Source organism: bacterium (assembly GCA_018830565.1).
Taxonomy (GTDB): Bacteria; UBA9089; JAHJRX01; order JAHJRX01; family JAHJRX01; genus JAHJRX01.
In genome coordinates, this window is the sequence record JAHJRX010000049.1 from 1 (window position 1) to 41,031 (window position 41,031).

At 33.9% G+C, this 41,031-nt stretch carries 38 protein-coding genes and 2 tRNA genes; 31 read left to right on the forward strand and 9 right to left on the reverse strand.

What is annotated here, in order from left to right; genetic code table 11:
• Positions 1–243 precede the first annotated feature (243 nt).
• The 12 genes from KJ849_04380 (at position 244) to KJ849_04435 (ending at position 11,720) form a co-directional block, all read left to right on the forward strand.
• The gene (locus tag KJ849_04380; GenBank protein MBU2599795.1) at positions 244–1,311 is read left to right on the forward strand and encodes a hypothetical protein; all 1,068 of its coding nucleotides are present in this window, start codon (positions 244–246) and stop codon (positions 1,309–1,311) included.
• Positions 1,312–1,345: 34 nt separating this feature from the next.
• Positions 1,346–2,074 carry a fibronectin type III domain-containing protein gene (locus tag KJ849_04385; GenBank protein ID MBU2599796.1) on the forward strand — a complete coding sequence of 243 codons (729 nt, stop codon included), beginning with the start codon at positions 1,346–1,348 and terminating at the stop codon, positions 2,072–2,074.
• Between the two features lie 4 nt (positions 2,075–2,078).
• Positions 2,079–3,041: a GDP-mannose 4,6-dehydratase gene (locus tag KJ849_04390; GenBank protein MBU2599797.1), complete on the forward strand. Its 963-nt coding sequence runs from the start codon at positions 2,079–2,081 to the stop codon at positions 3,039–3,041.
• 176 nt (positions 3,042–3,217) lie between these two features.
• Positions 3,218–4,207, forward strand: coding sequence for an SDR family NAD(P)-dependent oxidoreductase (locus tag KJ849_04395; GenBank protein MBU2599798.1), 990 nt, complete (start codon positions 3,218–3,220; stop codon positions 4,205–4,207).
• A 9-nt stretch (positions 4,208–4,216) separates the two neighbouring features.
• Positions 4,217–4,921, forward strand: coding sequence for an NTP transferase domain-containing protein (locus KJ849_04400; GenBank protein MBU2599799.1), 705 nt, complete (start codon positions 4,217–4,219; stop codon positions 4,919–4,921).
• Between the two features lie 31 nt (positions 4,922–4,952).
• Positions 4,953–5,684, forward strand: coding sequence for a sugar transferase (locus KJ849_04405; GenBank protein ID MBU2599800.1), 732 nt, complete (start codon positions 4,953–4,955; stop codon positions 5,682–5,684).
• Between the two features lie 171 nt (positions 5,685–5,855).
• Entirely contained in the window at positions 5,856–7,238 is a 1,383-nt protein-coding gene (locus KJ849_04410) for a diguanylate cyclase (GenBank protein ID MBU2599801.1), read from the forward strand.
• A gap of 182 nt (positions 7,239–7,420) precedes the next feature.
• Positions 7,421–8,449, forward strand: a complete 1,029-nt coding sequence (locus KJ849_04415; protein ID MBU2599802.1) for an HD-GYP domain-containing protein — start codon at positions 7,421–7,423, stop codon at positions 8,447–8,449.
• Positions 8,450–8,620: 171 nt separating this feature from the next.
• Positions 8,621–8,812, forward strand: a complete 192-nt coding sequence (locus KJ849_04420) for a hypothetical protein (GenBank protein MBU2599803.1) — start codon at positions 8,621–8,623, stop codon at positions 8,810–8,812.
• 26 nt (positions 8,813–8,838) lie between these two features.
• The gene (locus KJ849_04425) at positions 8,839–9,321 is read left to right on the forward strand and encodes an Lrp/AsnC family transcriptional regulator (GenBank protein ID MBU2599804.1); all 483 of its coding nucleotides are present in this window, start codon (positions 8,839–8,841) and stop codon (positions 9,319–9,321) included.
• Between the two features lie 3 nt (positions 9,322–9,324).
• Positions 9,325–10,488: an aminotransferase class I/II-fold pyridoxal phosphate-dependent enzyme gene (locus KJ849_04430; protein ID MBU2599805.1), complete on the forward strand. Its 1,164-nt coding sequence runs from the start codon at positions 9,325–9,327 to the stop codon at positions 10,486–10,488.
• Positions 10,485–11,720 (forward strand): serine hydroxymethyltransferase, encoded by a 1,236-nt coding sequence (locus KJ849_04435; GenBank protein MBU2599806.1) that lies wholly within the window; start codon positions 10,485–10,487, stop codon positions 11,718–11,720. Before KJ849_04430 ends, KJ849_04435 begins: the two co-directional genes overlap by 4 nt.
• 8 nt (positions 11,721–11,728) lie before the next feature.
• Here the strand turns inward: KJ849_04435 and rpmB are convergent, their stop codons facing one another.
• A complete protein-coding gene (gene rpmB / locus KJ849_04440; GenBank protein ID MBU2599807.1) occupies positions 11,729–11,920 on the reverse strand; it encodes a 50S ribosomal protein L28 in 192 nt (63 codons plus the stop codon).
• A gap of 285 nt (positions 11,921–12,205) precedes the next feature.
• Here rpmB and serC point away from each other — a divergent pair, with 285 nt between their 5' ends.
• From serC to hisB, 8 genes are all read left to right on the forward strand, one after another.
• On the forward strand, positions 12,206–13,297 hold the full coding sequence (serC, locus tag KJ849_04445; GenBank protein MBU2599808.1) for a phosphoserine transaminase: 1,092 nt from the start codon (positions 12,206–12,208) through the stop codon (positions 13,295–13,297).
• Positions 13,290–14,069: a methyltransferase domain-containing protein gene (locus KJ849_04450; GenBank protein ID MBU2599809.1), complete on the forward strand. Its 780-nt coding sequence runs from the start codon at positions 13,290–13,292 to the stop codon at positions 14,067–14,069. The genes serC and KJ849_04450 overlap by 8 nt, the downstream gene beginning before the upstream one ends.
• Positions 14,066–16,117, forward strand: a complete 2,052-nt coding sequence (gene bioA / locus KJ849_04455; protein MBU2599810.1) for an adenosylmethionine--8-amino-7-oxononanoate transaminase — start codon at positions 14,066–14,068, stop codon at positions 16,115–16,117. The genes KJ849_04450 and bioA overlap by 4 nt, the downstream gene beginning before the upstream one ends.
• 141 nt (positions 16,118–16,258) lie before the next feature.
• Positions 16,259–17,551, forward strand: a complete 1,293-nt coding sequence (hisD, locus tag KJ849_04460; GenBank protein ID MBU2599811.1) for a histidinol dehydrogenase — start codon at positions 16,259–16,261, stop codon at positions 17,549–17,551.
• A 37-nt stretch (positions 17,552–17,588) separates the two neighbouring features.
• The gene (gene hisC, locus KJ849_04465; protein ID MBU2599812.1) at positions 17,589–18,671 is read left to right on the forward strand and encodes a histidinol-phosphate transaminase; all 1,083 of its coding nucleotides are present in this window, start codon (positions 17,589–17,591) and stop codon (positions 18,669–18,671) included.
• Between the two features lie 296 nt (positions 18,672–18,967).
• Positions 18,968–19,594: a PIN domain-containing protein gene (locus KJ849_04470; GenBank protein ID MBU2599813.1), complete on the forward strand. Its 627-nt coding sequence runs from the start codon at positions 18,968–18,970 to the stop codon at positions 19,592–19,594.
• Positions 19,584–19,751 carry a hypothetical protein gene (locus KJ849_04475; GenBank protein MBU2599814.1) on the forward strand — a complete coding sequence of 56 codons (168 nt, stop codon included), beginning with the start codon at positions 19,584–19,586 and terminating at the stop codon, positions 19,749–19,751. Before KJ849_04470 ends, KJ849_04475 begins: the two co-directional genes overlap by 11 nt.
• Before the next feature lie 150 nt (positions 19,752–19,901).
• Positions 19,902–20,489 (forward strand): imidazoleglycerol-phosphate dehydratase HisB, encoded by a 588-nt coding sequence (gene hisB, locus KJ849_04480; GenBank protein MBU2599815.1) that lies wholly within the window; start codon positions 19,902–19,904, stop codon positions 20,487–20,489.
• 510 nt (positions 20,490–20,999) lie between these two features.
• Here hisB and KJ849_04485 read toward each other — a convergent pair.
• Positions 21,000–21,143 (reverse strand): N-6 DNA methylase, encoded by a 144-nt coding sequence (locus KJ849_04485; GenBank protein MBU2599816.1) that lies wholly within the window; start codon positions 21,141–21,143, stop codon positions 21,000–21,002.
• 114 nt (positions 21,144–21,257) lie between these two features.
• On the opposite strand from KJ849_04485, the gene KJ849_04490 reads away from it, so the two are divergent.
• The 6 genes from KJ849_04490 (at position 21,258) to thiL (ending at position 27,801) form a co-directional block, all read left to right on the forward strand.
• Positions 21,258–23,366, forward strand: a complete 2,109-nt coding sequence (locus KJ849_04490; GenBank protein ID MBU2599817.1) for a tetratricopeptide repeat protein — start codon at positions 21,258–21,260, stop codon at positions 23,364–23,366.
• Positions 23,367–23,377: 11 nt separating this feature from the next.
• Positions 23,378–24,499 carry an alanine racemase gene (gene alr / locus KJ849_04495; protein ID MBU2599818.1) on the forward strand — a complete coding sequence of 374 codons (1,122 nt, stop codon included), beginning with the start codon at positions 23,378–23,380 and terminating at the stop codon, positions 24,497–24,499.
• A complete protein-coding gene (locus tag KJ849_04500; GenBank protein MBU2599819.1) occupies positions 24,468–25,004 on the forward strand; it encodes a hypothetical protein in 537 nt (178 codons plus the stop codon). The genes alr and KJ849_04500 overlap by 32 nt, the downstream gene beginning before the upstream one ends.
• A gap of 128 nt (positions 25,005–25,132) precedes the next feature.
• Positions 25,133–25,609 (forward strand): bifunctional nuclease family protein, encoded by a 477-nt coding sequence (locus tag KJ849_04505; protein ID MBU2599820.1) that lies wholly within the window; start codon positions 25,133–25,135, stop codon positions 25,607–25,609.
• Complete coding sequence (locus KJ849_04510) at positions 25,602–26,792, forward strand: DUF362 domain-containing protein (protein ID MBU2599821.1); 1,191 nt, start codon at positions 25,602–25,604, stop codon at positions 26,790–26,792. Before KJ849_04505 ends, KJ849_04510 begins: the two co-directional genes overlap by 8 nt.
• A 10-nt stretch (positions 26,793–26,802) precedes the next feature.
• Positions 26,803–27,801 (forward strand): thiamine-phosphate kinase, encoded by a 999-nt coding sequence (gene thiL, locus KJ849_04515; GenBank protein ID MBU2599822.1) that lies wholly within the window; start codon positions 26,803–26,805, stop codon positions 27,799–27,801.
• Between the two features lie 4 nt (positions 27,802–27,805).
• On the opposite strand, the gene lnt is transcribed toward thiL, so the two are convergent.
• From lnt to KJ849_04550, 7 genes are all read right to left on the reverse strand, one after another.
• Entirely contained in the window at positions 27,806–29,344 is a 1,539-nt protein-coding gene (lnt, locus tag KJ849_04520; protein MBU2599823.1) for an apolipoprotein N-acyltransferase, read from the reverse strand.
• A gap of 227 nt (positions 29,345–29,571) precedes the next feature.
• Positions 29,572–31,026: a glycogen synthase GlgA gene (gene glgA, locus KJ849_04525; protein ID MBU2599824.1), complete on the reverse strand. Its 1,455-nt coding sequence runs from the start codon at positions 31,024–31,026 to the stop codon at positions 29,572–29,574.
• A 27-nt stretch (positions 31,027–31,053) separates the two neighbouring features.
• Positions 31,054–32,094: a deoxyguanosinetriphosphate triphosphohydrolase gene (locus KJ849_04530; GenBank protein MBU2599825.1), complete on the reverse strand. Its 1,041-nt coding sequence runs from the start codon at positions 32,092–32,094 to the stop codon at positions 31,054–31,056.
• Between the two features lie 12 nt (positions 32,095–32,106).
• Positions 32,107–34,257 carry an ATP-dependent DNA helicase RecG gene (recG, locus tag KJ849_04535; GenBank protein MBU2599826.1) on the reverse strand — a complete coding sequence of 717 codons (2,151 nt, stop codon included), beginning with the start codon at positions 34,255–34,257 and terminating at the stop codon, positions 32,107–32,109.
• A gap of 112 nt (positions 34,258–34,369) precedes the next feature.
• A complete protein-coding gene (gene folB, locus KJ849_04540) occupies positions 34,370–34,729 on the reverse strand; it encodes a dihydroneopterin aldolase (protein MBU2599827.1) in 360 nt (119 codons plus the stop codon).
• 87 nt (positions 34,730–34,816) lie between these two features.
• Positions 34,817–35,209, reverse strand: a complete 393-nt coding sequence (locus KJ849_04545) for a response regulator (protein ID MBU2599828.1) — start codon at positions 35,207–35,209, stop codon at positions 34,817–34,819.
• A gap of 5 nt (positions 35,210–35,214) precedes the next feature.
• A complete protein-coding gene (locus KJ849_04550; GenBank protein MBU2599829.1) occupies positions 35,215–37,353 on the reverse strand; it encodes a GAF domain-containing sensor histidine kinase in 2,139 nt (712 codons plus the stop codon).
• A 619-nt stretch (positions 37,354–37,972) separates the two neighbouring features.
• On the opposite strand from KJ849_04550, the gene KJ849_04555 reads away from it, so the two are divergent.
• The 5 genes from KJ849_04555 to KJ849_04575 form a co-directional block, all read left to right on the forward strand.
• Positions 37,973–39,013 carry a 6-phosphofructokinase gene (locus KJ849_04555; GenBank protein ID MBU2599830.1) on the forward strand — a complete coding sequence of 347 codons (1,041 nt, stop codon included), beginning with the start codon at positions 37,973–37,975 and terminating at the stop codon, positions 39,011–39,013.
• 9 nt (positions 39,014–39,022) lie between these two features.
• Complete coding sequence (locus tag KJ849_04560; protein MBU2599831.1) at positions 39,023–40,429, forward strand: class II fructose-bisphosphate aldolase; 1,407 nt, start codon at positions 39,023–39,025, stop codon at positions 40,427–40,429.
• Between the two features lie 14 nt (positions 40,430–40,443).
• Positions 40,444–40,533: transfer RNA gene (locus KJ849_04565), tRNA-Ser, on the forward strand.
• 51 nt (positions 40,534–40,584) lie between these two features.
• Positions 40,585–40,677: transfer RNA gene (locus KJ849_04570), tRNA-Ser, on the forward strand.
• Between the two features lie 69 nt (positions 40,678–40,746).
• On the forward strand, positions 40,747–41,031 hold a 285-nt coding region (locus tag KJ849_04575), incomplete at its 3' end, for an SAM-dependent methyltransferase (protein ID MBU2599832.1).

Here is a 41,031-nt window from a genome sequence, read left to right on the forward strand (position 1 = left end):
AAGAAAGGTGCATATTCTTCCATTGGATCACCCTTGGAGGAAGTTTAAAATAAACCCATATAAAAGATCATTTTTATCTAATACAAAATAGGACATTTCTATTTAACGGAAAACAGGACATTTTCATTTTGCTGTTACAATATTGAAAAAAGTATTACCGAGGTCATTTTTTTAATTTTTCACCTTGTTATTTTTTATAACAATGTGGTATACTAATAGTAGTTTTAAAGATTTGGAGGATTTATGATCAAGAAATTTATAAAGATATTCATCTTGATAGTTATTTTGATAGTTATTTCTTTTCTCTTGACTTCACCTTCTTTTGCTCAAAAGAAACCTATTCGCATGGCCATTATTGACTTAGATGCCCAAGGTGTTCCTCAAGAGATAGCTAACTCTTTAGCGGAAGTTCTTCGCTCTGCTTTTGTTGGTTACCCAGAGTTTGAGATCATTGAATACAGCAAGATGAGAGAGATCTTAAAAACACAGGCTTTTCAACAAACTGGTTCTACTGATACTGCCTCTATGACAGAGCTTGGAAAGATCTTAAATGCCCAGAAAGTAGTTTTGGGGTCCATAAATGCAATTGGTAAAAAGTATCTTATTGTCTTAAGAGTAGTCGATGTAGAATTAGGCAAGATTGAGATGGCTCATACTGAGGAGCTTATTTGTGAACTGGAGGAGCTAACTACCTTAGTTAGGAATACGGGGATAGGTTTAGCCAATAAGATCTTAGGTGTTTTACCGGTAGAAAAACCAGCCGCCAAAGAGATAAAAGAGATAGTTAAAAAAGAAGGGCCGGTTAAAGTGGAAGAAAAAGCTCCTCAGATATTAAAAATGAAGATTCGAGAAGGAGCTAAGACCAAAGGAATTGCTTTTGCTCGTTCCTTTATTCTTCCTGGTTGGGGGCAATTTTATAAAAGGCATTACTTTAAAGGAAGCGCTATCTTAATTATAGACACGATTGCTATCTTGGGAGCTATAGATGCAAAGAAAAAATACACTACAGTAAATAAAGAATATCAAGAGGCTCAAAAAAAGTACGACCAAATGGTGAGAGAAAATTATCCTTTTGACCAATTTTTAAGTGATGATCTTAATATAAAGTATCAGGAAGCCAAAGATGCTTCTAAAAATATTCAAGGGCCTATGACTATAGGGATAATTGTTTATGCTTATAACTTAATTGATTCCTTATTAGGTTTTCCTTTGCCTGAAGATATAATTTACACGACTAAAAACACCAAAGACTGGAACCTTTCTTTAGATTTATTAGTTGAGCCAAAATTAGTGATAACTAAGAAATTTTAACTATTCTTTTTTACTTTAAAGGAGGTTGTTGAAAATGTTTACTCGACAAAGTAAATTAATCTTATTTTTTACTTTAGTTTGCTTATGTTTTTTTCTCTTTAATTGTGCTAAAAATCCAGTAGAGCCAAATTTTAATCATCCTGATGATTCTCGTAATCCATCAAATAATCCATCAAATCCACCTCCACCAAATCAACCCACGATCCAACTATCTCCTCCCGCCCCCATAAATTTTAATTCTGTAGAATTAAAATGGACTTGTTCCAATATGGATCCTAATAAACTTAAACACTTTGAAATCTGGATGGGTACTTCCCCTGGTAATTACCAGCTTAAAGGAAATAGTGGCAAAAATACTTCCTTTCAGGTTAGTAATTTAACTCCTAATACAAATTACTTCTTTGTCATCAAGGCTATAGGATATGATGGTGGTATCTTGGCTATGAGTAACGAGGTTTCGTTTAATCTCCCAAATCCACCCACGATCCAATTACTTCCTCCCACCCCCATGGGTTTTAATTCTGTAAGGTTAGATTGGACTTATTCCAATATAAATCTTAGTGAAATTATGTACTTTGAAATCTGGATGGGTACTTCCCCTGGTAATTACCAGTATAAAGGAAATAGTGGCCAAAATACTTCCTTTCAGGTTGATAATTTAACTCCTAATACAACTTACTACTTTGTCATCAAGGCCATAAAAATTGATAATACTAGTTTTAAAAGTAACGAGGTTTCATATTTTTATGCCATAGGAAATTAAATTAATGAAGGTTTTAATTACCGGGATAAATGGTTTTACAGGTGAACATCTGGTAAGATACCTATATAAAGAAGACCCCGAGGTAGAAATCTATGGTTTTATAGAAAGAGGTGGAGAATTTCTTCATCTTGAAGAAAAGTGGGTAAAAAAGATAAGATTATTTGAAGTAGATATTACTAACTACCGGGAAGTAACTGGACTTATCTCAAGTATCCTTCCAGAAAAGATATTTCATTTAGCCGCGATAACTTTTGGACCTACGGTAAAGAAAAATCCTCGCTTTGCCATGGAGGTTAATTTTTTTGGCACTAAGAATATCTTAGATGCTGCCTTAGAAGCTAAAATAAATCCCTTAATTCACGTGGCTACTTCCAGTGCTGAATATGGCTTAGTCTATGAAGAAGAAAATCCCGTTACCGAAAAAAATGTCCTTCGGCCCATGGATTTTTACGGAGTAACTAAGATTGCTCAAGATATGGTAGCTTATCAATATTTTAAGACTTACCAGTTACAGATTATTAGAACTCGATCCTTTAATCAAACCGGCCCAGGAGAGCGAAAGGATTTTGTTTGTTCTAATTTTGCTTATCAAATTGCTCTTATTGAAAGAGGAAAGCAAGAACCAGTAATTAAAGTAGGAAACTTAGAAGCTAAAAGAGATTTTATCGATGTCAGAGATGTAGTTAAAGCTTATTATTTAATTATGGAAAAAGGAGAAAGAGGAGAGGTTTATAATGTCTGCTCTCATAAAGCTTATGCCATTAAAGAAGTCTTGGATATCCTCTTGAAAATGAGCCGGTGCGAGATAGAAGTTAAGGTAGAAAAAGAACGGTTTCGGCCTTCAGATGTGCCTATTCAAGTAGGGAGCTATGAAAAACTTAAATCCCAAACAGGATGGAAGCCAGCCATTACTTTTGAAAAAACTTTAAGAGATCTCTTGAATTATTGGAGGGATAGGCTAAAATAAAGGTAATTGTTTAGCCGTCAGTAGTCAGCTAAAACTAATAAAATCAGGTAGTAGTGTCTCAAATATATTTCTCTTGCCTTAATGGACTTATTCCTAATAAAACTAAAGGCTGAGAGCTGACACCTGAACGCTGACAAATAACCTATTAAGATTACTGATTTTAGAGGAGGTAAGATTTGGATTGGAAGAATGAAAAGGTATTAATCACAGGAGCAGGAGGGTTTATTGGCAGCCATTTGGCGGAAAGATTAGTGACCTTAGGGGCCAAGGTAAAAGTCTTTATTCGTTATAATTCCCGAAATCATCAAGGATTTATTGAAGGTTTTAAACCTCAAATAAGAGAAAAGATAGAGATTGTGGCTGGTGATTTAAGGGATGCTCAAGCTGTTAAAGAAGCCAGCAAGGAAGTAGATATTATCTTTCACTTGGGTTCATTAATCTCCATTCCTTACTCTTATTTACATCCCAGCGAAGTAGTAGAGGCTAATGTCTTAGGTACTTTAAATGTCTTAAATGCGGCCAGAGAAAATAAATCAAAAAGAGTAGTCCATACTTCGACCAGTGAAGTTTATGGTACGGCTATTTATGTTCCCATAGATGAAAAGCACCCTTTGCAAGGACAATCTCCTTATTCAGCCAGTAAGATTGGAGCAGATATGTTAGCGGAAAGCTTTTATCGGGCTTATGATTTACCAGTAGTAACGGTGAGACCTTTTAATACTTATGGTCCCAGACAGTCAGCCCGAGCCGTTATTCCTACCTTAATTACTCAAATTATTGCTGGAAAAGATGTTTACTTAGGAAGCACTAAACCCATCAGAGATCTTAACTATGTTTCAGATACGGTGGAAGGATTTATTAAGATAGCGCAAGCCCCTAATATAGAAGGAGAAGTAATTAATATTGGCTATGGCAAAGGAATCTCAGTGGGCGAATTAACTGATAAGATTATAAGTTTAATTGGTCGAGAAGTAAAGGTGATCTTTGATGCCTCGAGAATAAGACCCTCCAAGAGTGAAGTAGATAGATTAATTGCCAATAATGAAAAAGCTAAAAAATTGACCGGGTGGGAACCTCAGGTTTCTTTAGATGAAGGGCTGAGGAGAACCGTGGATTGGATTTCAGAAAATATAGCTCTTTATAAACCAAGTGTTTACAATGTTTAGGAGATAAAAATGAAGGCTGTGATTTTAGCAGGAGGATTCGGGAGTAGGCTTCGACCTATTACTTACTCTATCCCCAAGCCCTTACTTCCCGTGGGGAGAAGGCCTATTATGGAGATTCAAATTGATCAATTAAGAAAAGCCGGGTTTAATAAGATCTATGTAGCTACAGGATACCGAAGCGAACTAATCGAAGCTTATTTTAGAGATGGAAGTAGTCTGGGGGTAGAAATTACTTATTCTAAAGAAACCAAGAGATTAGGAACAGCTAGTCCTATTAAGTTATTAGAAGAATTCTTAGATGAACCTTTTTTAGTCTTAAATGGGGATGTGCTTCTGATTAGAGAAAACTTTAAGGATATTTATGACCATCATCTTAACTTAAATTATGAGATGACCATTTGTCTTAAAGATTATGAGGTGGTCGTTCCTTATGGAGTAATAGAGATTAATGAAGGCTATGTTAATGCAGTCAAAGAAAAACCAATCTTAAAATACCACATTGCTGCCGGGGTATATGTCTTAAATCCTTCTCTTTTAGAATACCTCCCTAAAGATACTTTTTATGATATTCCTGATTTAGTAAGGAATCTTTGTAGTCTTAAAAAGAGCGTTGGAAGTTATATCATTAAAGGTGATTGGATAGATATCGGAAGAGAAGAAGATTACGAAAGAGCATCTTTGGAAGTTATGAAGTGGGAAAAGGAAGATCTTTAAGAGGTGATAAGTTTAAGAGGTAATAAGAGAGATGCAAAAGAATGACTATCTCTTAGCTAAAGAGAAATTTACCTTTGGAGAATACGGAGAAGTTACGGAAAGATTCAAGCAGGTCTTGAATGAGTTTAAAGAGAGGGAGAAGTTAGAGCCCATCTTTAATATTTGGGAAGTAGGAATTAAGAGAATAATCGATTTATTTTCTTCCTTATCAGGAATTATTATTCTTTTGCCATTCTTGGTAATTGCAAGCTTAATTATTAAGCTTGATTCTAAGGGACCTATATTTTTTAAACAAAGGAGAGCTGGTTATCGAGGAAAGGTCTTTTATTGTTATAAGTTTCGCTCGATGCGGATAGATGCTGAGGCAAAAAAGGATGGATTGAGAAAAGAAAGCGAAGTAGATGGGCCAGTCTTTAAGATTAAGAAAGATCCTCGGATGACCAAGGTAGGAAGATTTATTCGTAAAGCCAGCATTGATGAGCTTCCTCAACTCTTTAATGTCTTAAAAGGAGAGATGAGTTTAGTAGGGCCACGTCCTTTGCCGATTGAAGAAGTAGCTAAATTTGAAAGATGGCATTTAAAACGTTTAAGGTCTGTCCCTGGACTTACTTGTATTTGGCAAGTAAGTGGCAGGAATACGATTAGCTTTGATGATTGGATGCGGATGGATATTGATTACATAGATAATTGGTCAATCTTTTTAGATTTTAAACTTTTACTCCAAACTATTCCCACGGTAGTCTTTGGCACGGGAGCAAGTTAAATTATAAGATTCTCATTTTAAACAGTTTGGCCAAGTAAATCATTGAGATAATCTAGGATTTCAAGTAATGTTTTTTCGCAAGCTTGTTTTGCTTGGTGTTTGGAATTGGTAATTTGAAATTTTAACATTTTTTTCAATCTTAATTTATTTGAGTATATCAAAGAAAGGTTTATGAAAAAAAATAAGGACATTTCAAAATTGTTTCATTTTTGTTTAGTTAGTATCTTTTTAATCATTACTTTTTTATTATATTATACTTCTTGGAGTGGCATTACTTATCTTTTTGCTTCTCCGGCTTTATATATTATCCCAGTGGTAATGGCGGTATTATTATGGAGCTTAAAAGAAGGAGTAGTAGCCTTGTTTTTAGCTTTGTTAGCCGTAGCTCCTCTCTTTTTTTATAAGATCCAGACCGGAGAAGTTAGGGAAAGTATCATCATCTTGAGCGAGGTAACTTTACTCTTATTAGTAGGTATCTTTTTTATAGAGTTTATAAAAAAGAGGATTAAAGAGATTACTAAAAGTGGCGGCATTGAAACTATTACTCAAATTACAGTGGATAAAGAAAAAGAGGCAGAAAAACTTTTAAAAAGTATTAGAAATCTTCATCAAATTGCTTTATCTTCAGTCTCCATCAAGGAAGAAGACTTTAAATTTATCTTAGAAGATATTATTGATTACTTTAAAAGCCGCTGTTGTGTAATCTTGTTAAAAGATGAACCTACGGAAGACTTTTACTTTAAGTATTTTGCCGGGGATACAAAAGAAGCAGAAAAGATCTTTAAATCTAACTTAGGAAAAGATATGAAGAGCTTTATCATAAAGACCTCTGGTCATATTATGATCGGAGATATTTGTGAAGATATTAGATATCGAAGTTTTTCTCAAGCTTTAGTCAGAAGCATCTTATGTGTCCCCATGATCTTATATGGAAATATTATCGCCTTAATGTATGTAGATAGTCCAGTAAAAGATACTTACCAAGAAAAAGATGTGGAGGTTTTGTCCTTATATGGAGAGTTGCTGACCTTGTTCTTTAAAGCAGAACACCTCCAGGATAAATTAGAAGAAGTCTCTATCTATGACGAAACTTCAGATCTAATGAGTTTAAGTTATTTCCAACAAAGATTGGATGAAGAAGTTTCTCGCGTCGATAGGTATGGCGCTAAATTAGTCTTAGTTTTAGCTTCAATTAAAATAGTGACCGAAAAGGAGATGCCTTCTTTCATTACTGATGATCTTCTTTTAAAAGATCTAGCTAAGATATTCTTAAAATGTGTCCGACAAGGAGATATTTTAGCTCGATATAAAAGTTCTTCTTTTGCGGTAGCTTTAATAGATTCTAGTACTAATTTAGCTTTTATCTTTGCAGAGCGGGTTCAAAAGTCTATCTTAGAATATTTAAACGACAAGAATTTAAGTAAAAAAAACTCTGTCAATATTGGTATTGGAAAATATAAGACTGGATTAAATAAGAAGGAATTCTTAAGAAAACTTGAAGAAATTACCGAAAAAGCTCATTTGGAAGAAGGAAATATCTCTGTTCTGGAGTAGTTTTTCTTGACCAAAGATAGACCTAAAAAGACCAGTATTGATAAAGAATGCTGGTCTTTTTAGTTTTTATGGTAGTAGTTATTAATTAAAATTGGCATAGTTATTTGGGCAAGCTTATATAGTCAACAGTTAATCATTATATTGTTGGCCACGTTGTTAACCTAAGACACAAGGAGAAATAGATGAGCGAAGACAAAATATGGGAAGTTAAGAGAATTAAGTATAAAGGTCAGGTTGAAGAGAGTATTTCTTCTAAAAAGGAAAAAGGCCCTCGCCTCATAAGGAACAAAAAAGTAGTGGCCAAGATAGAAGAAATTCCTAAGGTTATTTCCAAAGAAACAAAGAAAGAAGCGATAGATCATGTCTCCAAAGTCATGGAAGATATTAAGTATGGAAGAACAATTAATGGTCAAGAAACAAAAAAGGCTATGAAGGGCATGATTAAAGAGCTTACAGAGAACAAAGAAGCTATGTTAGAGTTAGAGAAGATTAAAGAATATGATAAATATACCTTTACTCACTCCTTAAATGTATGTATTCTCTCTTTATTAATTGGTCTGGAATTAAGATTAAGTCAAGACCAATTGGAAGAATTAGGGGTAGGGGCGCTCCTCCATGACGTAGGAAAGACTTTTATTAATAATAATATCATTAATAAAGAAGAACATTTAGATAGTAGAGAGTATGAGGAAATTAAAAAACACCCTTTATATAGTTATAAGATTATCTCTCAAGATCAATCTATTGGTGAAATGCCAAAGATTATTGCTTATCAACATCACGAAAGATATAATGGCTTCGGTTATCCTCAAGGGTTGAAAGATACTAAGATTAACAAGTATGCGGTAATGGTTTCATTAGGAGATGTTTATGATGCTTTAATTGCCGATCGCGTTTACAAAAGAGGACTTTTACCTTATGAAGCAATGAAGATTATTATTGGTTCAAGTGGAACAGATTTTGATCCTAATATTACTTCTTCTTTTGTCAGATGTATGTCTATCTATCCTTCAGGAAGTTTAGTCCGGTTAAACACTGGAGAAATTGCGATGGTGGTTAAGGTTAGCAAGCAATCGATTATTAGGCCTTTCATCAGAATAGTCTTAGATTCTCAAGGAGAAATCTGTAAAGAAACGATAGAGATTGACTTAATGAAGGACGATAAGCATTTTATTATAGGGGCAGTTGATGTTGACATCTTCTCTAAATGACTTTAGGAGATTATTAACAGAAGATTTGGATAGGTTGGTTTAATCTTAATTTAAAAAAGAAAATTTGTTGTTAAAAAATATAGATTATGGTATACAAAGTTTACCTTAATGGTTATTTTTTAAGTATTTTCGTTAATAGCTACTATAAGTTTTTTCTAGTCAGGAGGCTTTTTGTCATTAAATTGTTGTAAAAATTGCGAAAATTTTTTTCATTGTGAAAAAAAGTGGGTTTTAGGAGAGAGAGGAATTAATTCTTCTTGCTGTCTAGAATGTAAAGATTTTAAGATTTGCTTAGTCGGTAATATTAAAGAACGATGGAAGATTATCCATGAAAATGAAAGTAATCTAAAGTCTTTAGAATGAAAAAAGATGAAGATGAGGGGTAAAAAATGAAGGATATATTAAAGATTTTGTCTAAAAACGGAAAAGAAAGATCAGAAAACATTGCTGCTATGACCGGCAAGACTAAAGAAGAAGTAGAAGCCTTAATTAAAGAGATGGAAGAAAAAAAGATTATCATTAAGTATAAAACCTTAATTGATTGGGAAAAGATTAGCGAAGAAGTGGTTTATGCTTTTATTGAAGTGAAAGTTATTCCAGAAAGAGATGTAGGATTTGATGCTGTAGCCAGACGAATTTATAGCTATCCTGAAGTTCATGCTATGTATTTGATGGCTGGTACTTATGACTTTGCGGTAGTTGTCTCTGGTAAGAGCATGAAAGAAATTGCTTATTTTGTAGTAGAACGATTAGCTACTATTGAGCAAGTTCAAAGTACCGCTACTCATTTTGTTCTTAAAAGATACAAGGTAGATGATGAAATTATAGTTCCCCTGGAAGAAGAAGATAAAAGATTAAAGGTAAGTTATTAAGAAATGAAGAAATTATTAAGTCAAAGTGTTTTAAGTATTCCACCTTCCGGAATAAGACGATTTTTTGATATTATAGCTACTTTAGATGATGTGATCTCTTTAGGAATAGGAGAGCCAGATTTTGACACGCCGTGGCATATAAGAGAGCTAAGTATTTATCACCTAGAGCAAGGATATACTAACTACACTTCAAATTCTGGATTAATAAAATTAAGAGAAACTATTAGTCAGAGACTAAATAAAGATTACCAATTAAAGTATGATCCGGTAACTCAAATATTAGTTACGGTAGGGGTAAGCGAAGGATTAGACTTAGCTTTAAGAGCTATCTTAAATTTAGGAGATGAGGTCATTGTCCATGAGCCATCTTATGTTTCTTATAAACCTTGCATTATTATGGCTGGTGGAGTTCCAGTGGTAGTAGAGACTAAATTAGAAGATGATTTTCAGTTAAAAGCAGAAGAGATAGAAAAAGTAGTTACTAAAAAAACCAAGGCCCTGATTATTTCTTATCCCAACAATCCCACGGGAGCAATAATGGAGAAAGATAGATTATCAAAGATTGCTCAAGTAGTAAAAAAACATAATCTCTTAGTTATTGCTGATGAAATATACGAACATTTGACTTACGAAGGTAGCCCCACTTGTTTTGCTGCTTTACCAGAAATGAAAGAACGAACTATCTTATTGAATGGATTTTCTAAGGCTTATGCCATGACCGGGTGGCGAATTGGGTATGCAGCTTCTCATCAAGATATTATTGAAGTTATGACTAAGATTCATCAATACACGATGCTTTGTGCCCCTATTATGGGACAACAAGCAGCGATAGAAGCTCTTAAAAATGGGTACTTTCATAGGCAAGATATGATTACTGAGTATAATCAAAGGAGAAGATTAATCATCAAGGGATTAAATGAAATTGGCTTAAACTGCTTTACGGCCAAAGGTGCCTTCTATGTTTTTCCCTCGATTATAAATTCTACCTTAAATGATGAGGAGTTTGCTGAAAGACTGCTCTTAGAAGAAAGAGTAGCCGTAATACCAGGAGGAGCTTTTGGAAAGAGCGGCAGAAGTTTTATTCGTTGTTCTTATGCTACTTCTTTAGATAAGATAGAAGAAGCTCTGGAAAGAATACGAAGATTTTTTAATAGGTATAAAAGATGAATAAATTATGGCAAGTAGACCCTGAAGTAGCCAAGTTAATAGAAAAAGAAAAAGAGAGACAAGAAGAGAGATTAGAAATGATTGCCTCAGAAAATGTAGTTAGCGAAGCAGTGCTTCTAGCCCAAGGTTCTATTCTTACCAATAAGTATGCAGAAGGATACCCAGGCAGGAGATACTACGGGGGTTGTGAAAATGTAGATACGGCTGAAGTCTTAGCTCAACAAAGAGCTAAGATTATCTTTGGAGCGCAGCATGTCAATGTCCAACCTCATTCAGGATCACAAGCTAATATGGCTGTTTATTTGAGCATGTTAAAGCCAGGAGATAAGATCTTAGGATTAGACCTTACTCATGGAGGACATTTAACCCATGGAAGCACCGTTAATTTTTCTGGAATATTATACCGAGCAGTTACCTATAGATTAAGGAAAGAAGATCAATTGATTGATTATCAAGACATGGAAGAGATAGCTCTTCAAGAAAAACCTAAAATGATTATCGCTGGGGCAAGTGCTTATCCTCGAACCATAGATTTTCAAAGGTTCCAAAGTATTGCTCAAAAAGTTGGGGCATACCTAATGGCTGATATTGCTCATATTGCAGGACTTGTGGCAGCTAAATTACACCCAGATCCAGTGCCTTATTGCGATTTTGTAACCACTACTACCCATAAAACTCTTCGGGGTCCACGAGGTGGAATAATTATGTGCCGGGAAGAGTACGGTAAGCTTATCGATAAGGCAATCTTTCCAGGAATTCAAGGTGGTCCTTTAATGCATATTATTGCTGCTAAAGCGGTGTGCTTAAGGGAAGCAATGACTGAAGAGTTTAGAGACTACCAAAAACAAGTTATAAAAAATGCTAAAGTCTTAGCCAAAGAGTTAAATAATTATGGCTTTAATTTAATTACTGGCGGAACAGATAACCATTTAATTTTAATAGATCTAAGAAATAAAAATATTAATGGTACTCAAGCAGAGAAGATGTTAGGAGAATCTAATATTACGGTAAATAAAAATACGGTGCCTTATGATACAGAAAAAGCTTTTGTTACCAGTGGCATTCGATTAGGTACCCCCATCTTGACTTCTCGGGGTATGAAAGAAGAAGAGATTAAAGAGGTTGCTTACTTAATAAATAAGGTAATATCTTCAATAGGCAAAGAAGATATTACTCTTCAAATAAAGAAAGAAGTAAAAGATTTATGTAAAAGATTTCCTTTATATAACTAAAGGTATAATCAAGCAACTCTTGATACTTTTTTAGACCGTAGGCATTTAGTGCAGACCTTAAGGTGGGTGGTAGATTTATTTACCACAGTCTTTATTTTTTGTAAATTAGGTATCCAACGACGTTTAGTCTTTCTATTAGAGTGACTAACTTTATTTCCTGTCAAAGGACCTTTTCCGCAAATCTCACAAACTTTAGCCATTTTTAACCCCTCAATAATTTCTTGCCAGTTTTTTTAATTTAAAGTAAGTTGAAGTTTACCATATAATAAAGATATTATGCAACTAATTTTTTACTTTGGGAAAATTCATTAATGTTTCTATGAAAATCGTAAAAATTAGGTTAATCTGTTTTGTAAAATCTTATAATTAGAATGGCTGGAATTTTCATATCAAGGCTTGACTTAGGTATTATATTATGATAATTTTATAATAAATATTTTAAAAAATATAATAAGTTTTATCTTTATTTGAATTAGGAGGAATTAATGGTTAGAAAGTTTAATTTTAATCCAGGTCCCGCTGCGCTTCCCTTAGAGGTTCTTCAAGAAGTTCAAGAAAATGTGGTAGATTTTTATGGTTTAGGAATGTCTGTTTTAGAGATGAGCCATCGAAGTAAAGAATTTATTAATGTTTTAAATGAAGCTAAGCTGCTCTTAAAAGAGATCTTAGAGATTCCCGAAGATTATGAGATATTATTTCTCCAGGGTGGAGCAAGCTTACAGTTTGCTATGGTTCCTTATAATTTACTTAGAGATGGAGAGTTTGCTGATTATATTATTACTGGTTCTTGGGCCAAGAAAGCTTTAAAAGAAGCTAAGATCTTAGGAAAGGTTAACATTGCCGCCACTACTGAATCTGAAAATTTTAAAAGAATTCCTAAGCCGGGTGAAATAAAGCTCAATCAAGAGGCTGCTTATGTCCATATTACTTCCAATAATACTATCTTTGGAACTCAATGGAAGAGTTTTCCAGAGACAGGAAACGTGCCTTTAGTGGTTGATATGTCTTCGGATATTTTAAGTCGGAAGTTAGAGGTAAGCAAGTTTGGATTAATCTATGCTGGAGCCCAGAAAAATCTTGGACCAGCAGGAGTAACTTTAGTTATTATTAGAAAAGATTTAGCCGCGCGATGTCCTGAAACAGTGCCTACTCTTCTTAGATATAAAACCCAGATAGAAGAAAATTCTCTTTACAATACCCCTTGTGTCTTTGGGATCTATGTAATGAAGTTAGTCTTAGAATGGGTCAAGAAAAAAGGAGGGTTTGAAAAGATAGAAGAACTTAATACCAAGAAAGCAGGTTTAATTTATGAGGCGATAGATTCTTCTCAAGGATTTTATCGTCCCCATGCGGAGAAAGATAGTCGTTCTCTAATGAATATAACTTTTAGATTAAAGGATGAAAGTTTAGAAGATAAGTTTGTGAAAGAAGCCTCGTCGTTGGGATTCTATGGCTTAAAAGGGCATCGTTCTGTAGGTGGGATAAGAGCTTCTATTTATAATGCTTTCCCTATAGAAGGCGTGGAAAGATTAGTAGAATTTATGAAAAAGTTTGCTTTGGCAAACCAAAGTGGATAAATTAAAGATAAAAGATTATTTTTCTAAAGTAGCTCTAAGTTATGATTTTTATGCCCATCTTCAAAAAAGATGGGCAAATCATTTAGTCTCTAAAATTGGTAAGGGTAAAAATGTTCCTTGCCGAGTATTAGACATAGGCATGGGGACAGGAGGTCTAACTTTAAAATTAGCTAAGATCTTTCCTCAAGCCTTGATATTTGGTTGTGACCTTGCTTCGGGTATGGTCGAATGTGCTAAAGAAAAAGCAAGAAAAAATGGAATAAAGAAAGTTGAATTCATAGAGGCAGATTTTGAATATCTCCCTTATTTTGATTGTTTTTTTGATTTGGTCATTTCTAATGTAGCTTTTCAGTGGGCTCTAGATATAGACAGAGCCTTTAATGAGGCTTACCGAGTATTAAATAAAGGAGGAGACTTCTATTTAACCCTTTTAGGTCAAAATTCCTTAAAAGAATTAAGAGAGGCTTTGGAGAGAATAAACCCTGCCAGCTTTTCTGAACATAAGTTTTTTAAGGAAGAAGATATTTATCTCTTGATGAAGAATAAGCCTTGGCAAAGGTTTAATGTAGAAAAAAGAGTAAAGAAAGTGGCTTTTAAAGACATCCTCTTTTGTTTAAAATGGCTCAAGGCTATTGGAGCTAACTATGGGATTAAATTAAAGGCTGATGGATTAGCCTTGGGGAAGCAAATTTTTTCCCTTAGGAAGCTTTACCCAAAACAGTTTTATCTGACCTTTGAAATTTTTTATGTCTGGGGGGAGAATAAACTTTGAGAAGAGCTGTCTTTATTACGGGTACTGATACTGAGATAGGAAAGACAGTAGTAAGTGCCGCTATTATCCATACTCTTCAAGAGAAAAATATTAGCTGCGGAGTAATGAAACCTATCCAATGTGGAGGAGATGATATTCAAATCTTAAAAGAAGTATCTCAAATAAATGAACCTCCTTCTTTGATTAACCCCTACTCTTTTTCAAAACCATTCTCACCTCACTTAGCTTCTAAGCTTGAGAAAAGAAAGATCGATTTAGAAAAAATCTACCGTAGTTATCTAACCTTAAAAGAAAAATACCAAGTTTTGGTAGTAGAAGGAGCAGGGGGGTTATTGGTCCCCATTTCTAAAGATCTTTTCATGGTTGATCTGATTAAAAGATTAAATATTGGAATAATTATTGTGGTTGGATTAAGGGTAGGGGCGATAAATCACTCTTTACTGACCATAGAAATAGCTAAGAAGTATGGATTAGAGATTATTGGCCTTATCTTTAATCAAAATCAGCAAGAAATTTCACCTATTTCTAAAGAAGACAGTCCTTTAATCATCTCTAAATTAAGCCAAACCAAGATATTAGGAATGATTCCTTATTTAGAAGTTTTAGAAAAAAAAGGCAATCAAGAATTAACAAAGAGAGAGTTTTTTAAGGAAATAACTAAGAAGATTAATTTAAAATATATCTTGGAAGATAAATTACCAGCTAAAAGAAATAAGATCTTAAAAGATAGAGATCGTTCCTTAGTTTGGCATCCTTTTACCCAGATGAAAGATTATCAAGAACTAGAACCTTTGATTATTGAAGAAGGTAAGGGTTGTTTTCTTAAAGACATAGAAGGTAACTGGTATTTAGATGGCATCTCTTCTTTGTGGGTAAACCTTCATGGCCATCAAAAAAGAGAGATAGACGAAGCCTTAATTAGTCAGGTTAATAAGATTTCACATTCTACTTTACTTGGATTAGGAAATGTTCCTTCTGTGGAATTAGCTGGTAAGCTTTTGGAGATCACACCCCAAGGGCTTTCTAAATTTTTTTATTCAGATAATGGCTCTACCGCGGTAGAAATTGCTTTAAAGATAGCCTTTCAGTACTGGCAGCATAAAAAAGAAGTCAAGAAGAATAAATTTCTCACTTTCTATAATGCTTACCATGGAGATACTATTGGGAGTGTAAGTGTGGGAGGAATTGACCTTTTTTATAAGACATTTGCCCCCCTTCTTTTTTCTTCTTTTAGAGTTAAAGCTCCTTATTGTTATCGTTGTCATTTAAATTTGACTTACCCTGATTGTCAGATAAGTTGTTTGCAAGAATTAGAAGATCTCTTAGTTAAGCATCACCAAGAAATAAGTGCCTTGATCCTTGAACCAATAGTGCAAGGAGCAGCGGGCATGATTATCCAGCCAGAAGGTTTTTTAAAGAGGGTGAGAGAATTAACTAAGAAGTACCAGGTATTAATGATTGCTGATGAAGTAGCTACTGGGTTTGGAAGAACAGGAAAGATGTTTGCTTGCCAGTGGGAGAGGGTAGTTCCAGATATAATGTGCTTAGCTAAATCTATTACCGCTGGTTATCTTCCCTTAGCGGTGACTATTACCACTGAAGAAGTTTATCATGCTTTTCTGGGTGAATATGAGGAAAAAAAGACTTTTTTCCATGGACATACTTATACTGGAAATCCTTTAGCTTGTGCTTGCGGCTTGGCTAATTTAGAAATTTTTGAGAAAGAAAAAATATTAATTAAGCTGGAAAATAAAATTAAATTTCTTAATCAAGAGTTAAAGTATTTTTTAAATCTTGAACATGTTGGAGAAGTGCGTCAAAAAGGATTTATGGTAGGGATTGAGTTGGTAAAAAATAAAGAATTAAAGATTCCTTATCATTTTGAAGAAAAAATAGGCCTTAAGGTAACTCAGGCGATTAGAAAAAAAAGAGCCATTTTGCGGCCATTAGGAGATACAATCGTCCTGATGCCACCTTTAAGTATCTCTAAAGATGAGCTTAAGTTTTTACTTGAAGTAACTTATGATGGTATTAAAGAGGTAGAATAAGGGCAGGGTTGCTTTTATAAAATACTTGAAATATAGTCATTATCTGGTAAACTAAGCCTTGTTTTGGGAAAAATTTACCAGAAAAATAGCTTTGGTGTTCCTATGGTCTATATTTACCTGACTAAATGAGGATAGGAAAGAATGAAAAAACTGAGATATTGGATTGATAAAGATAAGAAAGAAGTAAATAATAAGATTAAGAGAGATCTTCTTTCGACTGTAAATCCAGAGATTATTTCAAAGGTTTCAGAAATTATTGCCGAAGTTAAAGAAAACCAAGATCAAGCTTTAATTAAGTATACAGAATTATTCGATCAGGTGAAATTAGAGGAAGAAGATTTAAGAGTAAAGGAAGAAGAGTTTAGAGAAGCTTCTAAAAAGGTAGAAGAAAGATATTGCCACTCTTTGATGGTGGCTAAGAAGAATATTATAGATTTTCACGAAAGACAAAAAGTAAAGACTTGGGAAGAGAAAAAAGAGAAAGGGATAATTTTAGGCCAGAGATACCAGCCAATAGATAAAGTAGGCATTTATATTCCAGGAGGAAGAGCGCCTTTGGTCTCTTCAGTCTTAATGACCGTTATCCCTGCTTTAGTAGCTGGAGTGAAAGAGATCTTTATTTGTACTCCTCCTAACCAAAAAAGGGAAATTAATCCTTATCTCTTAATGGCTGCCAAGTGGTTAGGAATTAAGAATATTTATAAAGTGGGCGGTGCTCAAGCTATTGCTGCCTTAGCTTACGGGACAAAGATTATTCCCGCCGTAGATAAGATTGTAGGACCTGGAAATATTTATGTAACGATAGCTAAAAAGTTGGTTTATGGAAAAGTATCTATTGATATGATTGCCGGTCCTAGCGAAGTATTAATCTTAGCTGATGAAAGGGCTAAAGCTAAGTTTGTGGCGGCAGATTTATTATCCCAGGCAGAGCATGATGAGCTTTCTTCGGCTGTCTTAATTACTACTTCGGAGACCCTGGCTTTAGAGGTAGAAAAAGAAATAGCTCTTCAAAAGGAAAGGTGTCTTAGAAAAGAGATTATCGAGAAGTCCTTAGAGAATAATGGACTAATCATCTTAATTAAGGATATCCCTGAAGGTATTGAGATTATAAATAGCTATGCTCCTGAACACTTAGAGCTTTGTTTAAAAGAGCCTTGGAAGTATTTAGACGAGATTAGACATGCTGGAGCAATATTTGTAGGTAATTATACTCCAGAATCAGTGGGAGATTATCTGGCTGGCCCCAGCCATGTTCTTCCTACATCAGGAAGTGCTCGGTTTTATTCCCCTTTAAGCGTAGATGATTTTATGACTAAATCAAGCTTAATCTATTATACTCAAGAAGCTTTAAATGAGTATAAAGAAGATATCATCAATATCGCTAATTTAGAAGGGCTTGATGCCCATGCTTCTGCCATTAAGATAAGAGAGTAATAAGTTTTTTTTAAAGAGAAAGACGAAGAGAAAGACGATGTTTAATCTTAATGAAATAATCAGAGAACCAGTTAAAAAATTAACTCCCTATAAAGTTTGTCCAATAAGCTGTCCTATAAAATTAGATGCGATGGAGAGTCCTTATGATTTACCAGAAGAGATTCTCTTAGAGATTATAGAAAAAATGAAAGGGCTAAGATTTAATCGCTATCCTGACTCAAGGTGTAATAATCTAAGAGAAGTTATTTCTCTTGCTTACCAGATACCAAAAGAATACATCTTAATAGGCAACGGGTCTGATGAATTAATCTTAAATATATTATTATCTTTTGGAAAAAATGAAGTCCTATATCCTAATCCTACTTTTGAGATATATGGTCTAATAGCTAAGATGATAGGCTTAAATATTAGAGAGATTCCGCTAAAAGAAAACTTTGAGATAAACTCTAAAGAATTTATAGAGGGTGGACAAAATAATCTTATCTTTATTAGTTATCCTAATAATCCTACTGGAAATTGCTTTTCTAGGGAGTTCATTTACCAAATAATTGAAGAATCAAATAGTCTAATCGTTATCGATGAAGCTTACTTTGGTTTTTCAGATAAGACATTCTTGCCAGAAGTAAAAAGATACCCAAATTTAATAGTTACTCGAACATTTTCTAAGATGTTTTCTCTGGCTTCTTTACGGGTGGGTTTCTTATTTGCACCTCCTGAAATCATCGAGATTTTACTTAAGGTAAAGTTACCTTATAATATAAATTCTTTTTCTCAAGTAGCTGCTAAGATAATCTTATCCAAGGAAGATTATTTTAAAAAGAAAGCGGTGGAAATTATAGAAGAAAGAAGAGAGATGATTAATTTCTTAAAAGAGATAGATGGAATAATACCGTATCTTAGTGAGACTAATTTTGTGCTCTTTAAAGTTAAAGGGTACCGAGCCAAAGATCTTTATCACTTTTTGATAAAGGAGGGGATTCTAGGACGTAATTTTGAAAATATTCCTTCTCTTGCTGATTGTTTGAGAATATCAATAGGCACTAAAGAAGAGAATAAAATTTTTAAAGAAAAGATAAGAAAATATTTTAAAAAAAGCAAGATAGATAACTTTCTTGGTTGATAAAATCTTTAAGATAGGAGGCTATATAAAAAAAGACAAGATACTATTAAAAAAGAATGGGTTGTGTGGATAGCTTTGTTCCTTTTGCCTTTACTTTTCTATCCAGGGGCAATTTCTTCTTCATGGAAAAGTAATAGCGATATTCATGCCTTGTTAGAATTCTGGTCATTTTCTATGGCATTGCTTGCCGGGATAATGACGATTCTATATTTTTTTCAGAATACTTTAAGGACAAGGGAAATTATGAGTGTCATAACTGTCGGGCGTTTATCCTGGACATGAGGAATGTTTGTTTTATGATTACAGGCACAAGATGTTTTGGAAAGGTTCAGGGTAAGTATATAGAGAAGATATATGATTGCCGTAAATGCGAGGTTTATCTAAATAATATGGGTAAAAATAAGAGATGGGGTGTAAAAGGGATGGCTATGGAAGATAAAATGATGAGAAAACTTAAAATATATCTTGATACCTCTGTAATAAATTTTCTTTTTGCTGATGATGCTCCAGAGAAGAGAGATATTACCAAAGCTCTATTTGAAGAAATATCACAGGGTAAGTATGAAGTCTATATTTCTGAATTAGTTATTGCCGAAATATTTAATACTGAGGATGAAGAAAAGAAACGCAAGTTGCTTGACATAATTCAAACATATCAACCTAAAGAACTATCAGGAAGTGAAGAAGTGTTTCATCTTACGGAAAAATATCTTAAGGCAAAAATTGTTCCTAAAAGATTTGAGGAAGATGCGATACATATTGCCTATGCAGTTATTAATGATATTGATGTGCTAATCAGTTGGAATATGAGACACATTGTTAGACTAAAGACAAGATGGGGGGTCAACAGTATTAATAAAATCGAGGGCTATAAAGAGATTGAACTCATAAGTCCTGAGGAGGTGATAGAAGATGAAGACTAAAGAACCAACATCGATGGCAGAAATACACAAAGCTAGAGAAATAATCTATGAAAAAACAAAAGGTATGACTGCCAGAGAAAAATTAACATGGATTCATAGGGAAACTGAAACGGCTAAGAAAAAATATAACTTACAGTTATCGGAAGCCAATAGGTAAAAACGCTGAAATGCAAGAAAATTGGGAGATTAACCACGAAGGCACAAAGGCACGAAGGGAGGAAAGGTAATCGGTTATCAGGTGAAGAGGTGATCGGCAAGAGAAACAATTACCTGATAACCGATTACCATTTTCAAGATAGGGGGTGAAATGAGTAGAAAAAGCAAAGTAGAAAGAATTACCAATGAGACCCAAGTCTTAGTCTCTTTAGACTTAGATGGAGAGGGTAAACATGAAGTAAATACCAAAGTTCCATTTTTAGACCATATGCTCTCTTTATTAGCTAAACATGGGCTATTTAATTTAGAAATTAAAGCTACTGGTGATTTAGAAGTAGATAATCACCATCTGGTAGAAGATGTTGGACTTACCTTAGGAGAGGCCATTAATAAGGCTTTAGGAAATAAAGCAGGCATAAAGAGATTTGCTTTTGCTTCAGTCCCTATGGACGAGTCTTTGGTAGCTTTAGCTTTAGATATTTCAGGAAGACCGTTATTAGTGTATAATGTAAGATGTTTGCAAGAGAGAACAGGTAACTTTGAAAGTGTCTTAACTGAAGAATTTTTTAAAGCCGTGACTAATTCGGCTAAAATTACCTTTCACATTAATCTTCTTTATGGGAATAATACTCACCATATTATTGAAGCTATCTTTAAAGCTTTTGGTCAAGTCCTTTCTATGGCTACAACTATTGATAAAAGGATTAAAGGTATTCCTTCTACTAAAGGTAGATTATAAATGACAGATGATCCTTTCTCTCCCTTGACTGGAACACTTTCTATTACTACTCAAGCTACATAAACAGAAGGCCAGCTGAGGTCTTATAGTTAAAGATTCTTAGTTAAAGATAAAGAAAATCTTATGCCTTTCTTCTAATCCCTTCAACATAAACCACATTCAACCAGCAATTCTCATTATGAAATTTGACAAGACAGATTCTAGTCCAGTGTCAAAAACGAGATACTTATTACTCCAATCAGATAAGAAATAAATAAACAAGGAGTAATTATTAGACAGAGGAAGCTTAGGATATTTGCAACTGCTCAATATCCTGTGGCAATTCCATGAAATTGAAAACAACAAGGCAATCTAATTCGTTACAATTGTAGAAGTAAGCTCACAAAGCCGCACCATATCAGGTGAAATGTCGTAGCCGACAAAATGGTCTGTCAAATTTTTCGCTCGTCCGGCATAAGCGATTTAAATCCCCCTGCGACTTTACTACTTTCCCCCTTTATCAAAGGGGGATTAAGGGGGATTCCATGTTGTTTGAGAAGCAGAATCACAAATCGTTTCACCCTTTTTCGGGTCAACCACCGCCACAATAAAATCAATAATATGGCGCGGAGTGTACTTAACCCACTGTTCAAGATTGTTACTTTGCCTAACCATTGTTAGCGGGTCATAATGAGAATGGCTGCCCTATTTTCTTTTCTATTGACTTTGAAGCTTATTTTTAATAATCTTATAAAGGAAGTCTTTATTTAAAATCTTGGGGAAAGAACCATGCCTAAAGAAGAAAGAGACAAAGATCAAGATATTAATCATAATGGAGAATGGGACTCTTTTTTAAAAGAGTTAGATGATACTGATCTCTTCAAAGAAGATTCTTTATTAAAGCAAGATAGTAAAGAAAGACGCAGAGATATAAAAGAGGATAAGTTTGAAGAAGAATTATTTGAATCTCCAGAAAAAATAATCAAAGAAAAGACTAAGGAAAGGACTATAGAAAGCATTATAGATCAAGAGTTGTTTTCTGTAGAGAAAGAAGAAATTGTTTCCTTTGAAGAAGAAAAAGGCTTTGAAGGATTAGAAGAGGTAAAACCAGAAATTTCAGTAGAAAGGATTATCAAAGAAAAGGAAATAACCATTCCTCTTAAAAAGAGAAGGAGGTATCTCGAAAGAGCTCTTACCAAGATTAAGAAAATTAAAGAATATAAAGCCATTGGGCAAATAATTTGCTTAGCTGCCTGCATTGCATTAGCTGTCTTTCTCTCCTTCCAGGCGATCAATCGTTATCTCCAAGCCAGAGCATATCTCCATAAAGGAATTACTGCTATTGAAGAAAGGAACTTTAAAAAAGCAGAGGATTATTTTAAAAAAAGTTTCAAGTATAGCTTTAATAAGATAAAGGTATGTCATCAATTTGCTTTATCCTATGCTCCAATAAGACCTCAAACAGCTATCTTTATTTTAAAAGCTGTTTTAAGAGAAAAACCAGAAGATTTAAACTTATTAAATAGTTTACTGGTTGTTTATAGTAATTTGGGTAGCATAAAAGAAGCAGAAGATATTTATCATAAAATATTACGTATTGATTCTGAGAATGTAAAAGCTATGGCTGTGCTGGGACGAACTTATTTAAATCAAGGGGATATAGAAAAAGCTTTCTTAGAATGTGAAAAAGCCTTAAACATAAAGTATGACAATGTAAGTTCTTTGTTCTTATTGCAAAGTATTTTGATGAAAAAAAAGCTGTATAATGCTGCCACTGGTGTACACCGATTCATCTATAAGATTACTGAGGAAAAGCAATGTGATCCTTATATCTTATGCCAATTAGGCAAAATTTACTTTGAAAGAAATCGGAAGAAATTAGCGGAGGAGCTTTTTAGGGTTACGGTGAAGCATAACCCCAGTTGTCTGGAAGCTCATTATTATTTAGGTGTCTTATTTCATGAAAAGAAAATACTTAATAGAGCGGCCGCCGAGTTTCAATTTGTAATTAATAAAGATCATAAGCATGCTAATGCTCATAATGGTTTAGGGCAGGTATATTATGAAAAAAATATGATGGAAAAAGCCTTTTTCGAATTTAATAATTGCTTACGATTAGACCCCTCCCATAAAAAAGCTATTTACAACTTAGCCAATGTTTACTTTTACTACTTCGATGAATTAAAAAAATGTAGCCAACTTTATGAAGATGCTTATCGATTAGGAATTAATACAGTGGATCTACATTATAATCTTGGCGTGGCTTATTATGATAATAAAGAATATACCAAAGCCTTAACGCAGTGGAAAAAGATACTTCCTAAAGAGATAGATAATCCCTTTATTAATTATAACTTAGGAGTGGTAAATCTTAGATTAAATGAATTAGATGAAGCTAAAGAAAGATTTAGTAGAGCTTTAGTTATTTTCCAAAAAAGATTGCTCAAAGCCTATAAGAAATTAACTGCTAATGAAGAAAGGGAGATTCTTAATTGCATTTCTAATGTCTATAATAACCAAGGAATTGTTTACGAATTAATGGGAAGAAAGCGAGAAGCTATGACTTCTTTTGCTCAATCGGTAGAAGTTGCTTTCCAGGCTAAAAAGAAGAATAAGATTGCTTATGATAACCTTCAAAGGTTATTTCAAGGGATTCCCTTAACTATGGCTATTTTTCCTGTTTGTCTTGAGGATAAAATAAGTAAAGAATATATCAAGAAAGAAGTAGAGAAAAAGCCAAAATATTGGGAGTTTAAAACTACAAGTGATGCTTTTACTTATACAGTTTGTTTTTTGATCGCCTTATTTATCTTTGGAAGTTTTAAATTTTTAGTAAGAAAAAAGAGTGTCTTTGATCTTGTTTATCAATTATCCAGAAAAGCAGAAAGGGCTATTTAAGGTGATGAGAAGTGAATTGTAATTGTTGGGTAGAAATTAACTTGGATCGGATCAGAGACAATATCAAACAAATTAAGAATATCTTGCCAAAAGAGACTAAACTTTTAATAGTAGTAAAGGCTGATGGGTATGGCCATGGAGCTATAGAAGTAAGCAAGGTGGCCATTTTATCAGGAGCTAATTATTTAGCCGTAGCTAATTGTCAAGAAGCAATAGCCCTTCGTGAAGCTAAAATAATTACCCCTATCTTAGTCTTAGGCATTGTTTTTCCCCAGGATATTCTTAAAGTCATAAAATATGGACTTACTTTAGCTATTTACCAGCTAAAAACAGCTCAGAGTCTATCTTACTGGGCTGAAAAATATAACCAGAAAGCTAAAGTTCATATTAAGGTTGATTCGGGAATGGGTCGACTTGGAATTTTACCCCATGAAACATTAGATTTCGTAAAGAAGTTAAAGGAGTTACCTTTTGTTGAAATAGAAGGTATCTATACTCACTTAGCTACTGCCGACGAAGAAGACGATACCTACGCCCTCGGTCAGTTTAATAAATTTAAGAAAATCTTAAAGACCTTAGAAAAAGAAGGTATTAGCATTCCTTTAAAGCATATCTTAAATAGTGCTGGTTTTTTAAGATTTCCTTCAATGTGCCTTGATCTGGTAAGAATTGGTATTATGGCTTATGGTCTTTATCCTTCTTCTTATTGCCGTGAGAAGATTAGCTTAAAGCCAGCCATGTGTTTTAAAACAAGAATCCTCCAAATTAAAAATTTACCTAAAGACAGTGGCATTTCTTATGGTAAGACTTATATTACTTCTCAAGAGACTAAGCTGGCCGTGTTGCCGGTGGGTTATAATGATGGATATAATCGGCTTTTGTCTGATAAGGGAAGAGTGATTATCAAGGATAAAATCCTTCCTCTTAGAGGAAGAATTTGTATGGATATGTGTATGGTTGAGATAAGTGAGTTAAAAAAAGTAAGAGAAGGAGAAGAAGTCATTTTATTTGGAGATAATGAATTTCAAAGTATTTCCGTAGATGAGATTGCTAAAATTTGTCATAGTATAAATTATGAGATCGTGTGTCAAGTAGGTAAGAGTGTACCGAGGGTGCATATCTCATCATCATAAAAAAACCATGCCGATAAAAGAAAGAAAGAGAGACAAAGTTAAAGCCATAAGTCCTGTGGTTGGTCAAGTTATTTTAGCTGTAAATATCATTATCATCATTGGGATGTTCTTATATGCCAGACAACATTTAAAGACATTTAAAATTATTACATCTACCTTTAACCAGGTAGAATATCTTTTTCAAGTTACACTGCTTTCTAATAAAATTGACTATCTTTTAAAATTAGAAATGAAAAATAAAGAAAAAAAGCCTAAATTACTAAAGTTTTCCAAGCCTCAATATGAGTTTATTATTAAAAAATTTAAAAGAACTATCTGGCAGGTTTCTGGAATAAATCAAGAAGAAGTTCTTCTTTTGCCAGAAGGAAGATTATGCTTTAGTCAAATATGGGATCAAAGAAACACCTTAGGCGAAATGGTAGAACCAGGAGAATATCAAGTAGTGGCCAAGATTAATCTTTCTTCTCCCAGAAGCCTTGCTACTCAGATAAAAGTGAGAGAATAATCTCATTAGCTAACTATTACTTTTAATAGCATTTTTCTTTATGACTTTATGACAAGCCTTGCTAATATATAAAAGTGAGAGAATAATCTCATTAGCTAACTATTATTTTTAAGTTAAAGGAGAAGGTTATGATTGAGATGAAAGTTTTAGGAATTGCTTTAGATGCTAACAATAATAATATTCCTATCGTTGTTCTGGTAGATGAGAAAAGGAAAAGAGTATTGCCAATTTGGGTAGGATTCTTTGAAGCTCAATCAATACTGCTAGCTTTAGAGCATATTCCTGTTCCTCGACCATTATCTCATGATCTAATGTGTGATATTATTAATAAATTAGAAGGTAAAGTTACTTATATTTATATTAGTACTTTGAAGGAGAATACTTACTATGCCAAGATTAATTTAAAAAAAGGTAATCAAAATTTAGAAATTGATTCTCGTCCTTCCGATGCTATTGCCGTAGCCTTAAGAGAGAATGTAGCTATCTTTGTTTCTGAGCCAATTATTAATATGGCTTCAAAACCTAAGCAGCCTATTGACGAAGAAGAAGTAAAAAGATTTAAGGAAAAATTAAAGGATTTAAGTCCAAGGGATTTTTATGAGTAAGGTAGCTATTGTAGAGTGTAAAAGTTATGATGAGGAGGCAATTGAAAGTTCTCTTAGATTAGCTTTGAACCTAATAAGCCAAGACTTACATGAAAATATTTTAAAGAAATTAGTTTTTGAAGATAGCGAAGTCCTTCTTAAGCCAAATATGCTAGGAAGTTATTCACCAGACGCCGGTATCAATACTCATCCTAATATCATCAAAGTTGTAGCTAAGTTAGTTAAAGAATTAGGAGGTAGGCCGGTGATTGGAGATAGCCCAAGTTTTGCTATTAAAGGCGTAGAACAAGTCTGGGAAAAGTCTGGTTTTAAAAAAGTAGCTGATGAATTAGGGATCAAGTTAATAAACTTTGAAAAAGATGGTTTAATAGAGCTTGATGTTCCAGAAGCTACTTATTTTAAGAAATTATATCTAGCTAAAAAAGCTAAAAATGTTGACGTTCTTATTAACCTCCCTAAGTTTAAGACCCACACTAATACCATCCTAACTGGAGCTATCAAGAATTTGTTAGGTTTAGTTCCAGGGTTTTTAAAAGCAGAATTTCATCGACGAGCGATTCGTTCTTCTGAATTTGGAGTAGCTCTGGCTGAGATTCTATCAGTCATAAAGCCTTCTTTGAATATTATGGATGCGGTGATCGGCATGGAAGGAGATGGTCCTACTGCTGGAAAGTTACGAGTTATTAATTTACTCTTAGTAAGTACTGATGCCGTAGCCTTAGATGCTGTTTTTGCTGGTTTAGTCTGGGTAAGCCCTCTTTCTGTTCCTCCTGTTTTTGCTGCTTACCAAAAAAGATTAGGAGAAGCTAATTTAAAGAAGATAGAGATCGTAGGTATTCCTTTAAACAAAGCTCGTTTGTCTAATTTTATCCTACCCAATCAAAGTTTGATCAATAAAATCCCCCTACCGATGGCTAAAATTATTGCTAATTTAGTTAAAGTTCGGCCAGTAATTTTGGAAGATAGATGCACCAAGTGCAAACTTTGTCTAAAAGGATGTCCCGTCAAGGCTATTTATTTAAAAAGAGGCAGAATTAAGGTTAATTACAACCTTTGTATAGAATGTTTTTGTTGTTATGAATTTTGTCATTACTATGCCTTTAGACTTAGAAAATCTTTCCTTACTTTTATCTATTTTAAGATATTAGGTCTCATTAATAAGATCAAGAGATTATGGTGGTAAGGTTAAAAGAGTGATAAGGTTAAAAGATCTGGGTGAGATAAACCTGATTGAACGTTTCCGAAACAATATTTCCTACCCTCATTCTAAGATTATATTAGGGATAGGCGATGATGCAGCGGTAGTAAAGAATAGGGCTAACAAATACTTAGTAGCTACTACCGATTTTTTTATTGAAGATGTTCATTTTGATCTAAAATTTTCAACTTTTTATCAAATTGGATGGAAGGCCACGGCTGTTAATCTTAGCGATATCGCGGCTATGGGAGCTACTCCTAAATACTTATTACTTTCCGTAGGTTTGCCTGAAGATTTAGCTATTTCTTCCTGGGATGAAATTTGTAAAGGAATTTTAGACCTGTCTTCAAAATTTAAGGTCCATATTATTGGAGGAGACATGGTTAAATCCCATAAGTTATTAATTAATATTACTTTATTAGGAGAAGTAGCCAAGGATGGTTACGTTTCGCGGCGGGGAATTAAAAGAGGAGAAAAGTTAGCGGTAACAGGATGCTTAGGTGATTCTAAAGCAGGTTTAAATATTTTAAAGAACCAGCTAGACATTAATAAGAAAGAAAGAGAGATCTTAATTAACAAACATTTATTTCCTTATCCTAAAATAAAAGAAGGTTTAATTATTTCTAAGTATAAAGTTGCTTCAAGTATGATGGATATTAGCGATGGATTGAGTAGTGAATTATATAGATTAGCCCAAGAAAATGAGGTGGGGTTTAAGCTCTATGAAGAAAAGATTCCTTGCTCTCCTGCTCTTTTAGCTTTTTCTCAAAAGACTCAAGGTAATCCTGTAGAGATGGCTCTTTCTGGCGGTGAAGATTATGAGCTTCTTTTTACTTGCCAAGAAGAAAGATTAAAGATCCTTCAAAAAGCCAAAATTAATTATTTTATCATTGGAGAAGTTCTTCCAGAAAAAGAGATCATCATTTTAAAAAAAGGAGGATTTATTGAGAAGGTTGAAAGAAGTGGTTATGAACACTTTAAAGATATTCACTAAAAGGTTATTCCTTAGGGAGAATCTTGCTAAAAGAGATGCTTAGTTTTAAGCTGATAAGTAAAATCACGGTTAAAAGTGAGCACCCATGAGCAAAAATATCGCCATATTGGCTATAAAAAGTCTTAAAGGCAGAAGTAGAAATTTCTCCATGTAAGATTCCTTTTTGATAAACACTTAAACTTTTTTCTACCACTCCATAAGGATTAATAAGGGCGGAAATACCAGAATTTCCAGCTCTAACTAAAAAACAACGTCCTTCAATGGCTCGAAAGATGGCCATTTCAAAATGTTGAAGATGAGCAGAAACATTTTTTGACCAAGCATCATTAGTAATGTTAACCATAAAATTAGCTTGATGATTAATAAAGTCTTTAGCGATATAACCAAAGATATCTTCAAAGCATATTGAAACTCCTGCCTTTACTATTTGGTAATCTTGATGATAAAAACTTAAAGGATAAAAACCTTTTCCCGGGCTAAAATCTCCTACCATAGGGAGTAATTCTCTAAGAGAAGGCAAGAAAGGAAGAAGCTTTTTGAGCTTATTAAAAGTATCTTCAAAAGGAATCATCTCTCCAAAAGGAACTAAGTGAACCTTGTCATATCGACCCAGAATCTCTCCTTTTTTAGAGATTAAGAAGGCACTATTAAAGTATTGATCTCCTTTCTTCCCCGATTTTACACAGGGAATGCCAATCAGGAGGTTAACATTGCCTTCTTTAGCCAGATTTAAGACAGCATTTCTAATATCTGGATTTAATTCCCAAAGATTGTGAAGAGCAGTCTCTGTCCAGATAATTAAATCGGGATGATATTCTGCAACTGCTTTTTTACTGCTTTGGAGTAAGTCATTTAAGACTTCATTCTTGTGTTTATTCCAGCTATCATACCAATCGGGATCAATATTAGCTTGGATGATAGAGACCTTTAGATTTCTGGCGGGGATAAAGTCTTCCCTTAATCTTATCTTTCCATAAATAGTTAAGAAGAGAAAGATTAAAGGAATAACCAGTAAGTATTTTTTCTCTAATTTTTTTGTCATTACTTCAAATAAGAGAGAATTTACTAAGATGACCATAAATGAGATACCAAGCACACCTACCAGATCAGCTATTTGGATTAAAGTGGTGTTTTCACTTTGAGAATAACCAATTACTCCCCAGGGAAAGCCTAAAGTTCCACTACTGCGAAGATCTTCTATTAGGACCCATAACAGAGGAATAATCAAGAAGTGAAATTTAGAAATATTTTTCTTTATCCAGCTATATAAAAAGCCAAAGACCCCTGAGAATAAAGAAAGGTAAAGGCATAAGAAAAGAAGAGCTAAGGGATGATAAATTTTAATCCAAAATAAAAGACCGAGAGAAAAAGCTAAGCCTTGTAAGCTTCCTAAAAGAAAGCTCTGAGATAAGTTTTGACCTTGGAGAGAAAATAAGAAAGGAATTAAGAATAAGTAAGCAAAAAGAGAAAGACTGTAAGGAGGAAAAGATAGCACCGCTAAATATCCTGATAAAATTGCCAATAAATAAGGTTTGAAGTTCAAATGTATTTCCTTATAAAAGTGAAGGGCATTCCTATATCTATTCTGATAAAGTTACCAATATATGCAATCCATTAATTAAGTTGACATACCTCGTAGGGAAAATCCACCCCCTACCCCCGCCAGCAAGGGACAGTCTCGAGCTTATCCCCCGCTGGCGGGGGTAGGGGGTGGAAATACAAGTTATTTATCAGATTGCATATAAATAAGGTCTGAAGTAGCTCCAAAAATTAGGTTTTTTTAGCAAGGTATATTTTTTCATAAAGTTTAATATATTTCTTAGCGGAACGAGACCACGAAAAATCTAAACTCATACCTCTTTTGGCTAATCTTGACCAAATTTTTGGATCTTGATAAGTCTTAAGGGCTTTTTTTATAGTCCTTAAAAGACCAAAAGGCGAAAATTTACTAAAAGTAAAGCCATTTCCTTGATTTTCTTGCTCGAAGTTAAATTCAACTACGGTGTCAGATAATCCACCAATCTTGTGAACAATAGGGACACAACCATATCTAAAGCTGATTAATTGTCCTAAGCCACAAGGTTCATAGCGGGAAGGCATTAAGAACATATCACTAGCAGCATATATTTTATGGCCTAAAGGGTCGTCAAAATCAATCTTTACTCTTAGTTTATCTGGATACTTATTAGCCATAGAGATAAATAAGTCTTGATAAATCTTTTCTCCCTTACCTAATACAATCAAATATAAATTTAATTTCATGATTTTATCTATCGCTTCACTTAAAAGATCAAAGCCTTTTTGGTAAGTAAGTCGACTGACGATGCCGACTAAAGGAATATTTTCCTGGTAAGGTAAATTCAGCTCTTTCAAGAGACTGATTTTGTTTTTTTTCTTTTTTTCTAAACTAAGTTGGTTATAATCTTGGTAGATCAAGCTATCAGAAGCAGGGTCCCATTCTTGATAGTCTATGCCATTTAATAAGCCGTGAATAGTCTTATGGTGAAAGGAAAGAACTGTTTCTAATCCATATCCATATAAAGGGGTTTGAATCTCTTTAGCGTATTCTTTACTCACCGTATTAATGGCATCGGCATAAACAATGCCTCCTTTTAAAAGATTGACTTTTCCATAAAATTCTAATTGATCGAAGGTAAAAAAATCCCACCCTAAATTAGTAGTAAGCATTTCAGGAGCTTCAAACAATCCTTGATAAGCGATATTATGGATGGTAAGCAAGGTTCTTATTTTTTGATAGTTTTTTTCTTGACTATAAATGCTCTTTAGATAAACAGGAACTAAACCTGTCTGCCAATCATTACAATGAATGACCTCAGGAAACCAGTCAATTAACTTTAAAAGTTTTAAGACTGCTTGGGAAAATAAAGCAAAACGAGCGGCGTTGTCAGGATAAGCATCTTCGCAAGTTCCATAAAGACCGTCGCGATGAAAATAAGAGTCATTTTGGACAAAATAAAAAGGAACACCGTGAAAAACCTTAGATTTTATCGTAACCTTTTTAGTGGACGGGCCTATTTTTACTTTAAAACTACCCTCTAATTTTAAATCTTGGTCCTGAATGGACTTATATTTAGGAAGAATAACTCTAATATCTAGACTTGGATCTTGTTTTTTTAAATTTTGAGGTAATGTTCCGGCTACATCTGCTAATCCACCAGTCTTAGCAAAAGGAACTGCTTCTGAAGCCGCTAATAATATCTTCATCTTTTATCTCCTTAATCTTTATCTGAACTAATATTGCTTCAATTTCCAAGATTCTGGCAAGAATATTTTTTTATATAGAGAAATGACTTCTCGGTCGCTTAAGATAGAAAGATAGTCACAAATTAGCCTCTCTTTCTCGTGTTGATTCATAATATAACTAAATTCTTCCAAGACTGTCTTTGGATTTTCTAAAAAGTAAAAGTATAACTCTTTTATCACTCTTTCAGCTTTAATTCCCTGAGTTTTAATTCTAGGATGAGTATAAACTTCCTGGTATAAATAACTTCTAAGCTGATCGGTCGTTTTTAATACTTCATCACTCATCGAAATAAAGTTTTTGTCTTTGCTATTTATGATTACATCATAGACCATCGTATTAATTCTTTCCGAATGCCTTCTACCCAGTATCTTTAAGCACTCATGGGGTAGATCGGACATCTTAATCATCCGAGCTTGAATGGTATCTTCAATATCGTGATTAATATAAGTAATGCTATCGGCTAACCTGACAATAGTTCCTTCTAAAGTTACTGGTCGTAATTCTTCAGGTTCAATATATAAACTTGAGGAACCACGAGTATGTTTTAAGATACCATCTCTTACTTCATAGGTTAAATTTAAGCCTTGGCCATTCTTTTCTAATACTTCCACCACTCGTAAACTTTGTTCATGATGGCGAAAACCACTTGGAGATACCTCATTTAAGGCTGATTCTCCTATATGACCAAAAGGAGAATGTCCTAAATCATGACCTAAGGCAATAGCTTCAGTTAAATCTTCATTTAAACGCAAAGCTTTAGCAATAGTTCGAGCTATTTGAGAAACCTCGATAGTATGAATAAGTCTGGTGCATATTTGTTCCACTTCAGGAAATAACAAGACTTGAGTTTTATACTTTAATTGCTTAAAAGCCTTAGAATGAATAATTCGATCTCGGTCTCTTTGAAAACAAGTGCGGACATCACATTCTTTTTCTTTTTCTTTTCTTCCTTGGCTTTTTGCAGAAAGCATGGCATAAAAAGAAAGCTCTTCTCTTTCCCTTTTTTCGAATAGTTCACGCACGATCATAAAAGCTCCTAATTATTCTAATAACAAATCTTTTTCTAAGTAAGGCAAGTAACTACTTTTAAGATTTTGAATCAGTCTTTGGTTTTCTTCTTTTTGCAAAAGAGGATCTAAGGTAAATAACCGATCTACCTGGCTTTTGGCTTTTTTTAAGTAATCTACATCTCTAATGATATTAGCTAATCTTAATTCAGGCAGTCCATGTTGTCTTGTTCCGAAAAACTCCCCCGGTCCTCGTATTTCAAAATCAACTTCAGCAATCTTAAAACCATCGTTAGTCCCGATCATGGTCTTTAATCTCTTAATAGCATCTATTTGATTTAAATCAAACTCTTTCTCTTTGAAGGAAGAAGAGTTTACCTCTGCAGAGATGTGTTTTTTGGTAATAAAAAGACAGTAAGACTTATTCTCACCTCGTCCAATCCTACCTCTAAGTTGGTGAAGCTGAGAAAGACCAAATCTTTCTGCATGTTCAATCAGCATCACCGTAGCATTAGGAATATCAATGCCTACTTCAATCACGGTAGTAGAGACCAAGATATCAATTTCTTGATCTTTAAACTTATTCATTACTTCTTCTTTTTCAGAAACTTTCATCCTTCCATGAAGAAGTCCTAACTTAAATTCCTTAAATACTTCTTTTTGAAGCTCTTCTACCATCTTGGTAGCTGATTTTAAGTTCAGCTCTTTAGATTCTTCAACCAAAGGATAGACAAGATAAGCTTGCCTTCCTTTTGAAATTTCCTTTTTCATGAATTCATAAATCTTATTTAAGTCATCTTCACTTCGGCAGAAACTTCTTATTTCTTGGCGATTAGGAGGAAGCTCTGAAATAGTGGAGATATCTAAGTCTCCATACAAAGTTAAAGCTAAAGTTCGAGGGATAGGAGTAGCGCTCATTACTAAGATATCAGGTTTTTTTTGGTCTTGACCCTTTTTTTGGAGAGATAATCTTTGCATTACTCCAAAGCGATGTTGTTCATCAATGATACACAGACCTAAACGATGATAACTTACTCCTTTTTGAATTAAGGAATGGGTGCCAAGAATGAGTTTAGTTTGACCACTTTTTAATTCTTGTAAGATTTCTCTTCTGATTTTACCTTTAACGCTACTGGTAAGCAAAGCTACCTTTACTTCTGTCTCCTTGAGAAATTTTTTTATATTTAAGTAATGTTGCTCGGCTAAGACTTCGGTAGGGACCATAAAAGCTACTTGATAGCCGTTCTTAATAGCAATCAAGGAGGAAATGATAGCTACGACTGTCTTTCCAGAACCAACATCACCATGAATTAAACGACACATAGGAAAACTACTCTGCAGGTCTATTATAATTTCCTTGATAACTTTATTTTGAGCAGAAGTAAGGGAAAAAGGAAATAAGGAGTAAAAAGAGTTTAACTCATCTTGGTTGACTAGATACTTTATTCCAAGCTCTTCTTGCTTAACCTTGTGACGAAGATACCCAAAAGCTAATTGAAGATAAAAGAGCTCTTCAAAGACCAACCGCTCTTTAGCTTTTTTATACATCGACCAATTAGCAGGAAAATGAATATCTTGTAAGGCAGTCTTTAGGTCAATTAAGAAATGTTCTTTTAAGATATACTCGGGAAGAGTTTCCTCAATTTCGCTTAAATAAAGATCGCCAACGCTTTTTATGGTTTTACGAAGAAATCTTTGCCAATAAGAAGGTATGTTACTGGTAAGGCGATAGATAGGAACAATTCTTTTATTATGGATAAACTCATCTTCTTTTTCAAGCATCTCATATTCAAAATTAGACATTTGAAGGGCTTGACGGTATCTTCGAACTATTCCTGAAGCAACGATCTTACTTCCTATAGGTAAGTATTTTTCAATATAAGGTTGGTTAAAAAAGGATAAAGTAATTATGCCGGTGTCATCGCCAATCACTACTTTAGTTACTTTAATCTTTTTTCGGGGAAAACTACTCTTTAGGTGTCTTATGACCACCCCACAAATAGTCTCTTTTTCTCCTTCTTTAAGACTAAAGATAGATCTTATTTCAGTCCGATCTTGATAAATTCTAGGAAAATAATAGAGTAGATCTTTTATCGTTTCAATGCCTAACTTAGAAAAGATCTTAGCTCTTTGAGGTCCTATCCCTTTCAGATATTGAATGGAGCTATTCAAGCTCTTAGCCATTTACTTTTTTCGCTCTATTTTTATAGCTGTAAAATCTATTTAACCATTTAAGACTAAATGGAGATATTTAAGATTTAATCTATTTACTAGCCATTTACTTTTTTACTTTTTTTTACTTTTTTCGCTCAATCTCTACGCCGGTAAAATCTACTTGGCCACCTAAGTTAAGGTGATATTTCTTTATTCTTACCCCGACGGAAAGAAGATTAAAATTTTGTAAAATTTCCTTAGCGATCTCTTCCGCTAAAGCTTCAATTAAAGAAAAACTCTTTTCTTCGCAAATCTTCTTTATTAATTTATAAACTTCTTGATAATTAATAGTAAAAGCTAAATCATCGCTCTGGCCAGCTTTTTTTAAATCTAAATTAAGATCTAAGTCAACTACTATCTTTTGACCTAATTTACGTTCTTCTTCATAGACACCATGAGCGCCAAAAAAAGCCATACCAGAAAGAATAATCTTATCTTTCATCTTAATTACCTTGAAACTTAGTTTCTAAACTTTCTTGTTGGACAAAAGCTAAAAATGCTTTTTGGTGGAATTATACTGCTCGTAAACTTATTTTGCTTGAGTACCTTGAGTGCAATTAGATATTATTGCTTTTTCTACCTTTTTTAAGAGACTAAGGGGTAAGAAAGGCTTGGTGAGATAATCAACGACTCCTTCTTTTTTAGCTCTCTTTTCATTTTCTTCTTCGGATTTAGCGGTAAGAATAATCACTGGAATTGGAGAGGTCTTTAGGCATCCCTTAAGCTTTTTACATACTTCCCATCCATCCATCACGGGCATCATAATATCTAGTAAGATAAGATCTGGCTGATCTTTATCTGCTCTTTCCAGTCCTTCTTTTCCATTAAATGTTTCTATCACCTGATAGTGGGCAATTTCAAGAAGAAGTTTGAGGACTCCAACAATATCTGGATCATCATCTATGATTAAAATCTTTTTCATTTTCTTTAGATTACTTCTTTTTTAGGTAAAGTAAAGACAAATTTACTACCCTTATCTTTTTCTGAGTTAACCTTAATAGTGCCTCCAGAATTTTCTATAATCTTTTTAACGATCGCTAACCCCAGCCCCAGTCCTTCATATTCTCTTTTATCAGACATATCTATTTGATAAAAACTTTCAAACATCTTTTCCTGACGTTCCGCAGCAATACCAATACCAGTATCTTCTACAAAACCTTGAAGATAACTACCTTTATCTATCAATCCAATTGTAACCTTATTAAAAGAATTAGCCGGCGTAAATTTTATGGCATTATCCATTAATTTGCTAAAGATTTCCTTAGCTTTCTTGCCGTTATACCTAACCAAGGGAAAGTTAGTGTCTATTTGAGCTTGGAGAATGATTTGTTTTCCTTGAGCTGCTTGAGTAAAGGTAGAGACTACTTCTTCTATTATCTTTTTAAAATTTACTACTTCTTCTTCGAGTTTATCTCCTTCTCTTTGTTCTGCCTTAGAGAAAGCTAAGATATTACCAATTAATTTCCTTAGTCTTTCAGATCTTTTCATCATGATCTTAAGACCTTCTTCTTGGGCAGAATTATACTCACCTAAGGTCTTTTGAAGAAATAAGTTAAGATAACCTATAATCACTGTTAAGGGAGTTTGTAGTTCATGGGAAACCACCGCTAAAAAGTTAGATTTAGTTTCATTGGCTATTTGTAACTGAATAGCTCTTTTTTCTAATTCCAGAGCATATTTTTTTAATTCGGTAAATAACTTAGTATTTTCTAAAGCAAGGGCTATTTCACTACTTAGAGTAGAAAGAAAGACCAATTCGTCATTACTATAAACCTTACTACTTAATTTTGATCCTAAATTTAATATACCTATTAACTTTTCTTTAAAGATAATAGGAATAGAGATGATCATTCTTAGCTTTTCGATAACATTCGTCAAAACTTCCTTGACGTCATTAAATTCTGGGTTTTCTTTGACTTCTTCTTTTAATAATTCTCTTTTTTCTTGATTAAACCAATGAACAATAGGATGATCTTCTTTGAAGACTTCTGATTTATCGTAATCTCCAAAAGTAAATTCTGGTTTATATACACCCTTAGATTGATCGAATAACATGATGGCTGCATATTGAGGATGAATAACTTTCTTAATAACATTAAGGACTAATAAAAATAGATCTTCTCGATCCAGGGTAGTGGAAATATCACTACTTACCTTCTTTAAAATTTGTTGAAGATTATGCTTTTCTCGATAAAATCTTTTATCTACCAGAAGCTGGATTTTTTCTCTGATAGGTTGAAAGATAAAGATAATAATGACGATGGTTAAAACTCGAGCGTAGAGAGTTTCAAAATGTAAAACTCCTTCAAAGATAAAGATAGCCAGTAACCAAATAGTAGTTACCAAGGTAGTTAATAAAGAATAAATTATTCCTTTTTGGATAATGAGAGAGATATCCATTAATCGATATTTAATAATCGCGTAGGTAATTATCAAAGCATAAATAATAATAGCTAAATGAGCTAAAGGATATACTTTTAGCCCCATCACTAATAAAATATTAGTGATACTACTTATAAAAATAATAAACATACCTCCAAAGACATAACTTATTCGATTCTTTTCCAATAAAGATTCAGAGATCTGATATCTTTTATACAAAAGATAGACTCCATATGAAACAAAGAAGAGGAAAGTAAGATTAAAGAAAGGGGCGGCTTTGCCAGCTACCGGTTGATAGCTGCCAAAAACAAAAATTACATCTGAAACAGTAGCCAAAGACTTTATCTGATCAGTAATATTGAAGAGTAGTCCTAAAATATAAGCGGTAGAACATATTATCTTATTTCTCTTGCTTTGATCATCAATAAGCGTTAAGACAAAATAAAAAAAGTTACCAAAGCTAAAGAAGAGTCCAAAATGAAGAATACGAACACCGGTCATAGCCATTTGTTTATCTGAAGCAATAGTCATCATAAACATACCTATACTCCAGATGACAATGGAAGCTTCAAATAAGGCAAAGGCTCTGTTTCGTTGGCTCTTAATATTTTTGCTAAGAACAAAGAGACCCAGAAGTAAATGAACAAAGCCGGCAATAAAAAGGGTTACTGTGTAAAAACCCATACCGAATTTGGATCCTCTCTAAATTTCAGTGGTGTTCTTGAATAGTTAACTTGTGTAAGATGGAGATAAATTTATTTTAAATTGCAAATCTTGATAAAAAGTTTACTTAAAAAAAGAATAATTCCAAGAAAAGAACTTACTTGGCCAATAATAAGGTAAAAAAATAAAAAAAGCAAGTAATTTGCGAGAAAAGTCAGCAATTCTAATTATGAAAATTTCTTTTTATTCTATAGGTAATTTAAGACAATATGCCCCTTTGCCAATTAGTTAATGAAGACCAATTTACTATTTAAGGAAAGGGACAAAGTGGTTAATTTGTTTTGTAAAATCTTATAATGAGAATTGCTGAAAAACATCTTGACACTATTTAAGCTATTCCCTATAATAAAAATAATAAAAGTTTTAGTTATTTTTTGCTGGTTCTCTTTAAAGGTAATGATTTTACTTACCTTCTTACATCGGGCAGACTAACTTTCTTAAACACGGAAGGTGAGCCCTGACGACTAATGGCTGACGGCTGAACGTTGGCCTTTATATTTTATTTATTTTACCAATTTTTTTGAAGATTCTAATAAAGATAATTCTTGGTAAGGAAAGTGGTAAAGAAAGGAAGTTTTAAGTGAAGAATATAGGTATACTTACTGGTGGAGGAGATGCTCCTGGCTTAAATGCAGTAATTCGAGCGGTAGTCTACAAAGCTTCTTCTTTGGGTATCTCGGTGCTTGGAATTAAAGAAGGTTGGGCTGGACTTTTAAAAGGGGAAGCCACCTTATTAAGTAAAGAAGAAGTAGCCGATATTTATAGTTTAGGAGGAACAATTATTGGAACTTCACGAACTAATCCTTATAAGATTGAAGGTGGAAGTAAAAAAGCTATAGAGAATTTTAATAAATTAGGGTTAGATGCCTTAATTGCGGCGGGAGGAGAAGATACTTTAGGAGTAGCCAACAAACTTTTTCAGGAAGGCTTAAGAGTAGTTGGGGTGCCTAAAACTATCGATAATGACCTTTCTTGTACTGACTATACATTTGGTTTTGATACCGCTGTTTCTATTGCTACGGAAGCCATTGACCGGCTACACACCACGGCTAAATCACATCGTCGCTCTTTGGTGGTAGAAATTATGGGCAGACATGCAGGTTGGATAACTTTGATGGCTGGTTTAGCAGGCGGAGCTCACTATATAATAATTCCAGAAGTACCTTTTGATATAAGTGAAGTCTGCCAATTAGTAAAAGAAAGAGTAGAAAAAGGAAAGCTTTATACCATTATTGCTGTTTCTGAAGGGGCCAGGTTTGCTACTGATCAAGAAAAAACAGGGCATTTTCTTCAAAATCAAGAATTAGATGCCTTTGGCCATGTAAGATTGGGTGGAATTGGAAAGACTTTAGAGAAGATTATCGAGAAAGAGACTAAAGTCGAGACTCGTTCTGTAGTCTTAGGTCATTTACAAAGAGGAGGTTCTCCTACTGCTTTTGATCGTAATTTAGGTACCAGATTAGGTATAAAAGCAGTGGAATTAGCCAAAGAAGGAAGATTTGGATATTTAGCTTGCCTTTACGAGAATAAGATTACCGCGATGCCCTTAAGTGAGGCGGTGGGTAAGATCAAGACAGTAGATCCAGAGTTATATGAAATAGCTAAGACATTTTTTAGTTAAGGAGGAATGATGATTTATAAGCTATACCAAAATGTTAAAGATTTAATAACTTCTACCGGCGATATCATTAAGATTTCTAAAGATGGAGTATTAATCATCTTAAACAAGCAAGTTTTTCAAAAAGATTTAATAGATAGATTGGTCTACAATCTTGTCTTTAATCATGACCAAGATGTGGTGGATTCTATTTACTGGATTATTTGGGAAGCAGCTAATATTTTAGGGATTAATTCTGCTTCTATCCAGGGCTTGTATCAAGCTAAGGGAAGAAAGGAATATGAAAAAATTACTGTCCCCGCGATAAACATTCGAGGTTTAACCTACGATGTGTCTAAAGCCCTATTTAGAGCAGCTTTTGAAAATAAAGCTTCGGCTTTTATCTTTGAAATAGCTCGTTCTGAAATGCAGTATACTCATCAAAAAGCTTCTGAATACACCGGTGTCATATTAGGAGCAGCCATTAAAGAAAGATATAAAGGTCCTGTATTTATTCAAGGTGACCACTTTCAAGTTATTGCTCGTAAATTTAAAGAAGATAAGGATAAAGAAGTAAATTTTGTTAAATTTTTAATTGAAAAAGCTATTGAAGCTGGTTTTTATAATATCGATATCGATACTTCTACTTTAGTCGATTTAAACAAAGACACCATTTCCGAACAACAAAGGTTAAATTACGAGATGGCCGCGCTTCTTACTCAATTTATTAGGAAAAATGAGCCAGATAATATTACTATCTCTATTGGAGGTGAAATTGGTGAAGTAGGTGGCCATAATTCTACTGAAGAAGAACTTCGAGCTTACTTAGAAGGATATAGAAAAAATATATCTAATGAGATGGAAGGAATAAGCAAAGTCTCTATTCAAACTGGCACTACCCATGGAGGCGTTCCTCTTCCTGATGGAACTATAGCTGAGGTAAGGTTAGATTTTGAAACCTTAAGAAGATTATCTAAGGTAGCCGTCGATGAATATAATTTAGCTGGTGCTGTTCAACATGGAGCTTCTACTCTTCCTTCAGATGCTTTTTACCGTTTTCCGGAAACCGACACGGCTGAGGTTCATTTAGCTACAGAGTTTCAAAATATGATCTACGATAGTGAGTATTTTCCTTCAGATTTAAGAGATGAAATTTATGAATATTTAAAAAATAATTGTGCTGATGAATGGAAGAATGGCTTGACCAAAGAACAATTTATCTATAAAGCTAGAAAAAAAGGTTTTGGTCCTTTTAAAGAAAAACTTTGGAATTTATCTTCAGAAGCACGAGAAAAGATTTGCCAAAGCCTGGAAGATAAATTTAGCTTTTTACTTAAAAAGCTAAATGCTACTAATACTACTGATTTTGTTAATAAATATGTCCAGTCGGTGCATGCATTAAAAGAAATTCCTTATTCTTTGATGCAGGAAGTTAGTTAATAGCCTCAAATTTTGGCGGGATGGCAGAGTGGATTAATGCGGCGGTCTTGAAAACCGTTGACGGGGTAACTCGTCCGTGGGTTCAAATCCTACTCCCGCCGCCAGAAGAAGTAAGTAGATGATACCTGCTACTTCTTACTTAATACTTAATTTTTGGAGAGGTGCCGGAGCGGCTGAACGGGGCTGCCTGCTAAGCAGTTGTAGGAGGTTGACTCCTACCGAGAGTTCGAATCTCTCCCTCTCCGCCAATTGTAAAACTGTGGGGAATTCAGTCCGCCCCACTGTTCAGCAGCAATTCTAATTATGACTCGCTAATAATGGTTAGGCAAAGTAACAATCTTGAACAGTGGGTTAAGTGCACTCCGCGCCATATTATTGATTTTATTGTGGCGGCGGTTGACCCGAAGAAAGACGAAACGATTCGTGATCCTGCTTACGGAACGGCTGGATTTTTGATTTCCGCTTATAAACATATTTTCAAACAACATGGAATCCCCCTTAATCCCCCTTTGATAAAGGGGGAAAGTAGCAAAGCCACAGGGGGATTTAAATCGCTTACTTGTTTATTTATTCCTTACCTGATTGGAGTGATAAGTATCTTG

What these genes read in the sequence shown, in the direction of transcription:
- KJ849_04485 (MBU2599816.1), bottom strand. Translation starts at nt 21,143, where the DNA reads ATGGTTAGGCAAAGTAACAATCTTGAACAGTGGGTTAAGTACACTCCG.
- KJ849_04470 (MBU2599813.1), top strand. Translation starts at nt 18,968, where the DNA reads ATGATTACAGGCACAAGATGTTTTGGAAAGGTTCAGGGTAAGTATATA.
- KJ849_04530 (MBU2599825.1), bottom strand. Translation starts at nt 32,094, where the DNA reads ATGATCGTGCGTGAACTATTCGAAAAAAGGGAAAGAGAAGAGCTTTCT.
- KJ849_04505 (MBU2599820.1), top strand. Translation starts at nt 25,133, where the DNA reads ATGATTGAGATGAAAGTTTTAGGAATTGCTTTAGATGCTAACAATAAT.
- KJ849_04400 (MBU2599799.1), top strand. Translation starts at nt 4,217, where the DNA reads ATGAAGGCTGTGATTTTAGCAGGAGGATTCGGGAGTAGGCTTCGACCT.
- KJ849_04510 (MBU2599821.1), top strand. Translation starts at nt 25,602, where the DNA reads ATGAGTAAGGTAGCTATTGTAGAGTGTAAAAGTTATGATGAGGAGGCA.
- rpmB (MBU2599807.1), bottom strand. Translation starts at nt 11,920, where the DNA reads ATGGCTAAAGTTTGTGAGATTTGCGGAAAAGGTCCTTTGACAGGAAAT.
- KJ849_04390 (MBU2599797.1), top strand. Translation starts at nt 2,079, where the DNA reads ATGAAGGTTTTAATTACCGGGATAAATGGTTTTACAGGTGAACATCTG.
- folB (MBU2599827.1), bottom strand. Translation starts at nt 34,729, where the DNA reads ATGAAAGATAAGATTATTCTTTCTGGTATGGCTTTTTTTGGCGCTCAT.
- KJ849_04415 (MBU2599802.1), top strand. Translation starts at nt 7,421, where the DNA reads ATGAGCGAAGACAAAATATGGGAAGTTAAGAGAATTAAGTATAAAGGT.
- hisB (MBU2599815.1), top strand. Translation starts at nt 19,902, where the DNA reads ATGAGTAGAAAAAGCAAAGTAGAAAGAATTACCAATGAGACCCAAGTC.
- serC (MBU2599808.1), top strand. Translation starts at nt 12,206, where the DNA reads ATGGTTAGAAAGTTTAATTTTAATCCAGGTCCCGCTGCGCTTCCCTTA.
- KJ849_04385 (MBU2599796.1), top strand. Translation starts at nt 1,346, where the DNA reads ATGTTTACTCGACAAAGTAAATTAATCTTATTTTTTACTTTAGTTTGC.
- KJ849_04380 (MBU2599795.1), top strand. Translation starts at nt 244, where the DNA reads ATGATCAAGAAATTTATAAAGATATTCATCTTGATAGTTATTTTGATA.
- KJ849_04410 (MBU2599801.1), top strand. Translation starts at nt 5,856, where the DNA reads ATGAAAAAAAATAAGGACATTTCAAAATTGTTTCATTTTTGTTTAGTT.
- glgA (MBU2599824.1), bottom strand. Translation starts at nt 31,026, where the DNA reads ATGAAGATATTATTAGCGGCTTCAGAAGCAGTTCCTTTTGCTAAGACT.
- KJ849_04405 (MBU2599800.1), top strand. Translation starts at nt 4,953, where the DNA reads ATGCAAAAGAATGACTATCTCTTAGCTAAAGAGAAATTTACCTTTGGA.
- KJ849_04425 (MBU2599804.1), top strand. Translation starts at nt 8,839, where the DNA reads ATGAAGGATATATTAAAGATTTTGTCTAAAAACGGAAAAGAAAGATCA.
- KJ849_04490 (MBU2599817.1), top strand. Translation starts at nt 21,258, where the DNA reads ATGCCTAAAGAAGAAAGAGACAAAGATCAAGATATTAATCATAATGGA.
- hisD (MBU2599811.1), top strand. Translation starts at nt 16,259, where the DNA reads ATGAAAAAACTGAGATATTGGATTGATAAAGATAAGAAAGAAGTAAAT.
- KJ849_04545 (MBU2599828.1), bottom strand. Translation starts at nt 35,209, where the DNA reads ATGAAAAAGATTTTAATCATAGATGATGATCCAGATATTGTTGGAGTC.
- KJ849_04435 (MBU2599806.1), top strand. Translation starts at nt 10,485, where the DNA reads ATGAATAAATTATGGCAAGTAGACCCTGAAGTAGCCAAGTTAATAGAA.
- KJ849_04475 (MBU2599814.1), top strand. Translation starts at nt 19,584, where the DNA reads ATGAAGACTAAAGAACCAACATCGATGGCAGAAATACACAAAGCTAGA.
- hisC (MBU2599812.1), top strand. Translation starts at nt 17,589, where the DNA reads ATGTTTAATCTTAATGAAATAATCAGAGAACCAGTTAAAAAATTAACT.
- KJ849_04560 (MBU2599831.1), top strand. Translation starts at nt 39,023, where the DNA reads ATGATTTATAAGCTATACCAAAATGTTAAAGATTTAATAACTTCTACC.
- KJ849_04550 (MBU2599829.1), bottom strand. Translation starts at nt 37,353, where the DNA reads ATGGGTTTTTACACAGTAACCCTTTTTATTGCCGGCTTTGTTCATTTA.
- KJ849_04430 (MBU2599805.1), top strand. Translation starts at nt 9,325, where the DNA reads ATGAAGAAATTATTAAGTCAAAGTGTTTTAAGTATTCCACCTTCCGGA.
- recG (MBU2599826.1), bottom strand. Translation starts at nt 34,257, where the DNA reads ATGGCTAAGAGCTTGAATAGCTCCATTCAATATCTGAAAGGGATAGGA.